Raw genomic sequence first — 56,050 nt, forward strand, 5'->3', positions numbered from 1 at the left:
GGGTGACCCTGCGCCAGGCGGTGGATGCGCTGGTCGAACAGGGCCTGGTCTCGCGCCGGCAGGGCGCGGGCACCTTCGTCACCTCGCACATCCAGCACCAGCTCAGCGGCCTGGCCAGTTTCAGCGAAACCCTGCGGATGAAGGGCCTGGAGCCGGGCACGCGCTGGCTGGAACGGCGCATCCGCCCGGCGCATGGCGAGGAAATCCTGCGCCTGGGCCTGTCGCCGGACACGGTGGTGGCGGCGCTGACCCGCCTGCGCAGCGCCGACGGCCGGGTCATGGCCTACGAGAAGGCGGTGCTGCCGCAACGCATCGTGCCCGATCCGCAGGCGATCGGCGATTCGCTGTACGCTCACCTGGACGCGCACGGCCACCCGGTGGTGCGCGCGCTGCAGTACTTCCGCGCGATCAATCTGCCGGCGCGGCTGGCCGGGCACCTGGGCATGAAGGAAGGCGAGGCGATCCTGCACGTGGTGCGGGTCGGCTACACCCGCGACGGCAGCGCGATCGAGTTGACCGACACCTATTGCCACAACGACTACTACGACTTCGTCGCCGAACTGCGACGCTGATCGCCGATCCTTCGCGCCCTCCCGGAGCACGCCCGCCCATGACCACCGCACGGCCCGCCAGTCCCTACGCCTCGATCGCCATCGTCGGTCTGCTGTTCTTCATTATGGGGTTCTTCACCTGGATCAACGGGCCGTTGATCCTGTTCGCCAAGGTCGCCTTCAATGTCAGCGACACGTTCGCGTTTCTCATCCCGAGCGCGTTCTATATTTCCTACTTCTGCCTGGCACTGCCTTCTTCGTTCATCCTGAAATTGACTGGGATGAAGAAGGGCCTGGCGCTGAGCCTGCTGATCCTGGCGATCGGCGCCGCTATCTTCGGCCAGTTCACCAACGCCCGTTCCTACGTGGGCGCGGTGAGCGGCATCTTCATCATCGGCGGCGGCCTGGCCTTGCTGCAGACCGCGGTCAATCCGTACATCAGCATCCTCGGGCCGATCGACGGCGCGGCGCGCCGTATCGCGCTGATGGGTATCTGCAACAAGGTGGCGGGGGCGCTGGCCACGTATGGTCTGGCGAAGGTGGTCCTGCACGGCATGGAGGATTTTTCGACCCAGATCGAACAGGTGCTGCCGGCGCAGAAGGAACTGCTGTTGCAGGAGTTCGCTGGCCGCATCCATGGCCCCTACATGGCGATCGCCGGCGTGCTTGCCGTGCTTTCTGTGGCCATTCTGTTTTCGCCCCTGCCCGAGGTCAGCGCCGAGAAGGCGAACGCGTCGGTCTCCGACGAACGCAGCCGCGACAGCATCTTCGCTTTCCCGCACGTGTGGCTGGGCGCGTTGTGCATCTTCGTGTACGTCGGCGCCGAGGTGATGGCGGGCGATGCGATCGGCATCTACGGCAACAGCCTCGGCCTCTCGCTCGATTACGCAAAGTATTTCACCATCGGCACGCTGGTATGCATGTTGGCGGGCTACCTGGTCGGACTGGTGCTGATTCCGAAGTACATCTCCCAGGAGAAGTACCTCTCCATTTCGGCATGCCTCGGCATCGTCTTTTCGCTGTGCGCGATGTTGACAGGCGGCTATGTTTCGGTGGCGTTCGTCGCGGCGCTCGGATTCGCCAATGCCATCATGTGGCCGGCCATTTTCCCGCTGGCCATCAAGGGGCTGGGCAAGTTCACCGAGAAGGGTGCTGCGCTGTTGATCATGGGCATCGTGGGCGGCGCCGCGGTTCCACAGCTGTTCGCTCATCTGAAGGAGTTCTTCGATTTCCAGCTGGTCTTCGCCGGCTTGATGATCGCCTGCTACCTGTACATCTTGTTCTTCGCGCTGCGCGGTCACCGCGTCGGCCAGGGCGCGCGGTGAGCTGACGCGCTTTTCTCCAACTCGGCAAACTCATTCCAATGCGTAGACCCACCATCAAAGACGTCGCCGAACGCGCACGGGTGTCGCTGAAGACCGTGTCGCGGGTCATCAACAACGAGCCGTCGGTGATGCAGGCCACGCGCGCGCGCGTGCTGCACGCCATCGCCGAACTGGACTACGAGCCGGATCCCTCGGCGCGCAACCTGCGCAGCGGCACCCCGTTCGTGATCGGGCTGGTGTACGACAACCCCAACCCGTACCACATCATCGGCGTGCAGAACGGCGTGCTCGCGGCCTGTCGCGAAACCGGCTTCGGCCTGCAGATCCATCCCTGCGATTCGACCTCGCCGATGCTGGCCGAGGAACTGGCCGAGTGGACCCAGCGCTCGCGCCTGGCCGGGCTGGTGCTGACCGCGCCGATGTCCGAGCGCCCGGACCTGGTCGCGGCGCTGGCCGCGCGCGGGATCAAGACGGTGCGCATCATCGCCGCCACCGAAGATCCGGCCGACGGTCCCTGCGTGTACGTCGACGACCGCGACGCCGCCTACGAGATCACCGAGCATCTGATCCAGCTCGGCCACCAGCGCATCGGCTTCCTGTGGGGCGGCACCTCGCACCGCTCCAGCGGCGAGCGCTACGCCGGCTACGAGGCGGCGCTGAAGGACTACGGCATCACCCTGGACAAGCACCTGGTGATACCGGGCGACTACACCTTCGACGACGGCTTTCGCGGCGCGCGGCGGCTGCTGGCGCTGCGCGAGCCGCCGACCGCGATCTTCGGTTCCAACGACGAGATCGCCGCCGGCGTGCTGGCCGCGGCCAAGTCGGCGGGCATGAACGTGCCCTACGACCTGTCCATCGCCGGCTTCGAGGACAGCCCGTTCTCGCGCCAGTCGTGGCCGGCGCTGACCACCGCCAAGCAGGCCACCGAGGACATCGCGCGCCACGCCGCGCGGCTGCTGATCAGCCAGTTGCGCAGCGATGCCTACGAAGAGCATCCGGCGCCGATGCGCAACCAGGGCTTCGTGCCGCAACTGGTGGTGCGCGGCTCCACCGCGCCGATGCAGCCGCAGTCGCGCCGTTCCCCTTCCCCCGATCCCACATGACCCTGCCCATGGCATTGCCCACCGAAACCGAGACCCTGATGTTCCGCGAAGCGGCGCAGACCGCCGATGTCGTCGCCGCGCAGTTCGCGCGCAACCACGCCGTGGTGAGCGCGCTGGCCGCCGCGCTGCGCGCCGATCCGCCGCCGTTCGTGGTCACCTGCGCGCGCGGCAGTTCCGACCATGCCGCGACCTATGCCAAGTACCTGTTCGAGACCCAGCTCGGGGTGGTCACCGCCTCGGCGTCGCCGTCGGTGGGCTCGGTGTACGAATCGCCGTTGCAGTTGCGCGGCGCGCTGTACCTGGTGATCTCGCAATCCGGCAAGAGCCCGGACCTGCTGCGCAATGCCGAGGCCGCCAAAGCGGCCGGCGCGCGCGTGGTGGCGCTGGTCAACGTCGAGGATTCGCCGCTGGCGCAATTGGCCGACACGGTGATCGCTCTCGGCGCCGGTCCCGAGAAGAGCGTGGCCGCGACCAAGAGCTACCTGGCGTCGCTGTCGGCGATCCTGCAGCTCGGCGCGCACTGGAAGCACGATGCGGCGTTGCTCGCCGCGCTGGACGCGCTGCCGCAGGCGCTGCGCGCCGCCTGGGACGCCGATTGGCGCGCGCTCACCGATGGCCTGGTCGAGGCGCACAACCTGTTCGTGCTCGGCCGCGGCCTGGGCCTGGCGGCGGCGCAGGAAGCGGCGCTGAAGTTCAAGGAAACCTGCGGCCTGCACGCCGAGGCCTACAGCTCGGCGGAAGTGAAGCACGGGCCGATGGCGCTGGTCGGTCCCGGCTTTCCGGTGCTGGCCTTCGCCCAGCCCGACGAGACCGGGCCCGGCACCCGCAGCCTGGCCGAGGAGTTCCGCGGCCGTGGCGCGCAGGTGTGGCTGGCCGGCGCCGACGGCGACCTGCCGCTGGTCGCCGCGCCGCACCCTGCTTGCGCGCCGCTGCTGACCATCCAGAGTTTCTACCGCGCGATCAACGCGCTGGCGCTGCGCCGCGGCTACAACCCGGATCTGCCGCCGCACCTGAACAAAGTGACGGAGACGGTGTAATGACGACGACGGCGCTGCGCAACGCGCGCGTGCTCGGCGAGGACGGCTTCCTCGATGGCGTGAGCGTGCTGCTCGAAGGCGACCGGATCGCCGCCGTGCTCGACGACGGCGACGCGCGCGTGGCCGCGGCGTCGGCGCAGTTGGACCTGGGCGGCGGCACGCTGCTGCCCGGCTTCATCGACCTACAGGTCAATGGCGGCGGCGGCGTGCTGTTCAACAACCGCACCGACGTCGAGGCGCTGCGCCGCATCGGCCAGGCGCACCGCCGCTACGGCACCACCTGCTATCTGCCGACGCTGATCAGCGACGACGCGGAGGTGATGCGCGCGGCGATCGCCGCCACCCGCCAGGCGCTCGCCGAGGGCGTGCCGGGCGTGCTCGGCATCCATCTGGAAGGCCCGTACCTGGCGCCGGCGCGCAAGGGCACCCACAACGTGGACAAGTTCCGCGTGCCCGATGCCGCCGAACTGGCGCTGGCCACCTCGCTGGACAATGGCGTCACCCTGATCACGCTGGCGCCGGAGCGGGTGCCGGCCGACGGCATCCGCACCCTGGCCGCGGCCGGCGCCTACGTGTTCGCCGGGCACACCGCCGCCAGCTACGAAGAAGCGCGCGCCGGCCTGGACGCCGGCATCCGCGGCTTCACCCACCTGTACAACGCGATGTCGCCGCTGCAGGGGCGCGATCCCGGCGCGGTCGGCGCGGCGCTGGAGGATCGCGACGCCTGGTGCGGGATCATCGTCGACGGCGTGCACGTGCATCCGGCCAGCCTGCGCGTGGCGCTGGCGGCCAAGCCGCGCGGCAAGCTGTTCCTGGTCACCGACGCGATGCCGATGGTCGGCGCCGACAGCCCCAGCTTCGACCTGTACGGCGAGACCATCACCGCCGTGGACGGCGTGGTGCGCAACGCCGCCGGGACCCTGGCCGGCTCGGCGCTGGACATGGCCAGCGCGGTGCGCAACACCGTGCAGTGGCTCGGTGTGGGCCTGGACGAGGCGGCGCGCATGGCCTCGCTTTACCCGGCGCAATGCGTGGGTATGGACGACCGTTACGGCCGCATCGCGGCGGGCTACCAGGCGGATCTGGTGCTGCTGGACGATGCGCTGCAGGTGCGGCGCACCTGGGTCGGCGGGGCGATGGAGTAAAGGGGAGCGGTGTCGCCACGCGCCGCTTTTACGCAGCTGTGTTGTGCGCCATGCCGCATCGGCTGGCGACCTGACGGGTATAGCGCGGTTCCCTTGAGGAATTGATGACGCGGCCAGGCCGGTCTCAACTCATTGCAAGCCCCTTTGTCGCCAGGCCTTCCTGCTGCCGTTGCTCCATCGCCAGTTGCTGCTCGCGCTGCTGATTGAACGCCTGCGTCTGCTGCACTGTCTCCTGCATCGGTGCCACTGGCTGCGACACGTCGGTGGCGACGCGAAAGCCCGGCGTGGTGCCGGACACCCACAGCTTCTCGCCCGCCATCTGCACCCGATCGATCTTGCCGGCATCGGTGATGCCCGCCTGCTTGGCGTCGAGCATCGCCTGCGCCACATGGTCGTCGCCGATATGCGCCGGCACATCCTGGCGGATGCGCGAGAACATCGCCTGATCGGCTGCCGACAGCGCGGCGCCGCGTTCGGCGGCAGGAGCGGCCTTGGCGGGTTGCATGGCCTGGGGCGGAGTGTCGTGCTGCAAGTACGTCGGCAGCGATGGTACCACCACCTCATGCGCATTCGGTTTCTCGCGGAAGAACGCCGGCAGCGAGGGATCGGTGCGTTCTGGCGACACCGCCACCGGGCGCAGGGGAAAGTGCGCGCGCAACCCGGTATCCAGCGGCTCGGCATCGGTGCGGTTAAGGGTCATCGTGCTTCCCGCCAGGTCCTTCACATGCAGGCGCTGGCCCGCGACGGTCGCGATGCCGGTGGTGTAGAAGGACTCGTGCTGTTCGGAGCGATGGATGACGTTCATTTCCGGCGCAGTGGACACGGTGCGCGGTTGCAGGAAGGGCGTATCGCTGAGGGTGTTGACGTAATCGATGAGGAGGTTGCCGTTGCGCACGGATAGGCCATCGAGCCGGTAGGAACCGCCGATATCCGAGTGCGCGCCAGGATTGACCAGATTGAGCAGTCGCCCGTCGGGGGTGCGACCCGGATCGATGATGTCCTTGACCGGGAAGGTGTCGCGGCGCTCGTCGCGGGCCGTGAGTTGCAGGCCCGACACCACCGAGGGCGGCAGGCGAGTGTCGCGCATGTTCATGTCGCCGGTGGCTACCGGGTCCAGCAAGCCAACCGCCTGCGGGGTGCGACCGGGTGGCACCAGCGGTGGATGGGTGGGGGTGAGTTTGAGGATTTCGCCGTGTGGGCCGCGGTCGATCTTCATGTCCTTGGGATCCTGGATGCCTCGCTCGTCGACCATGCGGGTGAACATGGCGGCGGTGACCGCGCCACGGCTGAAGCCGGTGGAGACGATGCTGATCTCGGCTTTCGGATCTTGCTCGCGCCATTGTTTGGCTTGGTTGATGAACTTCAAGTACATCTCTTCCATGCGAGGGCCATAGCTATAGCCCAGTGCGCCGTCGAGGTTGCGAGTGAAGTCGCTGTCTTGAGTTCCTACGCCTGGGACGTAGTGGCCTCTAACATTATCGAGACCTGCGAAGTTGGCAGCATCCAGTTGATTGCTCAGGGTGCCAATATTGGTGATGTGCTCTGGATCTTTTTGCTTGTCGTTGCCAGTGCCATCGAAACAAGCCACAAACAAGCGGGTGTGCGGGTTGTGTTGACTGACCAGCAGCGGCGCCTGGAACTGCGCCAAGGCATGGCGGTTGTGTTCGTAGGTAGCCAAATCTTGCGCGGTCGCCGGATACGTTTCCACGCCATCGGCCCATGTCTTCGCGTTTTTATTCTCGTTACCCATACATGCTCCTTGGCGAGGACGCCATCAGTAGGTTTTGGTGTATGCAAGGATTAGATCATTTCGAAAATCGCTGTATGGGTTGCCAGGCTTCTGTGGCACGGTCGTCTGCACCATCGCTTTCATATATACATTGATGGTGCGGTCGTTCACTTCCAGAATGATATCCGGAGAGATATCTGCTTGCAGAATCGGTGGTAGCTGATCCTGCGGCACGTGATGCAGGATCACCTTGTCTTTGAAGATGGCTTCGAGATCGACTGTTGCATGGTGCTGCTGGCCGTCCTTGGAGCGCCAGGTCACCTCGGCCGGAGGCGGGAAGTGTGGAAAGTTGCGGATGCCGATATTCGATGCAGTCATCGTATCCGGATACTTGTTGCCTAATGACGCCGAAGAAATCGTCTTAACATCGTCTGGTGAGTTGACAAGATACCTGTTGTTGTACAGCACTTTGCAGCCATATGTATCGTAACAACCGGCCCCAAAGGCATGCGTACTGAACGGAATCGGCTTGCGGGTGTCGATATGCACGGTGTTATGGGCATCGACGGGAATATTGCCGATCAGGTGAATTCCGGATGGGTTATTGGCAGGTGTGTTCATGCGCGAACATCCAGTCAGAGGGTGGGCGAAGACAGCGCTCATTAGGAGAGGGATCGCTGCACGGTGCTGCGGGATGAAAGAGAGTCGCACAGCCATGGAGCCACCTTTGGAAAGGGGAAGGACAGTCTATTGCCCCAGATGCGGGCATGGTAGTGCGGTATCGGTGTGGCCCAGATGCCGGAGGCACTGTTGGTCCGTGGCAGCTCCGTCCGGCTTGCAATCTTCGCGCATGCCCTGGGCCGCGTCGTCCTGTGATCTGCTAGATGTGATGTAGGGATTTTCCTACTCCTTCGCCGTGCTGCCTGGAACGGAGGAAGACGTTGTTTGTACCGTGTGCGATTGCGCTTACTGCGTCTGGCTTGGTGCGCTGCAGCCGTTCAGCGTGCGTCCGACTGGTTCGCCGCGGCGATCGCCGTGATCCGTGTCTTGGCCAGCGCCTCGCCGATCTGCGGACCGCTCAGGCCCTGCGCCGCCAGGTCGCGTGCGTTGACCGTCCGCGTGGCGGGCTACCAGGCGGATCTGATGTTGCTGGACGAGACGCTGCAGGTGCGGCGCATCTGGGTCGGCGGGGCGATTGAGTAGCCGGCAGGCATGCGGAAGGCGATGTTTGGTCTGCGCGCGGATGCGCGTGGGCCTGTCGCCGCGCACGCGACGGTGGGCAGGGTGCAAGCCACGGTTGCTTGACGCGCGCACGCGATCCGGCGAGGCTCCCGCGGCGTAAGCGACCGGAAGCGGACGCTGTCGCGACTCGAATCCACAAGGAACGTCGATGCTGTACGAGATCCATCCCTATGCCGCGGTGAACGGTTTCCAGTTCGGCCGCACCCAGGCGCAGACTGCCAAAGCGCATGGCGTGCCCTTCACCTCGCTCACCGACAACATCCAGAAGATCGTGACCGAGACCCGTGAGGGATGCGACCTGGTCTACGAGCGCAAGCTGCTGTGCTACGTCACCATGAACAAGCACGTCACCCCGGTCGTCGCGGGCATCGAGATCTACGCCGCGGGCGCGCTGGAACGGCTGATGGCGCTCGATCCCGATCATGCGATCGGGCCGCAGTACGCGATCTTCCGCACCCTGGGAATCTGCGTCGGCGGGCTCGGTGCCAAGCGCATTCCGGAAGGAAAGCTGGTCACCGCGTTCGCCCGGGACAAGCAGGAATTCTTCGATTTCTTCGTGACCGATGCATGAGGCGGGGGCTCGCGCCGCGTCGCCAGCAGCCGATGCTTGCAGGGGCGGCCGCCCGCGCCGCGTGGTCACCGGGACCGCGGCCTGTACCTGACACCGCCTTGATCGCCGCCGTCCTAGCCTGAGGCGATGCACCCGACCGCGACCGGCCCGCTGTCCCTGCCCGACGGCGATGGCCTGCGCCGAGTGACCCTGCATGATGGCCGCCACGCGATCTGCAAGCGCCGCCGCCGCATGCCGGCCGATTTCTTCGCCGCCGAGGCGCGCGGCCTGGAGGCGTTGCTCGCCGCCGGTGGCCTGCGCGTGCCGCAGGTGTACGCGCAAGGCGAGGACTGGCTGCTGCTGGAGGACCTCGGTGCCGCGCCGCCGCATGCGCGGTTCGACCGGCTTGCCGGCGAAGGGTTGGCGCGGCAGCACGGCGTCGGCGGCGCAACGTTCGGATTCGGCCATGCCGGCTACATCGGCGACAGCCCGCAGGACAACCACACCGACAGCGACGGGCATCGGTTCTTCGTCGAGCGCCGGCTGCGCCCGCAAGCCGAACGCGCACTGCGCCATGGAAGTCTGGATGCCGCTGCCGCGGCGCGCCTGGAGCGCGTGTATGCGCGCCTGCCGCAACTGATCCCGGCGCAGCCGCCGGTGCTGCTGCACGGCGACCTGTGGCAAGGCAACCTGCATTGCGCCGGCGACGGCAGGCCGGCGCTGATCGACGCCGGCGCGGCCCACTACGGCTGGGCCGAGGCCGAGCTGGCGATGCTGACGCTGTTCGGCGAGCCCGATCCGCAGCTGCTGCGCAGTTACGCCGAACACGCGCCGTTGGCGAACGACTGGCGCGAACGCGCGCCGCTGTACAACCTCTACCACCTGCTCAACCACCTCAATCTGTTCGGTGGCGGCTACGTCGCGCAAGTGGCGCAGGTGTTGTCCCGCTTCGGATAGGCATGCCGAAGGACAGCTTGCGGCCCGCCGGGAGCATCGGCAAGCTTGGGCATCGGTCTCCACGCAGCGACGGCGCCAGGGATGCACGGTCGCCGCTGCGCTCCATGCATCTTCCGGGGAGTGCATCGAATGATTCGCAACGCTGCACTGGCGCTCCTGCTGGCAGGAACCTCGGGCATTTCCGCTGTCCGCGCCGAGGAAGCCCTGGCGCCGGTGGAGGCACGCGTACCGTTCGCACCCGCTGCGTTCACAGGCAGCGACGGGCGCACGCATCTGGCGTATGAGCTGCATGTCACCAACTTCTATGGCGACTCCGGCGCGCTCGCGCCGCAGGGGCTGGACGTGTTCGGTGACGATGCGGCCACGCCGCTGCTGGCACTGGATGCGAAGCAGCTAGCGCAAGTGGTGAAGCCTGCGCCGGCGGCGCAGGAACCGGTGGCGATCCTTCCCGGCAAGCGCGCGGTGTTCTTCGTCTGGTTGACCCTGCCGGAGGGTACGTCCGTGCCGCACCGCCTGCGTCATCGCATCCCATTTACCGCGGATGCCCATGCGAACAGCGTGCTCGACGGCGCCAGCGTCCAGGTCGGCGATGCGCAGCCCATGGTTATCGGCGCGCCGTTGCGCCGTGGCCGCTGGTTGGCCCACGAGGGTCCCGGCGCCGCCCGGTCGCACCATTGGGGCAGCCTAGTGGCGGTGAACGGGCAGCTGACCATTCCGCAGCGCTACGCCCTGGATCTGGTAGGGGTCGACGCTGCCGGACACGCGCTGAGATCCGGCGTAAAAGACATCCAGAAATCCACCTACGCCGACTGGATCGGCTATGGCGCGGACGTGCTTGCCGTGGCCGACGGCGTCGTGCGCAGCGCGCGCGATGGCGAGGCCGAACACCAGCCGCTCAGCGCGCAACCGGAACCCACCGCGCTCACCAGTGACGCCCTGTTCGGCAATTACGTGGTGCTGGAAATCGCATCGGGCACGTTCGCAAGCTATGCGCATCTGCGGCGGGGCAGCCTCAAGGTGAAACCGGGCGACCGGGTGCAGCGCGGGCAAGTGCTCGCGCAGTTGGGGCAGTCCGGCAATTCCGCCGCGCCGCATCTGCATTTTCAGCTGTCCAATGCCGTCGCGTTCGAAGGTTCGGAAGGCGTGCCGTACATGTTCGAGCGCTTCGGCTACCTCGGCCGGGAATCCGAAGCCCAGCTGTTCGGGCAGGGCGATCCATGGAAAGCCTTGCCCATCGAATACCGCCGGTCGCAGCTGCCGCTCAACGACGTGGTGATCCAGTTTGCCGGTCCTTGAGGGCTTGGGCCCGAACCAAAGGCAGAGGGCCGCCGCTTGGAACAGCGGCAGTTGTCGAGGTGACCGCAGCCGCTTTCGGCTTGCCTGCAAACGGAGCGCGTGGCGTCCCTCCAGCCGCTTCGAGCCGCCGTTCATCAGGTGAAAAACCGGCCTTGCTTGCGAGACGGCTTGCGGCCCGGCCCGGCTGTGTCAGTCCGCGGCCGCGCCGCGCGTTGCGGCGATCGCCCTGATCCGTGCCTTTGCCAGCGCCTCGCCGATCTGCGGGCCGCTCAAGCCCTGCGCGGCCAGGTCGCGCGCGTTGACCGCCAGCGCCGCGGCGTGCAGGCGCTGCAGTTCGCGGCCCTGCGGATAGTCGGTGTCCTCGCTGCCGAGGCGGCCGCGCTTGTCGGCCTCGCACACCAGCGCCAGTTGCGCGATGCGTTCGGGCTTGCGGAAGCCGTCGCAGCGTTGCAGCAGTTCGTGCACGGTGCGGTCGCGCAGTTCGGCCAGGCGGTGCACGTTCAAATGCTCGCGGCAGGCGATCTCCGCGAGTTGGCGGTGTTCCTGCGGCAGCTTCAGCCGCTCGCACAGCGCGCGCAGCGGCGCCACGCCGCGCTGCTCGTGCATCACGTGCCGCGGCCATTCCGCCGGCGGAGTCAGCCCCTTGCCCAGGTCGTGGGTCAGCGCGGCGAAGCCGACCAGCGTGTCGCCCGGAGCGAGCCTGGCGGCCATGTCGCTGACCAGCTCCTGATGGCGGCCGGTATCGATCTCGGGGTGGTATTCGGCGCGCTGCGGGACGCCGTACAGCGCCTCCAGCTCGGGCAGCACGCTGTGCAGCGCGCCGGCCTCGTGCAGGGTGCGCAGAAACGCCGAAGGCTGCGCCGAGGCGAGGCTGCGGCGCAGCTCCTGCCACACGCGCTCGGGCACCAGCGTGTCCAGTTCGCCGCTGGCCGCCATCTCGCGCATCAGCGCCATGGTCTCCGGCGCCACGCTGAAGCCGAGCGGGGCCAGCCGCGCCATGAAGCGCGCCGCGCGCAGCACGCGCAGCGGGTCTTCGCCGAACGCCGGGCCGATGTGGCGCAGCATGCGACGTTCGATGTCGCGCGCGCCGCCGTACGGATCGACCAGCGTGCCGCTGTCCTCGTCGCGGGCGATCGCGTTGATGGTGAAGTCGCGCCGCTGCAGGTCCTCCTCCAGCGTCACCGACGGATCGGCATCGACCACGAAGCCGTGATAGCCGCGTCCGGACTTGCGCTCGGTCCGCGCCAGCGCGTACTCCTCGCCGCTGCGCGGATGCAGGAACACCGGGAAATCGCGACCGACCTGCTTGTAGCCCAGTTCGAGCATCCGCTGCGGCGTGGCGCCGACCACGACCCAGTCGCGGTCGCCCGGCGGCTGCCCGAGCAGGCTGTCGCGGACGGCGCCGCCGACCAGATAGATTTTCATTGGGGGGTGGGAATGGGGAGTCGGGAATCGGGAATGGTAAAAGCAGGTTCGCTCGGTCTGATGCCGCAGTGGTATGCGGACGTCAGTTTTCGTGCGATCTCGCGCGGTGCGCCGTTGCGATTCCCCATTCCCTATTCCCGATTCCCACCGGCCGCCCCAGCGGCCGAGCACACGAACTTCTTGCGCGGCGTATCCAGCTTGCCGAGCATGCGCTCGCTGACCGGCAGCGCGTCGCCGTTGAGGCGCCAGTCGTAGATCACGCTGAAGGCGAGGATGCGCGCGACGTATTCGCGGGTTTCCTTGTAGCTGATCGTCTCGATCCAGAAGTCGGCGTCGTGGCCGGGACGCTGGCTCTGCCAACGCTGCGCCGGGCCGGGGCCGGCGTTGTAGGCGGCGATGGTCAGGTACGGCAGGCCGTAGGTGTTCAGCAGTTGGCGCAGGTAGGCGGTGCCGATGGCGATGTTGGTGTCCGGGTCGTACAGGCTGGCGGCGCCGCCGTAGCCGGCCAGGCCGAGGTTCTTCGCCACGCTGGCGCCGGTCGCCGGCAGCACCTGCATCAGGCCCATCGCATTGGCCGGCGAGCGTGCGTTTGGGTTGAAGATGCTCTCGGCGCGGATCTCGGCGGCGACCCAGGCCGGGTCGATCGCATTCTTGCCTGCTTCGCGGCGAATAGTGGCGTCGTGGTGCAGCGGGAAACGCAGCGAATACAGGCGTTGCTCGTCGGGCAGCTTGCCCAGGGAAAACACCGCGCGGTCGAACCAGCCGTTGTCGCGCGCCACTTCCACCGCCAGCCGCCGCTGGGTGTCGTCGAAGCGGGTCAGTGCATCGTTCCACTCGGCCGTGGCCCACGCTGTACGGTCGATCTTGAACAGTTCCATGGCGCGCACCAGCGCCGGGTCGCGCGCCACCGCGGCCTGCGCCTGCGCGCTGTCGTTGGGTTCCCATGGGCACAGCGCGTAGGGCTGCTTGAGCCGGTCGGCGGCCATGAAGCCGTGGAAGGTCGCCGATTTGGCCGCCTCGCGGTACAGGCGCTGCGCCTCGCCGGCGTTGCCGGTCTTCTCCGCCAGCCGCGCTTCGAAGTACTGCCAGCGCGAATCGTTGCGTTGCGCCGGCGGCATCTTGCGGATCGCCGCCAGCGCCGCCGGCCAGTCGCCGCGCGCCATCGCCTCGCGCGCGCGCCATTCGTGCAGGCGTTCGTCGTAGGCGGACTCGGGCACGGCATTGAGCCGGCGCGCCGAGTCCGGGCCGTAGGAAGCCACCGTCCACAACGCGATCTGGTAGAGCACTTCGCCACGCTGCGCCTCGCTCAACTGCAGCGCCTGGGCGAATTGCGGCAACTGGCGCTCGGCCGCGTCCGGATCGGTCTTGGCCAGCTTCTCCAGGCCGTCCACCACCACCTTGCGGCTGCGCTCGGTCTTGGGCCAGGTCAGCGCGCGCGCGTGGACCGTGTCCAGGAACGCCGCGTAGTCGTTGGCCAGCGCGAGGTCCGCGGCGGGCAGGCCGCGCGCGGCGCTGCGCATCACCGCCGGCTGCTGCGCGTCGGCCGCCGCTTCCACCCGCGCCCAGCGCAGCGCGTCGGTCATGCCGCCACGCGCCTGCAGCACCGCGAACACCGCATCGCAGGCATCGGGCAGGGACTTGCCGTTGCCGCGCCACAGCGCCTGCGCCTCGTCCACCCATTGCGCATCGGCGCGGCCGGTGGCCTGGCGCGCGTTGAGCTGGGCGCAGCGCAGGCCGACGTTCTCGGTCGGCTTCCAGTTGGCCAGCAGCGCCGGCCAATCCTGGCGCCGCGCCAGCGCCGGCAGCCACAGCGTGCGGAAGCTCTCGGCCACCGGCTGGCCGGCGTAGCGCTTGAGGAAGTCCTGCGCCTGCGCATCGGTGACGCGGTCGATGTTGCGGCGCAGGTTGGCGTACTCGAGCCAGCCATACAGCGGATGCTGCTTGAACGCCGCCGCCTGCGCAGGGTCGAACTGGCCGCGCTCGGCGGCATCGATCGCCGCGCGCAGCGCCGGTCGCTGCGTGTCCAGCGACTGGGCGAGGGCAGGGGCGGCGCCGCACAGCGCGGCGGCGAGCAACAGGAGGGACGTGCGCAATTTCATGCGCAGGACTATACCGAACGTCGCTGAATCGACGCGGCAAGCGGGCGGCGGAAGGGGCTGTGCAGGGGCTTTCCGCCATGCTGGCGCGTGCGCGAACGCAGGCGTTCCGGCCGTGGCGACCCGGTCCGCGCCTCGCGCATCGCGACAGCGCCCCGCGCTGTCGGCTGCCGCCGCCTTCCGGGCGCGGCCAGTCTCTCGCTAACTCCTCTGCGCGCGCGTGCCGACGAGCGGGTCACGGACGTGTCATCGCCAGTGCGCCCACGATCGCGACAGCGCGCACGCATCCGCTGCCGTCGCATGGCACACAACGCGCTGACCGTCGCGGACCCGCTCCAGCGTGTCGGCGCCGCGCCGTGCGCACGCTGATGTCCAGGACGAGGCTGGGCCCACGCCCGGCTGATCCGCGCGCGCGGGTCGCGTCTACGGAATCGTCCAGTCGCCGGGCGATGGTCCGAATCTCGCGCCGCCTGCTTGCGCAGCGTTTACGTATTGTTTACAAAGTGGGTGACGCCGCCGCGGTGCAGGGGGTCGCAGCGGCCGACCCACATCCTTCCTGGAGAGAGAGACGGATGAATTGCCTGCACCGCCATCCTTTGGTTTTCGCGGTTTCCTTGTCCTTGCTCGCCGGTTCGCCCGCGCTGGCCATCGCCCAGCAGGCCGCGCCCGCTGCCCCCGAAGCCGCCACCACCCTGGATAGCGTCCAGGTCACCGGCACCCGTATCCGCCGGGCCGAACTGGAGGGCCAGGTGCCGGTCCAGTCGCTCAGCCGCGCCGACATCGAACGCACCGGCCTGAACTCGATCGGCGACGTGCTGCAGGAGCTGACCGCTTCCGGCTCGGCCTTGAACGCCAAGTTCAACTCGTCCGGCAACTTCGGCTTCCCGCCGGACGGCAGCGGCGTCGGCGCCGGCTCGGCGCAGGTCGACCTGCGCCACCTGGGCGCCAAGCGCGTGCTGGTGCTGGTCGACGGCATGCGCTGGGTCAACGAGTCCTCGGCCTCGGGCGTGGGCGCGGCCACCGACCTCAACACCATCCCGCTGGCCATCGTCGAGCGCATCGAAGTGCTGGAGGACGGCGCCTCCTCGCTGTACGGCTCCGACGCCATCGCCGGCGTGGTCAACATCATCACCCGGCGCAAGTTCGACGGCGCCCAGGTCACCCTCAACTATGGCCAGTACGACAAGGGCGACGGCGCCAGCAAGGGCGTCGACCTGGCCTGGGGCCACAACACCGAGCGCACCAGCCTGTTCCTGGGCGCCAGCTACACCAAGCAGGATCCGATCTACGCGCGCGACCGCAAGCAGTCGCTGTATCCGATCCCGGGCACCGGGCTGAGCTTCGGCAGTTCCGCCACCCCGGACGGCCGCTTCATCTTCGTCGATCCGGTCACCGGCGCCGAGCAGGACCTGACCCCCAACAGCGGCACGCGCAATCCCGCCTACGACGGCAGCGCCGGCTGCACGCGCAGCGACGACTACCACTGCTTCGGCACCAGCGACCGCTACAACTTCGCCGCCTCCAACCTGCTGCTGACCCCGTCCGAGCGCAAGGGCGTGTTCGGCCAGTTCCGCTACTTCTTCAACGACGACGTGCAGTGGTACCTGAAGGCGCTGGGCAACCGCCGCGAATCGACCAACCAGGCCGGCCCGGAACCCATCTTCCTCGGCCCGGACGCCGGCACCGGCAATCCGCTGGCCGACAACATCGTCATTTCCGCGGCCAATCCGTACAACCCGTTCGGTTTCGACCTGGATTCTTCCAGCAACCTGATCATGATCGGGCGGCGTCCGGTGGAAGGCGGCCCGCGCGTGTTCGAGCAGCGCGTGGACACGCAGTACGTCGGCACCGGCTTCATCGGCAGCTTCGAGAGCGCCAACCGCACCTGGTTCTGGGACGTCAACGGCGCCTACAGCAAGAACAAGGCCGAACAGACCAACTACGGCAGCTACAACATCTACAACATCAATCTGGCGCTGGGCGATCCGGCCGCCTGCGCGGCGGTGGCCGGTTGCGTGCCGCTGGACATCTTCGGCGGCGCCGGCAGCATCACGCCGGAGATGCTGCGCTGGATCCAGCCGGTGGTGCACGACCGCAGCCAGAACGAGCTGACCCAGTTCACCGCCAACCTCAGCAGCGACCTGTTCACCCTGCCGGCCGGCGCGGTGTCCTTCGCCACCGGCGTGGAGTACCGCAAGTACGAGGGCTGGTACCAGCCCGATCCGCTGACCGTGATCGGCCACTACAACGGCGTGCCGTCGTTGCCGACCGAGGGCAGCTACAACGTCAAGGAGGCCTACCTCGAACTGAGCGTGCCGATCTTCGCCGACTCGCCGCTGGGCGACAAACTGGACCTGAGCCTGGCCGGGCGCTATTCGGACTATTCCACCTTCGGCGGCAAGTTCACCCCGAAATACGGCCTGCGCTGGCAGGTGTCGCCGGACTTCGTGCTGCGCACCAGCTACGCCGAAGGTTTCCGCGCCCCGACCATCGGCGAGCTGTACGGCTCGGCCGCGCGCGCCGACCTGACCCTGTCCGATCCGTGCTCGATCGGCCTCGGCGGTACCCCGCCGCGCGGCAGCGCCGCCAACTGCGCCGCGCTCGGCGTGCCGGCCGGTTACCAGCAGGCCAATTCGCAGATCTCGGTGACCACCGGCGGCAACCGCGCGCTGGAGCCGGAAGAGGCGCGCAGCTTCAGCGCCGGCTTCGTGTGGAGCCCGTGGTTCGCCAGCAACGTGCCGTGGTCGGATCGCTTCGACGTGGAAGTGACCTTCTACCGCCACAACATCGAAGGCGCGATCCAGGCGATCAACGCGCAGACCCAGCTCGACCTGTGCGTGGACTCGCTCGACGCGACCTATTGCGACGGCATCACCCGCGCCTCCACCGGCGGCATCAACGGATTCAACAACCGCCTGACCAACCTCGGCTCGATCAAGACCGACGGCTGGGACGTGGATCTGTTCTGGACCTCGCCGGAGACCGCCGCCGGGCGCTTCAAGCTCGGCTGGCAGAACACCTTCGTCACCCGCTACGTCGCCACCGGCGCCGCCGGCCAGGTGCAGCCGCAGAAGCCGGGCGTGGAAGTGGTGGACAGCGCGATCCCGGAGTGGACCAGCAACCTGACCCTGGACTGGTCGCTGGCGCGCTGGAATGCCTCGTGGACGGTGCGGCACATTTCCGAACTGACCGAGCAATGCGGCGACGCGGTGGCGTTCCCGGTGTGCAGCAACCAGGCAGCCGGCACCAACACGCTGGATGCCACCACCTACCACGACCTGCAGGTCGGCTACCGCTTCGACTGGCTCAAGGGCCTGACGGTCAGCGGCGGCGTCAACAACGTGTTCGACAAGGATCCGCCGATCTGCCTGTCGTGCTCGCTCAACGGCTACGACGCCTCCACCTATGACATCCCGGGCGGTCGATATCTGTATGTGCGCGCGGATCTGAAGTTCTAGGCGCTTTCGCGGCGCCCGGGGCGAGTGGGTAGACGTCAGTGGCGGCGGGGGTGATCGGAGACGCCCTGTCGCGACTGACGTCGCTCCCACGGTTGCAGGCCCGCCGTCGCACGCTTTTGTGTAGGAGCGGCTTCAGCCGCGACCGGGTCTTCCCGGTGAAGCGTCGCGGCTGAAGCCGCTCCTACAGAAAGCGGTCTCGACAGAAGCAGAGCAGTACACCAGAGAGCCTCGGCGCGGGCGCAGCAGCCCGCGGAAGTGCAACCGCCCAGGAAACGCGACGCTCAGCGCAGCAAGGCCTGCGGCACTTCGATCTCGGTCGCCACCGCCAGGTGGTCGGAGAACGCGGCGGGCACCGCACGCTGTTCGTTGCAGCGCAGGCCGTCGCTGACCAGGATGTGGTCGATCGCGCGTTGCGGGCGCCAGCTCGGAAAGGTCGGGACCACGCAGCCCGGCGGCTGCAGCCGGGTGCGCTTGTACAGGGCCTGCATCTCGGGACGGTCGGCGACGCAGTTGAAGTCGCCCATCAGCACCGCGTTGGGATGATCCGACAGCAGTTCGGCGATGAACGCCAACTGCGCCGCCCGCGAATTGGCGCCCAGCGACAGATGCGCCACCGCGATCGCCAGCCCTTCAGCGCCGTCGCCGAACTTGGCCAGCAGCACCCCGCGCCCGCCGAGGCGGCCGGGCAGGGGATGGTCCTGCACCTCGACCGGCTCCAGCCTGCTGAGCAGGCCGTTGGCGCTGGAGGCTACGCCGCCCATGCGCCGGTTCGGCTGGTGGCTCCAGTAGTTGAAGCCGGCGCGCTCGGCCAGGTAGTGGGTCTGGTTGGTGAAGCCCGAACGCAGGCTGCCGGGGTCGCTTTCCTGCAGACCGACGATGTCGTGCTCGCGCGCCAGCTGCGCGATCGCATCCAGGCTGCTGCGCTTGCGGCCCGCGGGCAGCGCGTGCGACCAGCTGCGGGTCACGTAGTCGCTGTAGCGGCGCGTACTCGAACCGGCCTGGATGTTGGCGGTGAGCACGCGCAGCGTGCGGGTGGCGACGTCGGTCACGGTGGGGGGGCGTTACTTGGCCAGCGCCGCGCGCTCGCGCGCGATCAGGTGATCGGCGATGCGCAGCTTGTCCTGGTAGCTGTTGCCCTTGATCAGATACTTGCCGTTGACGATCAGCGACGGCGTGCCGCTGACGTTGCTGCGGGTGATGAACTGCTTGGCGCGCGCGGTCTTGGTGCTGACCGCGAAGCTGCCCATGGTGTCGGCGAACAGCTTGGGGTCCACGCCGTACTTGGCGTAGAAACCGGCGATGTCCTGCACCGAATCGCGGCCGCGCTCGCCCTTCAGGGTCTGGTCGACATGGATCGCCTTGTACAGCGCGTCGTGGGTCTTTTCCTGCACGCCCAGCGCCTCGGCGGCGTAGAACGCGCGGGCGTAGTCGTCCCAGGTGCCGCCGAACATCGCCGGCACGTAGACGAAGCGCACGTCCGACGGCAGGCCGGCCTTCCACGAGCCGACCATCGGCTGGAAGGCGTTGCAGGCCGGGCACACGTAGCCGAACACCTCGGCCACCTCGATCTTGCCGTTGGTCGGCTGGAACGGCTGGCCGTTCTCGATTTCCTCGTAGTCGGTGCCGGCGACCGGCTCGGCGCCGCTCGGCGTGCGCGCGGCGGCCGGGGCGGCCGGCGTCTCGGTGGCCGGCGCTTCGGCGGCAGGCGGCGTGGCGGCGCCGGTCGCCGGGGCGGCGGCGTTGCCGGCCGGCGCGGCCTCGGCGGCGGGTGCGGCCGGTGCGTCGGTCGCTGGCGCGGCGGTGTCGGCGGTGCCGTCCTGGGGCTTGCAGGCCACCAGGATCGGCAGCAGGGCCATCAGCGTCAGGGCGAAACGGGTCTTCATCGGCGGCATCTCCAGCAGGATGGGGGTAAATGCCGGCCGCGCCGAAACGGGCGGCAGGCAACCCATCCATGATGCCATGGCATGGATGAAGCGCCGTGCTGCGACCCTACTTGCCGGCGCGCTCGCGCGCGATCAGCGCGTCGGCGATGCGCAGCATGTCCGGGAAGTCCTTGCCCTTGACCAGGTACTTGCCGTTGATCACCAGCGCCGGCGTGCCGGGAATGTCGCTGCGCGCGGCGAAGTCGCGCGCGGCCTTGACCTGCGCGGCCACCTGCGGGCTCTTGTAGGCGGCGACGAAGTCGCTCGGCTTGACGCCGTAGGCGGCATAGAACGTGGCCAGTTCCTCCGGCGCCACGTTCTGCACCGGCACGCTGCGCTTGTCGTGGATCGCCTCGAACAGGGCGTGGTGGCTGCGCTCCTGCACGCCGAGCTTCTGCGCGGCGTAGAAGGCGCTGGCGAAACTGTCCCAGAACCCGCCGAACGCGGCCGGGACCAGCGTCACCCGCACGTCCTTGCCCTGCTTCTTCGTCCACTGCTCGAAAATGGGGTCGAAATGCGCGCAGTGCGGGCAGCTGTAGCCGAACACTTCCACCACCTCGATCTTGCCGGCCAGCGGCGCGAACGGCTGTGGCTTGGCGATCAGCGTGTAGTCCTCGCCTTCGACCGCCGTGGTCTTGGGTTGTGCGGCGCAGGCGCCCAGCGGCAACAGGGTGAGCAGGCACAGCAGCAGGCGGGGCAGACGGTTCATGCGATCTCCATGGCAAAACACGAACGCCGGTCGTGGCGACCGGCGCGAGGGGGAAGCGATCGTACGCCGCCGTGGCGGCGCACGGTCAGGATTGTTGCGCCGGTGCCGCCTGCTGCGGCGGGGCCTGCGCGGGCGTGGCCTGCGCCGCGGCCGCGTCGTCGGCGCGGTCGTGCAGGCCTTGCAGGTAGCTGCCCAGCGCCTTCATTTCCTGCTCGGTCAGCGGCTTGGCCACCTGCGCCATGATCTTGAACAGGGTCGGATCGCGTTCCTGCGTGGTGCCGGCCTGGTACTCCTGCAGGCGCCGCGCCACGTAGTCGGCGTGCTGGCCGCCCAGGTGCGGATACGCCGGACCGGGGTTGCCGGCGCCGGTGGGGCCGTGGCAGGCCATGCACGCCGGGATGCCGCGCGAGGCGTCGCCGCCGCGGTACAACTGCTGGCCGACTTCGTAGAACTTCATGCCGGCGTAGGGGCCCTCGCTGACCACCGCGTCGTCGGCGATGCCGGCACCGGCCTTCTGCGTGGCGAAGTAGGCGCCAATGTCGCGCATGTCCTGCGCGCTCAGCGGCTGCACGAACGGCACCATCGCGGCGACCGCGCCGGAGGTGCGCTCGCCGTGCGCGATCAGCGCCATCTGCCGCGCGCTGTAGCGCTCGCTCTGGCCGGCGATGCGCGGATACATCGCGATCGACGGATTGCCGTCGGCGCCGTGGCAGGCGGCGCAGGCCGCGGCCTTGGCCTGGCCGGCCTTGGCATCGCCCCAGGCGACCTTGCCCACGTCGCTTTCCAGCGGCGCGGTGCGCACCGGCGCGTTATCGGGGATGGGAACCACCGAGGTCTGCGCGAACGCGACCGCGGCGACGACGGAAACGGCTAGACCGGCAAAGGCAAGAACGCGAGCGTGGCGCATCAGCTGAAGCTCCGTATGACCCCAGCGGGAGCCGGGCCGGCAACCGCATGTCGCGCGATTATCCCTTCGCGGTGCCGTGCCGGTCAACGAAGGCGCCGACGCGGCGCGCGCGCGTCCCGGACGATGCCCGATGGGCGGCCGGCAGCGGCGCGGAACGTGCGATCCTAGTGGCATGTCGCTCCTCATCGAACGTGCCCAGTACCTGCTTTCCGCCCACAATCCCCGGCAGTTGCCGGACGATGGGGGCTGGGAGGTGGCCTTCGCCGGCCGCTCCAACGCCGGCAAATCCAGCGCACTGAATGCGCTCACCCGGCAGAACGCCCTGGCCCGCGTGTCCAAGACGCCTGGCCGCACCCAGCAACTGGTGTTCTTCCAGATCCAGCCCGAACGCTATCTGGTGGACCTGCCCGGCTACGGCTACGCCAAGGTGCCGCTGGAGCTGCAGGCGCACTGGCAGTCCTTCATCGACAAGTATTTCCGCACCCGCGAGGCCTTGCGCGGACTGGTGGTGGTGATGGATATCCGCCATCCGCTGAAGGACTACGACCGGCAGATGCTCGGCTACGCCGTGCAGCGCGGGCTGCCGGCGCACGCGCTGCTGACCAAGGCCGACAAGCTCGGCCGCGGCCAGCAGGCGCAGGCGCTGCAGCAGGTGCGCAAGGAGCTGTCCAGTTCCTTCGGCGACACGGTCAGCGTGCAGTTGTTTTCCGGAGAGACCCGCCAGGGTGTGGACGAGGCACGCGGCATCGTCGGCGGCTGGCTGGGTCTGGACGCGGAACCGCCCGCCGCGGAGTGAGGGCGGCGGCGCCGGACCTCCGGCGGCGTGCGCGCGGGTGCCGAGTGCGGTCGATCGCGAGCGGCGGACGCGGCGATCCTGTCTGGGTTGGCATGCAACGCATGCGCGATGCGGGGTTCCGTAAGGATGGGTACGGGGTGTGGCCTCGTGCACCCCGAACGCCGTGAGTCGCTTTCGCGCCGGACCCTCACCCCAACCCCTCTCCCGGTGGGAGAGGGGCTAATGCTGTTCCTTCTCCCCTCGGGAGAAGGTGCCCCGCAGGGGCGGATGAGGGTACGTGCGCAGCCTCGTGCACCCAACCTCGGCGAGTCGCTTCGCGCCGGCCCCTCACCCCAACCCCTCTCCCGGTGGGAGAGGGGCTAATGCTGTTCCTTCTCCCCTCGGGAGAAGGTGCCCCGCAGGGGCGGATGAGGGTACGGGCGCAGCCTCGTGCACCCAACCTCCGCGAGACGCTTTCGCGCCGGACCCTCACCCCAACCCCTCTCCCGATGGGAGAGGGGCTAGCAGCTGCTACTCCCCTACGAGGCGAAAAACGCCCTCAAGGCGTCGCCGGCAGCGGCGAAAACTCCACCGGCACCCAGGCGAAGGCCTCGCCTTCGCGGCGCACATGCCCCAGCCCCGGGAACGGCAGGTGCGCGCCGGCGACCCACCAGCCGCCGTCGGCGGCCTGGGCCATGGTCCGCTTGCGCGCGGCGATCGCCGCCGCGCGGTCGCTGTCGGCCTCGTACGACGCCTGCGGTTGCGCGAACTGCACCGCGTGGTAGTGCACCAGATCGCCCCACACCAGCAATTGCTGGCCGCTGCCGCCGTCGAAGCGGTAGGACACGTGGCCGGGCGTATGTCCGTGCGTATCCAGCGCCACCGCGCCGCCGGGCAGCGCGTCGCCTGGGCGGAAGCGGCGCAGCCGGTCCTTGGCCTGGTACGGCGCCGCCGCCGCGCGCGCCAGCGGGAACGCGAACTTCAGCATCTGCGGTGCGCCCGCTTCGCTGGCCGGATCCAGCCAGTACGCGGCATCGGCCGCGCTCAGCCACACCGCGGCGTTGGGATAGGCGGCCTGGCCCTGCGCATCGAGCAGGCCGCACATGTGGTCGGGGTGGGCGTGGGTCAGCAGCACGTCGTCCACCTGCGCCGGCGCGTAGCCGGCCGCGCGCAGGTTCGCCAGCGCCTGGCCCAAACCGGGGCCGAAGCAGGTGGCGGTGCCGGTGTCGACCAGGGTCAGGTGCGTGCCGTCCTGGATCAGGTAGGCGTTGACCGCGGTCTGCAGGCCCTTCGCGGTTTCCGGCACGTAGCGGTGGTCGAGCAGGCGCGCGATCGCGTCGCCGTCCAGATTGGACAACTGCGCGCGCGGCAGCGGCACCGTGCCGTCGAACAGCGCGGTGACGCGCAGCCTGCCGATCGCCTGGCGGTACACGCCGGGGACTTGTTGCTGGACGGACGCGGCCGGCACGGCGGCATGGGCGGCGGGCGGCAGCGGCAAGGCGATCACGGCGGCCAGCGCCAGCAGGACCAGCGGGCGCGATAGGGAAACAGACATCGAGAGGCTCCAGCGGAGGCGGCGTTCGCCGCGGTGCCTGCATGCTGCGCGGGCGGCGCTGCGCGATTCGCTCATTCGGCTGCGCGCGACGCTCGCCGTGGCGCGAACGGGCGCCAGGGCCTGCCATCGATTCCCGCTTGGATCGCGTGGTGGTTTCTGTCGGCTCGCCCGCCGGTGTTGCGCAGTGCAGTTCGTTACTGGCTTTCGGGCCACGTGGACGCCGCCGGCTGGCGGCCTGGCTGGTTCCATTCACAGGCGCTCTTGCGCACCTGCGGCGCAGGTCGTCGCCTGGCCGCGGGCAGGCCGCACACGTCCTCGCGCTTGCTTGCCCCGTGCACGCGCTGGAACGGCGCGATCCGCTAGGGGATGGATGGTACGCCCTGATTGCCGATGCGCGCCGGATCCAGGCCGTAGCGCTGCTGGAAGCGCTGGCTGAAGCTGCGCGTGGAACGGTAGCCGGCGCGCGCGGCCACCGTCTTCAGCGGCCAGCGGGTGGTGTAGAGCAGTTCCATCGCATGCGCCAGGCGCGCGTCGGTGATCAGTTCGCGCAACGACGTGCGCTCGCCGGCCAGGTGGCGGCGCAAGGTCGCGCCGCTCAGGCCGAGGATGTCTTCCAGATCGCGCGATCGCCACGCGCGCTGCGGCTGGGCTGCGATCGCGTCGCGCACCTGCGCGGCGATGCTCGGCGCCGGCGCCAACAGCAAGCCACCATGACCGCGGCGGCAGAACGCGACCACCAGCGACGCCAGCGCCAGCCTGGCTTCGGTGTAGTGGCCGTCCTGCAGCGCTTGCCGCCACTGCAGCAGCGCGCTGCCGAACTCGATCGCGCGCAGTCGCGCCAGCTCCGCGCCGGCGGCCGGCAGCGGTTCGTTCCACAGCGTGCGCGCCGCCGTCAGCGCTTCCTCGCACAGCGGGATCACCGCGGTCAGATACAGGCCGCTGCGCGGGTCGGGGACATTGACCACGTCGATGCGGCAGCGCCGGGTCACCAGGAACAGATCGCCCGGCACGAACTCCAGCAGTTGCGTCGCGCTGCGCACCTGCTTGCGGCCCTGCAGCAGGATAGCCAGCTGCGGCCGCGGAATGTCCACCGAACGCGCGCCATGCTCGCTGCGCGCGGCGATGCAGGCGTAGCCTTCGGCGCGGTCGCATTCCACCAGTGTCGCCAGTTGCGCGAGCAGCAGGAATTCGGGGTCGTGGGTGTCGGCCATCGTTGGCGATGCTACCGCAGCGCGCAACGCCACACGCGCAACGCCGTACGCGCGGAGTCGGCGCGCGTACGGCGCATTTCCGATCCGAAGCGATCGCGGCCGACGGCGATTCAGGGTGCGATGATGGTATTGCCGCAGTGGCTCCAGGCCGTTGGGCTCGCCTAGCGCCAGAAGGAATCGCCCTGGTGCGGGGTGCGCCGCGTCGGATCAGACCTGGACGCCGAATAGACGCCCGACCGCGCCGGTGGCGAGCATCGCCGCCGCACCCCAGAACACCACGCGCAGCGCGCCGCGCAGGCCGGGGGCGCCGCCGGCGCGCGCGGCCAGGGCGCCGGTCAGCGACAGCCCGAGCAGCGTCGCCGCCACGGTCACCCACACCTGACGCCCGGCCGGTGCCAGCAATGCGGCCAGGATCGGCAGTGCCGCGCCGCAGCAGAACGCGGCGGCCGATGCCAGCGCGGCCTGCAACGGCCGCGCGCGCAAGGTCTCGGTGATGCCGAGTTCGTCGCGCGCGTGCGCGCCCAACGCATCGTGCGCGGTCAACTGCTCGGCGACCTGGCGCGCCAGCGCCGCGTCCAGCCCGCGCTGGCGATAGATCGCGGTGAGTTCGTCCAGTTCGCTCTGCGGGTCCTCGCGCAGTTCGCGGCGCTCGATCGCCAGGTCGGCGCGCTCGGTGTCCACCTGCGACTGCACCGAGACGTACTCGCCGGCGGCCATCGACATCGCGCCCGCGACCAGGCCGGCCATGCCGGTCGCCAGCACCACCGCTGGCGCCGCGCCGCTGCTGGCCACGCCGACCACCAGCCCGGCCACCGACAGGATGCCGTCGTTGGCGCCAAGCACCGCGGCGCGGAGCCAGCCGGCGCGATCGGCGCGGTGCAGTTCGGAATGGGCGGGGCGCATCGGCGGCCTGCAGGGTGGGGACAGGCCTGCAGCCTAGCCCAGCGCGGCGCCGCCGGCGTTGCTGCGTCTCACTCTCGCGGCGTCGGGCGGGTGGATCCGTGGAATGCTGCAGCACCGCCGGTAGCGATGTGGGCCTGACGCCGGTCACGCTATAGTGCGGCCCTTGCGATGGCCGCGGGTTGTCCCCACATCGTCTCACCTTCCGTGCGAGCCTGCCCTTGTCGAGCCCCAGCCACGTTGCCGAGACGCCGATCACCGACCGCGACACGCTGGTCGAGGTGTTGGCCTCCGGAGAAAAGCCCGAAGCGCAGTGGCGCATCGGCACCGAACACGAAAAATTCGGCTTCCGCCTGGACGACCTGCGTCCGCCGGCCTTCGACGGCGAGCGCGGCATCGAGGCCCTGCTCAATGGCCTGACCCGCTTCGGCTGGGAGCCGGTGCGCGAGGGCGGGCGCACCATCGCGCTGCTGCGCGACGGTGCCTCGGTGACGCTGGAGCCGGCCGGCCAGTTGGAACTGTCGGGCGCGCCGCTTGAAACCATCCACGACACCTGCGTGGAAGTGGGCAGCCACCTCAACGAGGTCAAGCAGGTCGCCGACGAGTTGCAGCTCGGCTTCCTCGGCATGGGCTTCCAGCCCAAGTGGCGCCGCGACGAGATGCCGTGGATGCCCAAGGGCCGCTACCAGATCATGAAGCGCTACATGCCCAAGGTCGGCAAGCTCGGCCTGGACATGATGACCCGCACCTGCACCGTCCAGGTCAACCTGGATTACGCCAGCGAAGCGGACATGATCAAGAAGTTCCGCGTCTCGCTGGCCTTGCAGCCGATCGCCACCGCGCTGTTCGCCGACTCGCCGTTCGCCGAGGGGAAGCCCAACGGCTATCTGAGCTACCGCTCGCACATCTGGACCGACACCGACGCCGACCGTACCGGCATGCTCGATTTCGTGTTCGAGGACGGCTTCGGCTACGAGCGCTACGTCGACTACCTGCTCGACGTGCCGATGTACTTCTCCTACCGCGACGGCACCTACGTCGACGCCAGCGGGCAGAGCTTCCGCGATTTCCTGCAGGGCAAGCTGCCGGCCTTGCCGGGCGTGCTGCCGACGCTGCGCGACTGGTCCGACCACATGACCACCGCGTTCCCGGAAGTGCGGCTGAAGAAGTACCTGGAAATGCGCGGCGCCGACGCCGGCCCGTGGGGCCGGCTGTGCGCGCTGTCGGCGTACTGGGTCGGCCTGCTGTACGACGATGCGGCGCTGGACGCGGCCTGGGACCTGGTCAAGGATTTCAGCCTGGCCGAACGCCATGCGCTGCGCGATGGCGTGCCGCAGCGGGCGCTGAAATTGCCGTTCCGTGGCGGCACCGTGCAGGATCTGGCCTCGGAGTCGGTGAAGATCGCGCTGGACGGCCTGCGCCGCCGCGCGCGCCTGAACCGCGACGGACAGGACGAGTCGCGCTTCCTGGAGCCGTTGGTGGACATCCTGCATGCCGGCGAGACCGCGGCCGAGCGCAAGCTGGCGCTGTTCCATGGGGAATGGCAGGGCGACATCGATCGCGTGTTTCGCGAGTTCGCCTACTGAGCGGGGTCGCTGTTCCGGTTGTCCATCCCGCGATCGGCCGAATTCGCCATGCGCCCTGGGTTTTCGTGATGCGAGGTGAAAGACAGTGGAGTACGACGACAAGAAGATCTCGGAAATGGTCCTGGCCCTTCTGGGTGTGTTCGAGTTCGAACACGGCAGGGTCTGGAAGCGGATCGATTTCGCGGTCATGGACGAGTTGTTCGAGAAGGGCTACATCACCGATCCCAAGCGCAGATCCGAGTCGGTCTACCTGACCGAGGAGGGGTTGCGTTTGGCCAAGGAGCTGGCCGAAAAGCATTTCGGGCGCGGCTGACGGCGGAAGGAAGTGCCGGCGTGGTGCGAAGACGGCATGGTGGCGAGCCGCCAGGACGCTGGAATCAGAAGGGTCTCCGGCGGGGAGTTGCAAGGGGCATGCATCGCGCCAGGTCGGCTTTCGTCACTGCGATAGCGCGACGGTGCAAGCGCCGGCACTGCCTTCAACACGCATGAGCCTGAGCCAAACTGCGTCCCGAGGGATTTCGACCAGAACTATTTGCCCGCGCTATCGGACTGGGGCAAGGTCTGTGGCAGGAAAAAGCAAGGGGTGGGGCCGCTGTGGGACAGTCGCGTGAAGGCAAGAAGTCCAAGGATTCCCATCGTGATCACGATCACCAAGCCGATCTTGCGATTCCCTTTGGCGATTGCCGGCGAGGACGTGACTTTACGGTTTGCCTGTCTGGTCAATGCGTCGAGCTCTCGCGCGGCTCTGTCCCAGTCGTCCGGATGAACGAGGACTTGGTGCACTTCATCGGCATCGTTTATCTGGATTTTGTAAAAACGGGCGTTTGTCTCGTAGCGGATTCGGGAGTCCGTCAGCGTCCATTTGAGCGACGAGGACAAGTTCATGTCCGTGCCTGAATAAAGAATTTCCATGTGGGTCAGGTGCTCGAATAGGTCGCAGGGCGTAGCAGTGCGGGTGAGTAGACTATAGCTGCGGGAGTGCGGCGTTTCCGTGGCGGGCTCCCCCGTACTTCTGGCTGGGTCGCGTTTTGCCATAGTGTATGTAGATCAATCGCATGATGATCCGGTCATGGCGGTCACATACCCGTCTATCAGTCTCGTGTACTTCATTTGGATCACTCTCGTATTGGCGGCGACCTCATGTCGAATATTGACCTGTCGAAGGAGCGGCAACTCATCGCGGTGCTTGGCAACGCCGCCAGCTACAACGACAAGGGCAGCCAGTGGTGCGGCCATTCGCCCACCAAGGTCGAGGAAATGCGGCAGGGCTTCCATCGCGACCAACTCGCCTTGGCGCAGGACATCGGTGTGGAGCGGTTGGGCATGGAGCTGCGAACGGCGATCGAGAGCGGTGCGGCATGCCGCGATGGTTCCGGGCGCTACGCGTTGCTTGCCGAGCGGATATTTGGCAGTGATCAGGGAGTCGATGGTCCATGAAGACGGCGCCCGTGTTTGAAATATACCCGTTGCAAGGCGTCGGCCCATTGCGTCTTGGCAGCGTCCGCGCCGACGCGAGGCAGGCGCTCTCGGCGTTGGGCTTTCCATTGGAGAGCTCGCACGGCGACTCGGACTATTTCTGCGACGCATCGATTCAGCTCGAATGCGATCCCCATGGGCGGGTCTGGTTCATTGGGATCTCCGACAGCGAGCGCTTTGTCGCCCAGTTCCAGGGAGCGGATGTCTTTGTTCTGTCGGCGCAGGATCTGTTTTCGTTGGTGGCGGCGTCCGATCACTCCGGGCCGCACCGCTACGTCGACACCGAGTACTGCTTTCCGAACCAGATCGTCACCTTGTGGGATGCGGATGCGCAGTACGACCGCCGCGGCAATGCATCTCGTCCGGTCTGGGCTCAGGTAGGCGTCGGCAATGCGTCCTACGCGGCCGCGGTAGCGGCGATTCGGAATCGGGAGTAAGGCTTGTCGCTATATGTAGCTTGCCGCGCGCCTGTTCGGAATCAGCGATGCAGGCGCGGAGATTCCCTGAGCACTGCGCTCGTTCTGCAATCGTGTTCGCTTCAGGCCATTACTTCAGCGTGTCCGGAGCGCACTGGCGGGCGTTAGTCGAGCGTTCGTGATGTATGGCGAACATGGTGCCAGGCGACGTCGTGGCGCTTCATCGAAGCAACGCGCATGCTTGGCGCCCCGCCGACGTCGGTTCGTTCGGATAACCGCGATCGGTCGATCTGCCGCATTCGCGTGGCACAATGTGGCTGGGGTGTCTCGTGCCTTGAATCTCGAACGCTGGCTGTGCCTGAGTGGCGCATGCGGGGAGATGGGGGCGCCATCATCAGGAACTTTGTCTTCAGGGGGGAGTTATGCGTCAGATGCCGCCGCAAGCCAGTTTCGTCACCGTCTTGGCCTGGATATTCATCGGCCTGTCCAGTATCGGGACACTGACGGGCATCCTGCAGGTCATCGCCTTTTTCACGGTAGTCGATCAGGCGCAGATTGGCGATGGGCTGCGCGAGTTTTTTCCCAATATGCCATCGGCGCTTGTCTTCCTCTTTTCCAACTTCAAGTGGCTGTTTCTCGGGGGGCTTTTCTTCTCCGCATTGACCCTTGCGAGTTCGATCGGCCTTTTGAAGCGGCTCGAATGGGCGCGCTGGTGCTTCATCGGCCTCATGCTGCTGACGATCGCCTGGAACATGGGGATGGCGGTTGTGCAACTGCAGGTAGTCTCCTTCGCTCAGCAGATCATGCAGGCGCAGGGGGCTGCAGATACGCGGCCGATGGTATGGGCGCTGATCATCATCTGCATGTTCTTTGTCGCTGCCTTCATTGCGTTGCATGGCTGGATCATCAAGCGGTTGCTCGCACGATCCGTGGCCGCTGAGTTTCGGCGAATTTCCTGATGGGGCGCGGGCAACCGCACGCTGCCGATGCGTTACGCCTTCGCGGTTCGCAGGGGAGCTTTGCTCGGGCGAGGGACGGTGCTCGATCACGCGCAAGGATCGGTTCGAATCGAAATCGGGTGGGGCCGGGCGGTTACGCTAATGGTGGGCGATCCGTATGGCAGCAACATGGTTTTTGTTGTCTGCATTGCGTTCATCCCGTGTTGGGAGTCGCACTAAGAAATCAGCGGGCCCATGACAGGCGCCATCCCATTGCTTGCCGTGGTTGCAATGCTCGTGATTTCCTGGAGGTCCAGGCGAGTAGGACAGAAGTCTACATAGGTGATGTAGACGATCCAGGCCCCCACAGTCCCGGTTTTGGTGGCGCCTAGCAGCGTTTGTTGGGGCCGCGGCTATGCGCGGGTCTTGCAGTTCGGATGCCTGGCGCCGATTGAGCCGTGCGGCCCGAGCCGGCGCAGCGCCGGCTCAGGCGCTGGCCGCCTGGCACGGCAACTCCACGCACACCCGCAATCCGCCTTCGGGACGGTTGGTCAGGGTGATCTCGCCGCCGTGGGCCAGCACGATGCTGTGCGCCACCGACAGGCCCAGGCCGATGCCGCCGGTGTCGCGGTTGCGCGAGGTCTCGCCGCGGAAGAACGGCAGGAACAGCTTCTCGTGCTGGGTCGGATCGATGCCGGGGCCGTCGTCGTCGATCCACAGCACGCAGTCGCTGCCGTTGCGCTGCAACTGCAGCCGCGCGCGCTTGCCGTACTTGAGCGCGTTCTCGAGCAGGTTCATCACCATGCGCCGCAAGGACAGCGGGTCGCCGTCCAGGGTGATGGCCTGGCCGGCGACGATGCTCACCTCGGCGCCCGTGTCGCTGGCATCGTCGACCACACTCTCCACCAGCAGGCGGAAATCCAGCGGCGCACGGGTGCCCTTGCGGCTGTCGTTGTGGATGAAGTCCAGCGCCGCGGAGATCATCGCCTTCATCTCGTCGATGTCGGCGAGGGTCTTGTCGCGCAGCGGCGGCTGCAGGCCTTCCAGGCGGAACGCGAGGCGCGCCAGCGGCGTGCGCAGGTCGTGGGCGATCGCCGCGACCATGTGCGTGCGCTCGTTGACCAGGCGGTTCAGGCGCGCCTGCATGGCGTTGAACGAATCGGCGGCCTGCACGAGTTCGCTGGGGCCGCTGCGCTGCAGCGGCTGTGCGTCCGGGTTGCGGCCGAGGCGGTCGGCCGCTTCGGCGAAGCGCTTGATCGGCGCGGCGAGTGCGCGCGAGAACCACCATGCCAGTGGCAACATCGCCAGCAGGCCGCCGACGAACAGCAGGGCGACCTGGGTCTTGAACGCGGCGGAAAAACGCCGCGGCGGCGAGACCACGCTGCGCCAGCGGCCATCGGCCTGGCGCAGCGCGGCGGTGAAGCCGCCCAGCAGCGGCGACGCCGGCGCCAGGCCGCGTTCGCGCCAGCGCGGAGCGGTGGCATGCATGGCTGCTGCGGCGGTGGATGCAGGCACGTGCTGCGCGGGGGGCGGCCCGATGGCCTCGTCGAACGGTGCGTGCGGCGAGGCACCATCCTCCTCTGGTGGCGGCGCCGCGTTGTGCGGGCCGGCTTCCATGCCGGGCGATCCGGTGGGCGACGGACGCGACTCGTCTTCCGCGAACTGCGGGCTGCGCAGCTTTTCGTCGCTGCTGCGGTAGAAGCGCACGTGCTCGGGCGCCACGTCCAGCCAGTTGGTCAGCATGCGCTCTGCGAAATGGTCGCGGACCTGCCCCGGCGCCGGCAGCGGCGCGTGCGCCGAGTCGTGCACCTTCAGCGTCTGCGTGCCGGCGGGCATCTTGGTGGTCAGCAACGCGATCACTTCCGGCGGATGCACCGGCATCTCGTAGATCGGCGTGCGCAGCACCAGCAGCGCGATGCCGATCAACTGCGCGGTCAGCAACGCCGCCAGCAGCAGCAGGAACGTGCGGGCGAAGATCGACATGCCGTGGCGGCTCCGCCTGGGCGCGCTCACAGCCGGGCGACGCTCGGCAGCAGCATGTAGCCCTCGTTGCGCACGGTGCGGATCAGTTCGGTCTGCACGCGCTCGTTGATCTTGCGCCGCAGGCGGCTGATCTGGCTGTCGATGGCGCGATCGTAGACCTCGGTGTCGCGGCCGCGCGCGTAGTCGAGCAACTGGTCGCGGCTGAGCACGCGCTGCGGATGCTCGACGAAGGTGCGCAGCAGGGCGAATTCGCCGTCGGAGAGGTTGATGAAGATGCCGGTGGGATCGCGCAGGTCGCGGCGGATCACGTCCAGCCGCCAGCCGGCGAACTCGTAGACGTTGCCGCGCGCCTCCGGCGGCAGCGTCGCCGCCTGGCTGCGGCGCAGCAGGGCGCGCACCCGCGCCAGCAGCTCGCGCGGATTGCACGGCTTGGCCAGGTAGTCGTCGGCGCCCACTTCCAGGCCGATGATGCGGTCGGTGTCGCTGCCCAGCGCGCTGAGCATGATCACCGCCGGCGCGCCGCGTTCGCTGGCCAGTTGCCGTGCCGCGCTGAGCCCGTCCTCGCCCGGCATCATCACGTCCAGGATCACCAAGTCCGGCTGGCGGAGCGCCATCAGCCGGCGCATGTCGGCGACGTTCTCCGCCGCGTCCACCTGGTAGCCGTGCTCCTGCAGGAATTCGCTGATCAGCCGGCGCAGATCGGGGTCGTCGTCGACCACCAGAATGAAGGATTGCATATCCATGATCTTGAAAGGCGGCCGCTCGGGATTCAGCCAGTCTAGACGCGGCCGCTGCCGCCTGGAACTGGTGCGGGCCGGCCATCGCCATGGGCGGGCGCGTGATCGCCGGGCCATGGTAGGCGGTGGTGGCGGCGGCCTCATGGCGAGAGTGTGTCGGTGGATGACACGCGTTGACACATGAAGCCTGCCGGTGAGTCGGACGGCGCCGCGGCGCCGGTGGCGTGCGGGTTCGGCGGCAGGCGGGCCGGCGCATGGCGGGCCTTGCATCGGGTCCACCGGCCCGCGTTTGGCGCCTCTCGCGCGATCCGGGATGGTGATCGCATGGCCATAGTGCGTGCGGCCTAAGGGTCAAAGTGCGTGCGCCTGGTGGCCCAATGGCGCGTGTAGCACGGGTGCTGCACGCGCCATAGTTTGTACAAGTTCTTTCCAATCATGTGCTTAGGCCGCTATTTCGTAGGGCCGCAGCGCAGGTTGTGAGCCATAGTCTGTACAGAAGCGCGCAGCCGGCTTGTCGCGATCACACGCAGATCCGGCGCCTTCGCCAATCGGCCCCGTAGCTTTTCCTACTGCGCTGAATTCGGCCCAGGGCAACGCAAGATTCAGCTGATAGCATCCGCATGACGATGGGCGCTAGGTGCAAGATGACATGCGTAAGCTCAATGCCAGCCTGACATTTCGCTTGGACGCCGAGCAAAAGGCTCTCTTGGTCGCGGAAGCGAAGGAATCGGGCTTATCCGTGAGTGAGCTGACAAGAAGCTGGCTCAGCGACCAAGTGCAATTGGCTAAGGCTCTCCCATCGATCGCGGAAGAGGTTGGCGAGATGATGCGCATTGTGGACGCCAACCGTGCGATCGTCGCCCGCTACCGAAACGAGTCACTGGCAGAGTTGTCCTCTTCCATCCACGGTTCGCAACTGGAAGAAGGGGTGAAAGAGGAATACGACGGTGATCGCGATGACGCGAAACGAGGCCCTCGTTCACGTCATTGACTTCGATTTGGTGAAGTGTCACTGAAATCGGATCACAAAATCCATCGCGGCAAGCATAGACATTAATCTGGAATCTACTGCCTGAAACGCCAGGCCGCTCTCAGCAGACCACTCAGCATCACCGCTAAAATCACGGACTGATCGCAAGACCTTGGCATTGCGCCAATCCCCAGAAGGAGTTGCCTCATGCTCACGATTCATCGCCTCATCCTCGTGGCGCTGCCGCTGTGCCTCCTGGCCTCGCAGGCCTACGCCGAGAATGCCGCCACCTACCTTGTGCACATGAAAGTATTCAGCGCGGAAAAGCTGGTCGAGCAGACTACTGTAACGCTGAAAGAGCGCCAGATGCACCACTGGACCGGCGGCCATGATGGTGTGAATTTCGACGTCACCCTTACGCTGGCCGAATTTAATGTGCGCGAAGCGCTTTACCGGGAGTCCGTCAAAGTCACGCGCGCGGTCAAGCCCGGTACCGATGACATTTGCTCAAACGGTCAGGGAAGCGGTCGAGTCGTCTATGGCACCGAAAGCAGGCTGTTCAATGTCACCAACACTGGCGACAGGCGCGCGGCGATCCCAGCTGGTTGCGCCTTGGTCGTGACTGTTAGTCGCATGGACGCAAATTTGTGAACCGCCCGATTCAGGATGATACGCGAAGGAAGCCTGTGGTTGCTGCGAATGGAATTGGGAGATTATTGCGCGAAATGACACCGATACTCCGAGGCGTTGCCGAGGCTCTTGCGCCCGTCCAGATGCTTGGTAAATCCTCGAAGCTACCGGGAGATCAATTCGCCAAGCAACAAATGCTTCTTAAGGAACGAATGGGCGTCCTAGTGCATCGAGGCTGGTTCGTTGATCCTGAGATGCCGCTCTCTGTCGTGCGGCTCATGACCAAGGCCTTCGAGTGTGACGAGGCGGGAGATGCAGAGAAGTGGTTTGTTGACTATTACATCAGCCGGGGCTGTAGCATTATTCAAAAGGTGTGTGAGAAATTCCCAGAACGCAGTGAAATAATTGCTGATGCTTTTGCCGCCCACAACGAGGGCCGCTTCTCGCTAAGTGTGCCTGTTTTTCTTGCGCAAGCGGACGGCATTGCCGACGATTGCTACCGCGGTCGCCAGATCTACTCCAGGCGTAAAAGCAAGGGCGTTTGCGGCTTGGCGTCATCAGCGCAGGAGGGCAGTGCAGAGTGGACTTTCCTGTCTGTCTATGCAGAGAACAGTCCACTTGTGAAGGATACGAAAGACCTGTGCCCAGGCTTCAACGGCTTGAACCGACATGGGGTTCTTCATGGGACTGATAAGCGCTATGGAACACAAATAAATAGTCTGAGAGCTCTGTCGGTACTGGCTTATGCGGCGTTTGCGCTGAAATCTGAGAAATAGCGAACTTAAATACCTGCCCCGCTGCAGCCCAGCGGCTCGGACTACATAGTGGACTCTATGTATAACTGCGGGAGGATGCGACGCGCTGAATTCGATCCCTTAGCGCTGCTGTAGGCCGGTGTTGCCATCCACCTCGACTGCGACCAAATGTGACCAGCTTGCGGTCGCTATGAAAAATCACAAAGCTGCTCTGCGCCTGCTTGATCAGGATAAGACCACTTGTGGGCGCTGGAGCTGCGTCTGGGCGTGAGCTCCCACTGTTCGTGTGCTAGGCGAGCGACGGAATTATGGGCGACTGTCGGCTGTGACAACGTACAAGTCTGTAGTGGATGTAGGGAGCATCTGGTTCAGGAACAGGATCGCCGCGCTTCGCCCTGTTGATCCTCTCGACTCTGGACGGCTCGTATACCGGTGAAGCTATCTGCTGATAGATGACGTTCTCATTTAGCCTGATAGGCCAGCAAGCGTCAGGTAGAAATCGCAGTAGGTATTTCGTCTGATGTATCACTGCGGCTGCGTGGGGTTTTACCGCCGGATGCCTGCACAGTCCTGGTAGGGCGCTGATCATGTACAGGGCGGCAAACCATTGAGCGTCGGTGTCCCGCTCCAAGGCCCTCGCGCGATAGGTTTCGACCAACGCAAAGAAGCCCATTGGGTCGCCGCGTTCGTAGAGTCGCTCACTATCTTGGTAGGAAATCAGGCCCTTGGATCGCGGGCGATCGCTCAGGGGATCGTCTGGGAATGCGTAGGTGGGAAAAGCTGGCCCTTTCGTCAAGAAGGGTGCGATCAGCTCTTCAAGGCGCCGCGTCTGGATCGTGGTCGGCGACAGAAGTCCCATTGGCCATGCCATGACCGGAGCTAGACCAGGATGGATCATCTTTAGCTGCTCGCGCCTGGAGGCGGACAGTGTGAGCTTTCCTTCGCGAAGGCGCACGATCTCATCCTGGCGGAGGCCAAGGCTGTCCACCCGCTTGGAGCGATTCAGGCTGTGGCGATCGCTGATCGCGTTCTCGCCTCCCTCAAGTATTGACCAGACTTCCCAGACGATCCGCGCGTGAAGAATTTCGATCCGACTCTTCGCAGGACGTCCACCCGAACCAGAAGGCTTGCGGCCTACGTATGCATCTGCGTCGTGAAGAAATCCCATGTGAAGACCTCCAGAGAAACTGCAGAAAAATGGCGGGTTTCGATGGCTGAAAATTTCTCAGGACAGCGCTACGTTCGCAAGTGAACCGGACGCTACTTGGAGCTGGGATGGGCGAACCACTAGATCCTGTCGAAGGGGTATCAGATGTTTGGCTGGCCCAGACCTATGGTGCGCTCATTCAGGCCCGAGATGTCGCGAAGCTGCTTGGCTTCAACTCCCCAGCGGCGCTGAGACGCGCGAACGCGACTGGTCGACTCCCAGTACGGCTATTCAAGAGGCCTGGGCGCAGAGGGTTGTTCGCCTACGCGGGCGATGTCGGCCTGTACCTTCGTGCATCGGTTGCAAGTAGAGATGATCGAGAGGAGGAGTCTTCTATGACCTAGTCCAGCCAATTAGAAGTATCCAGGGGCCGGAAAGGCAAAAGCCCGCGAGTTGGCGCTCGCGGGCTTTCGTAATCGAAAACGACTTTTGCAGGGCCGTTGTCGATACTTTCCCGCTCTCCAAACCCATTGTCAAGCCCTGTTTGGGCCTGGCACGGGCGGCTATCGACTGGGCAACCCAGCTTAGGGAACGCCCCATGGCCGTCCTTACCCGGAGGAGCAACAATGTCGACGGAGTCCGCTTCTGGCGGTCCTTCAAAGGAGGACCGTGAGTTGGTGTATGCCAAGCTCAATTTGGCCGAAAGCTCGATCGATCGCATCGAGCAGATGATCAGGGAGAGTGGGCAACGCAAGGTTGGGAAGGGGGCGCTGAGAAGCGTCAAGACGCATCACTACTCGCTTAAGAGCTCAAGCGTTCAAGTGCTTGAGAGCAGTACATGCGAAGAATTGTTCGCGCTCGAGCTTGAACTCAATCCTTCGGTGGTCGGGTACTACGTCCAAGTCCCATGCCGGCAAGTGCAACGATTGACCGCCATGGGGCGTAAGCACGTCTCGACCGCTCACGTCGACTTCATGGTGTTCTATCGGGATTTGGCTGAGCTTGTTGAGTGCAAGACTGAGAGTTGGCTTGAGAAACGCGCGCCGGGGGAGAGGGATTGGATCCATGCCGATGATGGCTGGGCGTGCGGACCCATACGGGATTGGGCCGCCCAGCTCGGGATTCCGTACAGGGTCTGGGCTTCGCCGAGTGCTGTTGGCGTCTATCGCCAAAACATGGACGCGATGTACGCAATGTTGGCAGTCGCCATCACTGAGCGGGAAGAGGCGCTGGCGAAGCGGTCGCTCGCGCTCCTGCAGCGTCGTCCATATTCGATCGCCGAGCTAATCGAGATGGTCCCCGGATTCTCGACACGCCTGTCGCTGTGGCTACTGGCGCGGAGGTGGGTTTACGGACCCATCAAGAGCCGGCAAATAGCTGTCGAAGAACGGTTCCACCTCTGTCTTGATCCTGTTCAGGCGGAAAGTATCGATACCAGGGCGAAGGCCGATCAAGAGCTAACGTACGCAGGGCTAGATGTTACGGATCCTGTGTTGTGCGCCTCACTGACTGACGTAACCAAGGCGAAAGAGCGCCTACGCCGGATTGAGGCACTTCAGGGGGAAGGCAAGCCGCTGCCGCGGCGACTCGAGGAGCTGCATCGCAAGGTGTGTCAGGCGAAGGATTCAGGCTGCTCTGCGTTGTCCGCATGCATCACAAACTACAGCGGATCGGGGAACCGGACGTCGAGATTGCTTCCTGAGCAGGAGGAGGCAATCGAGACGGTGATTGCTCGCTATTGGCACTCAGGGAAAGCGAAGTTCAAGCAGGATGTGATCTACGAATACGAACGTGAGTGCAAGCGCCGGGGTGTGGCTACAACCGGAGAGTCCAGGTTGCGTCGGAGATTGATGCAGGTAGGTGAAGCACGTCGAGCGTTGAACACTGGCGGCCTCCGAGGCTATCAAGCTATACGTCAGCGTACAGACCCACGATACAGAACGCTCCCGCCTGTGGGCTATGGCCACACCCTTCACGTTGACTCTTCTGACTTTGACCTGAGGATCTTAAGCATCCCGGGGATGATGGGAGAGTCAGAAGAGGAATCACGCCTCGTAAAAGTCAAGTTTTACGTTGGAATCGACGGCGCGACGAAGGATCCAATGGCGCACTCGCTAATCTTCGGCTCCGCGCGTTCCGATGGGCTCGCGTTGCTGATCCGTGAGTACGTCAAGCGTCACAAGATGCTGCCTCGCGTGATTCATCTTGACAGGGGGCCGGAGAACACAGCGAGATGGATCACTGGCTTCTGTGAGGAGAGAGGCATCACGCTGCGCTACTCGCCGACGGCGGGGAGTGCATGGAACTCACTGGCGGAGACTGCGATCAAGCAGGTGAATAGCCAAGTGGCGCACCGCTTGCCCGGAAGTACCGAGCCAGACCAGAAGGGACGGAAGGTCGATGGTTGCTTCAAAAGCCACCGAACGGCCACCCTGGATCTTGAGCGCGTAATGCGGGAGTTCGCCGAGTTCTTCTACGAGCATCTGCCAATGATTCCTGACGCCGAAGGCAGGACGCCTGTAGAGCGAAAGATGGAAGTGCTAGGGAGCCTGGGATTCCAGGGCGCAAGTTGCCAATACGACGATGACTTTCGCATCCAGACATCAATTCAGTTCGAAACCAGGGGAGGTGCAGACAAGCGCCGAGGATTGCGAACATCCGAAGGGTGGTTCTGCAGTGACGAACTTCTTGAGAAGTTGCGCTCCTACCGTCACGTGCAAGTACGAAGCGATTGTGCTGATCCATCTCTCCTTTATGTGCTGTTTCCTCATGGTCAGTGGGTAACCGCGTTTCATAGTCGGGTTCAGCAGTTTGCGCAAATGACCGAGGCGCAGCGACTTGCGGAGCTGCTCTTGGCGCCCTACAGGCGTAGTCAAGGTAGGAGAAAAAAAGAAAAAATTGCAGGGCGCCGGCATGCGAAGCGGGTGAACGATGAGGCAAATATCGCCACGGTAAGATCCGAGGCGATTGCGACGCCGGATGTGCCAGAGGCGCCAGTTGGTCGGCATGGTGCCATTGAGCTTGATGTCATCGGGGATGCCTTCGAAGAAGGAGAGGAACTCTGATGCGCCTGATCAAGCATCCAGCCTATGAGAGTCCGAGAGCACAGCTGCAACGAGAGCTGGAGAATCACCGCCCTGGCCATATGGTCTTCATCATTGGACCTTCTGGGGTGGGGAAGACCACGATGCGCCGCTCGGTGATGCAGGGAATGTTCGGTCATCCAACCCAATGGGGGCGTGGAATGACGCCTGTCGTCGAGGTGTTCGCCACGTACGCCAAGAATGCGTACTTCAGCTCGCTTGATTTCGCCAAGCACCTGCTTGACGAGCTTCATGCGCCGAGCCTTAACTGGCTCCTGAGTAGTTCGATGCCGGCTGATGAAGTTGCAGCGATACGCAGGGAGCTGGAGCATTGCGAGAAGGTTTGGACTGAGCTAAGGCCCAAGCGAGGGACCGAAGGAGACTATTGGCGCTGGTTCCAGCGCGGACTTGGAGCGCGTGGCTGCAAGTACGTCTCCATCGACCAGGCGACCGTTCTTCTGGTGAATCACCGCAACAAGTCTCCGGCTGATCACACGCTTCATCTGATGTCCCTGGCCGAGGCGTCGGGCGTGATGTTCATCATGACCGGAGTCCACCAGGCCTCAGACCTCTGGGCGGTTCACCATGAGTTGAGGCGTCGGGTAGCCGTGGTCTGGGTACCCCCTTACGGCGAGAAGAGAGTGAGTGATGTGGAGAACTTCCGCCGGCTATTGAAGTCAATGGAGAACAGATACCCGTGCTCAAAGTCCGGCCTGCTGAACGGAATGGCTTTCGATGTCATGTATGCCACTGGCGGCGTATTCGCAGAAGTCTGTCAGCTATTGGAGCGTGCCAACGGTAAAGCCCAGTCGGATGGGGGCGGCAAGATCCTGAAACGGCACATTGAGGATTCCTACCTGTCCAACCGAGATCTGGAAGTGCTGTGGGGCGGTATTCGCGCGTTCGAAGCGGCTATGCGGCCGGGTGATGTGTCAAAAGGGGCAGCGGCGATCCGGGAGCGCTGGGCGGCTCAGCACACGATGTCGGTCTCGAGCGAGGTGTCCCAGGGAGCGGTAGATGGGCAGGGTCCAAGTGGGCAAAGCGTCTAGTGCTGCCGATTTCAGGTGGAGCGTCCTACCTCCTCTGACACTCAGAGGGGTAGGAACGTCCTTGGTCGAGTCTGCCGAACACTATGCGGCGCGTTTGGTCTGGACGGCGGGCACAAGCCTGAAGCAGTTGTGCACCCTATCGCCGCCTTACAGGGAGAATTCGTCCGGAAAGATTGGTGGCCTCAACCGTTTCTGTGGGCCAGGTGACGTCTACCGGGAACGGGTCCGGAATCTCGAGCACCTAACAGGAGTGGAGACCATTCGATGCGGGACGCTTATGGTGCTTGAGCCGGTCCTGTGGCCTTGGGCGTTGTGGTCAAAAAGCCGGGGGTGGTGCCCCGAATGCTACGCACAGTGGGATGACGACACGTCCTGGGAGCCATTGATCTGGCAGCAGTCGCTTCTTCAATGCTGTCCAGTCCATGCGTGTCGTATTGCGTGTGAGTGCCGTAGTTGTGGACGCAGCCAGGACTTCGCCGTGCCATACGGGCAGCGTCGGATCTGTCGGCGTTGTCGGCAGTCGCTGGGTTGGACGTCAGAACCTGATCGCCCTCATCCTAGGGTGAAGTGGATGCAGCGCCAGCTTGAAGCATTGGTCGAGCTATGCGCTACACCGTATGAGCCGCCGGTGTCCGAGTCAGCGCTATCCAAATTCATCGAAGCAGTGCCCATCGACAAGTTGCCGAGGTTCTGGTCTAGGCTAGTGGTTCGGGACGCGATGGTGAAATCTAGGCGCCGTGGAATGCACGTGCGAGCGGGCATCGACTCCATCATTGAGCTGTGCGCTATTCATGGTGTTCTGGCGAAAGACATGCTTCTCGATCCAGTGGGCACGGCGTCGAAACCATTGTTGGACAACTGGGGTGAGGAGCAGTTGCTGGAGCTTCTGGACCAGAGGGTGGATGCGTAACGCAAGGGCATGGGCTCCTGCTGAGCTGGCGGCTGATAGCGCTTTGAAGCGATGGGTCGGTATGATCGCGCTAGATTTCGGCCTGTAGAAACCTTGAGAGGTTGGGTAAGGGCCGCGGTTCGAGCGGTACTATGGGGGCCGCCTGTTTGTGTATACGGCCCGGCCATCGCGGCTGATCTGGCGCGGTAACGTAGCGGGTTGAGCAGTCGAGTGCGAAGCCCTCGCGCCACCATTGACAGAGATAGACCACAATTGCTGATCTGGATCTCAAGGGGAAGCTCCATGCGGGTGGAAGCCAGAAGCTATTTCGACATGGTTGTTCAACCAGCCTGCAGCGACTTCTTGGCCAAACCTTGGCTCTTTCACCTCGGGGTGCTCGCACTCGTTGCAACACACCACATGGTCGACTACTGGTTTGTGGAAGAATATCAGGGGCCGGTGTGCCGGAAAGCGATGGCGGAAGGGATGAAGTCGGTCCGGGCCGGTCTTGTCTCCGAACATCCGGATCTCGAAGTGTTGGCAGATGCCGCCGACGCAGCAAAGCATGGCAGGCTTGGCGCCATCAAAGCGCGCTCGCGGCATCTAGATGGGGTCGATCAGTTGAGGGTGACCCCTTCGCTCTTCAATGCCCCGTTTGGGCAGGGCGTCTTTGCTGAGGCGGTGGATATCTATTTCGATAGCGCCGATGGCCGGAGGGTGGGCGTCCGTGGGCTAATTAAGAGTGCTTTGGAATTCTGGCGCTGTAAGCTAGCAGATAGCTAGTACAAGGGATGGAATATATTGATTGCAGCACTAATGGTGACGATCAAAAATATCGTCGAGGCTCAATGCGTTGAGCATCTGCTTTTGGCCGGAAGTGGCATGGTTTTCGTGAATTTGTAGAGCGAAAGTAATAGATCGATCAATGGCGGGTAAGAAATAACGCTGAATGATTCTCCTTGCCCATGTTGAGTAGGGCAGCAACGCGCAGCACGTGCTGCAGGATGAACTTCAGCCGCGAGGCGATATGGCTACTGGGGCATTTCATCGGCATCGATTTCACGTCGACGGATACGGTACTCCAAGTTTTGGAAAAGCCGTTCGTACTTGCGAGCTTCGCGCATGTTCTTTATGAAGAAATCGTCTCCGGAGTCAAGCGTCTTGATAGCTTGGCCAATAAAGAGATGTCCCTCCCTCAGGCGTTTCTGAGAGTTAGATGTGTATGGTGACTTCTTGACTTCATGATAGCGCGCAATTGCCTTGCGCAAAATGCAGAGTGCCCCAAGCTTTCCTTTTTTTCGTGCGGCGTCGATTTCGGTGTCGCCTTTATCAATCTCGCCTAGCTGATACCAGCACAAAGCCAGTGTCATGGACGCGTCCGCGTTTTGCGGGTCCAGCTTGACAGCTTTTTCGGCTTGCAGAAGTGCAAGATCTGGGTGCTGAAGGCGAGTGAGCAGAAATAAGGCGAAGCGGTCCCGCAAGGCTGCATTCATCGGCTCTTCTTCGATCGCGAGTCGGAAGTTCTCCTCGGCAAAGCCTAGGTCGCCCTGCTGCGTTGCGATTTTTGCTGCCTTGGCAAATGGACTTCGAAATGCCTCAGCTACCCTATCCTGGCGATAGCTTCGCTCAACTTTTTGGCGCCTAGTGGCTTGCGCTTCAACCTTAAGCGAAAAGTCCTTGATGCGTCGGCGGTCGGACTCGCCGCGCTTGCGGAGTTGCTGTTCAAAGAAGCGAGCGGCTAGCTCTACGATCTGCAGTTCGTAGCGGTCGCCGTAATCCGTGACAGTGGCGAAATATGTCTCGTCCAGAGCCTTCTGGAACTCAACGTGCTGTATGCCGGCCAGAGCACAGGCATCGGCAACATTGACGTTGTCCAGAGGAATGGCCGCGGATACAAGGACTAGAAAGACTTCCTGCTGAAGTTCGTTGATGCGCAACCATGCATCCGCGTAGAGAAATTCAAGGAGTTGGTCATTTGTCTTACGGAATACTTGCTTGATCGCCTCATCAATACCAATCGGTGAGCGCGCAAGATACTTGACCAGCGTGTCGATCAAAAGTGGTTTGTTGGTGAGCTGCTTCGCTGCGCGCCTCAAGGTCGACTCGCCGGCCTGTTTGATTGCAATTGCGCCGTACTCGTCCGCTAGTCTGCGCATTAAGGACGTGGATTCTTCATCGGAAAGCGAACTAATCTGCACTGGCTCGAAGGCGACGAACTCGCGCCGGCGCGAGGTAATCAACACTCTTCCAAGGCGCTTGCCAATCTGCTTTAGGAACAAGCCGAAGGTGGCTACCTCTTCCTGGGAAGTCGCCAAAGTCTCCGTGTTGTCTAGTACAAGCAGAATGTCATCGCGCTTAAATCCCTGCTGCAGGAATTCTGCCGCAACTCGATCGACAAGAGCTGTCCCGCTGAGCTTGTAGTACTCTTTTTCTAGAACTGGCGTCAGACAAAAAAGCGCCTCACGAACACATTCTTCCATCGCGTCCGAGACCCCACGTAGATGCACGACGCCCTCGTCCGACCAACGGGTCATCTTCGCCGAGTAGTAGCTGATTACGCTAGGCGCCGGGACCGAAAGAGCTTCATTACCCTCCAGTAGCCGATTGAGGAACTCTAAGGCCAACGTAGTCTTGCCGAAACCGCCGTCTCCAAAGATCAGGCACTGCGGCAGTCCCTCCGGATCCTCCAGCCACTCAGAAAGTGCGCGGAGCTCATGGTCGCGGCCTTCAAACACGCTGGTCTGGCGGACAGGCACATTGGAGTACACCCAATGTGGATGGCCCTCGAACTCCAATGGTCGAATGTCGAAGCGCTCAGGAAAATTGGACGCTAATTCTTCGAAAATCGAACCGGTTGGCAGGTCGATCGTGAAAGAGGCCGACTCAGCCCAGTTGAGAGTCTGGCCCTCCAACTTCCACAGACCCTTACGGTTGGCGACACCACTGATGACGAACGGAAGCCCTCCGTGTACGACGGGCGTGCGAATCGACAGCTCGGTTGAGCCTATATGGACCGTGGGCGGGCCGCTTACGGATAGGCGTGGCAACGTCGGGCCGAAGCAGTTCAAGCTCCGGCGCACCAATGTCGCCAGCCGCGGCGCCCACAGTTCGATGTCTGCCCGACTGACGACTCCGTGGCCGGGCTTCTTGTTTCGAAAAGCAACCCACGCGGCCGCCTCGGTTGCGAGCGTGTTGCCGTATGTTGCATCAAGCTCGAACCAGCCCTCGTGATACGTGCGAGCAATCAGGCTTCGAGCGATAGGTGTCGCAACCTCAAGAATCTCGATGGGCAAGCCGTCGGTAGGTTGGTTGAAGCGTCGTGCAAGGCTTGTCAGCGCCGAATTGTCGATGCCGTCAGGCGTCAGTCCGCGCACAAGCTCGAGCGCGCTGACAGCGCTAATTTGATAGAGCGCTCGCAAGATCGACTGCAGATGATTAAGACGATCTGAGGTGGACGGAAGCTGCTCCGCGGCAGACAACTGCGAATCGAATAGATTGTGCATTAGTGTTGAAAAATCGAAAAAGTGGGCGGTTATGACTGCGCCGGGGCGAGGCCTTCCATGCTAATGTAGCGCGCAGCCAAGCTGTTGGGATAGTCCTTCTGGAATTGAACGATCATCTCCCAAGGTACTGAATGGGAGGGCCAGTTCACGCGGTTTCAAACTCTGTAAGCTTGGCCATAAATTCGGAATATTTCCTTAGCTATTGATTTTTCAGTGTCCGCGCTTCCGTAGCGGTATTCGGTCACAACGCGCCTTGATTGAGTGTCGCCTAATCAGGCATTTGCGGTAACCGAAATGAGCTGATAGCTGGGTCGGGCGGCCCGAATTCGAACTCAAGCCAATCATCATCCTGGTCCGATCCCAAGCATTCGATCCTGGCAGATCTGAAGAGCTGCCCTGAAGCGAGACACGATCTGAACATATTGCGTTCGCCTTCCGTCCACCCATGGACTTCAGCAAATCGCTCATAGGACATAGCACCTGCCAGCAGTTCAAGCACTGCGCGCGCGGAAACTTTGATTCGATCTCCGCTTTGCTCATATCCTCCTTCCATGCTAGCGCTCCATTTTGAGTCAAAGTTACGACGGATGGCATTGTTTGGCATCATATGCGGCTCGGGAAGCATCTTGATGGCCTCCTCGAACACGCTGCTCAATGCGGCGACAACACCAGAAGTCAGGTGTGCCGGTCTACCGGAAGCAGCGGCAACCAAGACGCAGCGCAGGTATCGGCGCTCACGACGAGCGAAGGTCGATGCTGATTCCTGGGCCACTGTCACCAGCAAAACAAGATCAATTGTTTGGCTTCCGTGAAGGAAGTGCTCAGCGATCTGCTTGGCGCTGAATCCTTCCATTGTCTTATCTCGACTCAGTAGTGCGCAATCGCCATCGCAGACTAGGAGCATTCTGACGGTACCTTCAGGGGCACCTCTGAGCTGTCTGGTTTTGTCGCTTAGGCGATTGAACAGGACGTTGTTGTCGCGGCTCAAAACGCTATCGTACGCGCGATGCGAACCGCCAGAATAGTTACTGGGCCCTTTGTACTCGACGGTAAATTTGGCGCCGGGCTCGTCTACTTCTAGCAAGCTTGGCGTCGTCGGGGCGGTAGCTACTTTTCGGGCGAATGGCTTGAGATGTCGCTTTACGAGCTGTTCGAAAGCCGGTCCGGTGGGTATCAGAAGCTGCACTTTCTTCGAGCCGCTTTCTCCCGCTTCCAAGTGCGAGGCCGCAACATGAAATCCGCCCCCCTGAATGCCTGCCTTGCGGGCCTGCTGATGCAAAGCCTCAGATAGCCGTTCGAATTGATTGGCGCCGTGCAGTGCAGAGTCCGAAAGAGTCGTGATGTCTGCGACCACTGGGACGATCTGGTGTCGATATGAAACCGAAAACCAGAGGTCAGGCTTTCCATTGGTAAGTGGGCGCTCGTGCTCGACCAGTACGACTGACCCTAGCGCGTAGAGCCAGGCTAGCTCCCACATCTGCGGCAGTCGGTTCGTGCGCGCGGTGTTGAGCCGCCCAACCAGCTCTGCCAGTGGTCTCGCCGGCATCCACGGCGCGATGTTGTCCAGCATCTGCTGCATGGCGCGACGAGTGAAAACGAACATGTGCAGCTCGGTTCGCACGTTCAAGAGGAATGTTAACAGTAGCCGATCGCTTCGCTGGTTACTCGAACGCCACGGTAGCCACCCGATGTCGGCTTTGGGGTCGTAGGCTTCGGGCGCCTTCTGAAGATGGGTAGGGGGAAATATGAATTGTTCAGAATTTTATGCGCCATAGGGTGTCCGCGGCCGGGTTCACCATAGTTTGTACAAGCTGCACAACCTATGGACTTGCGATCAATGGCGCCAGCAGTTTTCTTTTGCGGGCGGAGGAATATACTGTCCCCCAGTATAGTTCCGAGACCCGAGATGCCGCACACGCCCCACGAGAAGAAGCGCGTCCTGGCCCGCATCCGCCGCGTGCGCGGACAGACGGAGGCGCTGGAGCGGGCGCTGGAGGGCGGCGCCGACTGCGCCGCGGTCCTGCAGCAGATCGCCGCGATCCGCGGCGCGGTCAATGGCCTGATGTCGGAAGTGATGCAGGCGCATATCCGCGAAGAATTCGGCCACGCCGCCGCCTCCGAGACGCAGCGCGCCGCGCGCGTGCGCGAGATGGGCATGCTGGTCCGTTCCTATCTCAAGTGATTCCGATCCCCACGACCCATCCCGTTATTCCAGGAGAAGCCTCATGAAATCCCGTGCCGCCGTCGCGTTCGAAGCCGGCCAGCCGCTGCAGATCGTCGAGATCGATGTCGAGCCGCCGCGCCAGGGCGAGGTGCTGGTCCGCATCACCCATACCGGTGTCTGCCACACCGATGCGTTCACGCTCTCCGGCGACGATCCGGAAGGCATCTTCCCCGCGGTGCTCGGCCATGAGGGCGGCGGCATCGTCGAGGCGGTCGGCGAGGGCGTGACCAGCGTCAAGGTCGGCGACCACGTGATCCCGCTGTATACGGCCGAATGCCGCAAGTGCAAGTTCTGCCTGTCCGGCAAGACCAACCTGTGCCAGGCGGTGCGCGCCACCCAGGGCAAGGGCCTGATGCCCGACGGCACCACGCGCTTCTCCTACAACGGCCAGCCAATCTACCACTACATGGGCTGCAGCACCTTCAGCGAGTACACCGTGGTACCGGAGATCTCGCTGGCGGTGGTCAATCCCGAGGCGCCGCTGGAAAAAGTGTGCCTGCTCGGTTGCGGCGTCACCACCGGCATCGGCGCGGTGCACAACACGGCCAAGGTCAAGGAAGGCGACAGCGTCGCGGTGTTCGGCCTGGGCGGCATCGGCCTGGCGGTGATCCAGGGCGCGGTGCAGGCCAAGGCCGGGCGCATCCTCGCCATCGACACCAATCCCGGCAAGTTCGAGCTGGCGCGCAGCATGGGCGCCACCGACTGCATCAATCCCAAGGACTACGCCAAGCCGATCCAGGAAGTCATCGTCGAACTGACCGATGGCGGCGTGGATTTCAGCTTCGAGTGCATCGGCAACGTGCACGTGATGCGCTCGGCGCTGGAGTGCTGCCACAAGGGCTGGGGCGAGAGCGTCATCATCGGCGTGGCCGGCGCCGGCCAGGAGATCAGCACGCGTCCGTTCCAACTGGTCACCGGCCGCGTGTGGCGCGGCAGCGCCTTCGGCGGCGTCAAGGGCCGCACCCAGTTGCCGGGCATGGTGGAGCAGGCGATGCACGGAGAGATCGATCTGGATCCGTTCATCACCCACACCTTGCCGCTGGACGAGATCAACGAGGCCTTCCACCTGATGCACGAGGGCAAGTCGATCCGCACCGTGATTCATTTCTGACCTGGCGGTCAGTGCGGCGCGCGGCCGCTTCCGCGCATGCAGGTACGCAACGAACCCGGGAGGGGCATGATGAGTACCGTAACGATTCATCCGTCGGTGGATGGGGGTGTGCGGGCGGGCGCGGAGAATTTCCAGGGCGGCACCCTGGAATGCCACTGCGCCGCCGACAAGGTCACCGTGGAGGTGGGCGCGCAGACCGCGCACAACCACGCCTGCGGCTGCACCAAGTGCTGGAAGCCGAAAGGCGCGACGTTCTCGGTGGTGGCGGTGGTGGGCCGCGACAAGGTCAAGGTCACCGTGCACGAGGAGAAGCTGAAGGTGGTCGACGAGAGTGCCACCATCCGCCGGCACGCCTGCACCGGCTGCGGCGTGCACATGTACGGCCGCATCGAGAACACCGAGCATCCGTTCTACGGGCTGGACTTCATCCATACCGAACTGTCGTCGCAGCAGGGCTGGTCGGCGCCGGGCTTCGCCGCGTTCGTGTCCTCGATCATCGAGAGCGGCACCCGCCCGGAAGCGATGGACGGCGTGCGCAGCCGCCTGCGCGAACTGAAGCTGGAGCCGTACGACTGCCTGTCGCCCCCGCTGATGGACGCGATCTCCACCCACGTCGCGCGCAAGAGCGGCGTGTTGCAGTAGCCCTGCCGCCACGGCGCGCCCGTGGCGGCGTCTCGGATGCGGCCGGCGTCGGTCCGGCCGCATCCCCCAATCCGGAATCCACCGAATGGAACGCATCGAACACCACGCCTGCTGCGGCGGCTGGCAGGACGTCTATCGCCACACGTCGAGCGTGCTCGGCTGCACGATGCACGTGGCCGTGTACCTACCGCCGCAGGCCGAGCATGCCGCACTGCCGGTGCTGTACTGGCTCAGCGGGCTCACCTGCACCGAGCAGAACTTCATCACCAAGGCCGGCGCGCAGCGCTACGCGGCCGAGCACGGGGTGATCCTGGTCGCGCCGGACACCAGCCCGCGCGGCGACGAGGTCGCCGATGCCGAAGGCTACGACCTGGGCAAGGGCGCCGGCTTCTACGTCAACGCCACCCGCGAACCGTGGGCCAGGCACTACCGGATGTACGACTACGTGGTGCAGGAGCTGCCTGGGTTGATCGAGGCCAACTTCCGCACCAATGGCGCGCGCGCGATCAGCGGCCATTCGATGGGCGGCCATGGCGCGCTGGTCATCGCGCTGAAGAATCCGGGCCGCTATCGCAGCGTGTCGGCATTCGCGCCGATCGTGGCGCCGTCGCAGGTGCCGTGGGGCGAGAAGGCCTTCGCCGCCTATCTCGGCGAGGACCGCGCCAGTTGGAAGGCCTACGACGCCACGGCCTTGATCGGCAGCGCCGCCGAGCGGCTGCCGTTGCTGATCGACCAGGGCGGCGGCGACGAGTTCCTTGACAAGCAGTTGCAGCCGCAGTTGCTGCAGGCCGCGGCCGATGCCGCCGGCTACCCGCTGACCTTGCGGGTGCAACCTGGATACGACCACAGCTACTACTTCATCGCCAGCTTCATCGGCGAGCACATCGCCCATCACGCGCGCGCGCTGCAGGGGTGAGCGTGCTGCGGTGGCGCGCCGGGCGCGCCGGGCACGCCGGGTGCGCTGGCGTCGGCGGTCGCATGTCCCAGCGCAGCGCGCTCCGCATTGTGGGCGAGGGCAGGGCGCGTGCTGGGGCATCGTTGTGGGGGCGACGGAAGGACACCGCTAGTAGCTTGCTTTCGCCACAATCCGCCGGATGCAGTGCGGCCCTGTAGGAGCGGCTTCAGCCGCGACGAGGCGTTCCCGGTAAAGCCCGTCGCGGCTGAAGCCGCTCCTACAGGGCACTTCCCGAAGGTGTCAGAAGTGCCCTGAAGTCGCTTCCACCACGGTATGTTGCCCATCAGGAGATACAGAGGTCCGCTCTGGCGCCGTCTTGTGGCGTGGTTGGCATTACGCCTCCGGTCGGTGCTCGCCGCCCCGGGCCGTGGCGATCGCGACGGCAAGATGACGTTGACGTGGCAGTTGCATGGCGATTCCGCTCGGGTATCGGCGCTACGCGTAAACAAATGCGCGGCGCGTCGTCCAATGCGCGGTTGTGCGATTGCCGTCGCGTTGGGTGAGATGGCGGCTCGCTAGATTCCTCGGCCACGCCATCGTGTCGTCCGGACTGGAGTCGCCCCATGCTCGCTTGCCGCAAATCCGCACCGTTGTTGTCGCGGCAGCGCTGGCGCAGTCCACTCAGCGCCTTGGCCATGCTCGGTTGCGCGTTGCTCGGCGCCTGCGCGGCGCTGGCGATCGGCGCGGCAACGGCATAGCGGGCTCGGCCGTCCCGCCTGGGGCTCCCTACGGCCGTTGATCGGCGCGGCCTCGGTGCGGCGCGCGATCGCAGGCCAGGGCGTGTCGCTGTCGACGTTGGTGGGCCGTGGGTGCACGTGGCGACTTGCCATGCAGCAGTGGTGCGACGCCTGCGCGAGGTACGGCATCCAGTTCGCATCGGGATCATGGCCGGCGGCGCGCGCCCCGACAGCTTCGGCGCGCACGCTTCGGCGCGCGCGTGGCACCGTCCCTGCGTGTCTGTATTCCCTGCCGCAGCCAAGCGTCACCGGCTCAGCGTGGGAGCCGTCCGGCCAGCGCGCCCAGCCGCCGCATCGCCCGTTCCAGGTTGTCGCTCCAGGGCTGGCCGCAGGTCAGGCGCAGGTGGTCGGCGTAGTCGCCGCGGCTGGAATACAGGTGCCCCGGCGAGGTGCCGATCCCCTCGGCCAGCGCCGCCTCGAACAGCGCCTGGCCGCTGCCGGCCTCGGGCAACTGCAGCCATAGCGACAGCCCGCCGGCGGGATCGCCGACCCTGGTGTCGGCCGGCCAGTGCCGCACGATCGCCTCGCGCAGGCGTTGGCCATTGTCGGCCAGGGTGCGGCGCAGCTTGCGCAGATGCCGTTCCAGGTCGTGCCGCTGCAGGTAGTCGGCCAGCGCCAGCTGCGGCAGGCTGGCGCCGCCGATGGTGGAGAAGTACTTGGCGCGGACCAGCGCGTCGGTCCAGGCGCCGCCGAGCAGCCAGCCCACGCGCAGGCCCGGCGCCAGCACCTTGGAGAACGCGCCGCAGGTGATCACGTTGCCGTGGCGGTCGAAGTGGCGCAGCGGGCGCGGCCGCTGCCCGGACCAGTCCAGCTCGCCGTAGATGTCGTCCTCGATCACCACGGTCCCGTGGCGCGCGCAGCTGTCCAGCAGTGCGCGCTTGGCGCTGTCCGGCGTCAGGCTGCCGAGCGGATTGTTGAAGTTGGGCACCAGCACCGCGGCGCGCGCGGGGGTGCGCTGCAGCAGTGCGTCCAGGCGCGCGGCGTCGATGCCGTGGCCGGCGCGGTTGGGCACTTCCAGCACCTTCAGCCGCAAGGCCGCGACCGCCTGCAGGATGCCGTGGTAGGTGGGCGTCTCCACCACCACCACGTCGCCGGGCGCGGTCAGGGTGCGCAGCGCCAGGCTGATCGCCTCCATCGCGCCGGCGGTCACCACCACTTCGTCCGCGGCCACGGTGGTCGCGCAGTGCGCATAGCGCTGCGCGATCTGCCGGCGCAGCGCGGCATGGCCCTGCGGCGGCGCGTAGTCGAGGGCGACGCCGCGGTTGCGGCGCAGTTGCCGCGACAGGGCGGCCGCCAGTTGCGCGCCCGGCAGCAATGCCGGCGCCGGCGTGGCGGTGTGCAGCGGCACCAGGTCCGAACGCGCGAGCATGTCGAGCACGCCCTGCAGCGCCGGGTTGTCGACCATGCCCGGGCTGCGCCGGCGCATCGGCGCGGTGGTGGCCGCCAGTGGCGCGGCGGCGGCGCGCACGAAGTAACCCGAGCGCGCGCGCGCCTGCACCCGGCCTTCGCGTTCCAGTTGCAGGCAGGCCTGCACCGCGGTGGCGGCGCTGATGCCGTGGCTGGCGGCCAATTGCCGGATCGACGGCAGGCGTTCGCCGGCGCGCAGCGTGCCGCGCTCGATCTGCTGGCGCAACTGCGCGGCGAGCGCTTCGTACAAGAGCATGCGGGCGCCTCATCTGTATCGGTGCATTTACAGCGTATCTGAATCTGTAATGGTCGTGCGCCCGGCCGCACACTGCTGCCTTGCCGAGCATCGTGCCGGCGTCCGCCGGCCATCGCGAGGTCAACCGTGTCGCTCTCCCTGTTCGTCGTCGATGCCTTCAGTACGGTCCGCTTCAAGGGCAATCCGGCCGCGGTGGTGCCGCTGCCGGCGTGGCTGCCGGATGCGTCGATGCAGGCCATCGCCAGCGAGAACAACCTGTCGGAGACCGCGTTCTTCGTGCGCGGCGCCGATGGCGTGTTCGACATCCGTTGGTTCTCGCCGCTGAAGGAAGTCGGCTTCTGCGGCCACGCCACGCTGGCCAGCGCGTTCGTGATCGACCGCCAGCGGCTGGCGCCGTTCCCGCTGCGGCTGCGCGCGGCGGCGGTGGGCGAACTCGGCGTGGCGCGGTGCGCCGACGGCAGCTTCGAGATGCGCTTCCCGAACCAGGCGCCGCAGGTGCTGGAAGCGCCGCCATCGGCCTTGTACGCCGCCTTGTCGATCGCGCCGCAGGCGGTCTACGCCAATGCCCAGGCGTACATCGCCGTCTACGCGGACGAGGACCAGGTGCGCGCGCTGGTACCGGACCTGGCGCGGATGCTGGCGTTGGCGCCGCGCGACGTCGCGGTCACCGCGCCGGGCCGCCAGCACGATTTCGTGTCGCGCTACTTCTGGCCGGCCAACGGCGGTGCCGAGGACCCGGTCACCGGGTCCATCCACGCCGCGCTGGCGCCGCTGTGGGCACGGGTGTTGGGCAAGCCGCAGCTGACCGCCTGGCAGGCCTCGGCCCGTGGTGGCGAACTCGGTTGCCGGGTCGAGGCGCAACACGTCCATGTGCGCGGCAGCGCGGTGCTGTACCTGCACGGGACGATCGCGTCGTGAGCGCGGCCGCCGTTCCCGCGGGCGCCGCGCGCCGCGCGCTGTGGCAATTGCTGCTGGCGGAGGTGCTGATCGGCTCGGTCGGCGTGTTCGTGCACGAGAGCGGCCAGGATCCGGTGACCGCGGTGTTCTACCGTTGCCTGTTCGGCGCGCTGTTCCTCACCGTGTGCGGCCTGTTCGGCGGCCAGCTGCGCGGGCTGTGGCGCGAGCGCAGGCTGCTGCGCGACGCCGCGCTCAGCGGGGTGCTGCTGGTACTGAACTGGGTGGCGCTGTTCGCCGGCATGGCGCGCTCGTCGATCGGCGTGGCGACGATGGTGTATCACGTGTTTCCGTTCGTGATGCTGATCCTGGCGGCGTTGCTGCAGGGCGAGCGCACGCGCCGTGGCGACCTCGGCTGGACGCTGCTGGCCTTCGTCGGCGTGGCCTGCTCGGCCGACCCGGCGCGGCTGTGGCGGACGGCCGATCGCGGCTATCTGCTCGGCATCGCGCTGACCCTGCTTGCGGCGCTGCTGTGCGGCGCGTCGCTGCTGCTGTCGCGGCGCATCAGCCGCGAGCGGCCGCTGGCGGTGGTGATGGTGCAGTGCTGGGTGGGGAGCGCGCTGCTCGTCGGGTTCTCCAGCGGCAGCGCCATGCATCCCGGACCGCATTGGCTATGGCTGGCGGGCCTGGGCGTCATCCACAGCGGCATCGTCTACGTGCTGTTCTATGCGTCCTACCGGCATCTGCACGTGGCGACGATCGCGGTGCTGGCGTTCGTCTATCCGCTGGTCACGCTGCTGCTGGACTACCTGCTGTACGGTCACCGCCTGGTCGCGGTGCAGTGGCTGGGCCTGGGCCTGATCGTGTCCGGCACGCTGGCGGTGAACCTGAAATGGCGTTGGCCGCAGCATGCGGCAGACACGGTGGCGGGCGACGTGGCGCGCTAACTGCCCGGCCCTGGGATCGCGGTTGGCAATGCGCGGTGGGAGCGACTTCAGTCGCGACGCGCTCCATCGGTAACGCCCGTCGCGACTGAAGTCGCTCCTACAGCGGCCGTGCAAGCCTGGCCGGTGCGGACGCTGCGCTCAACGCACGTTGCGCAATTCCCAGCCACTGCCGGCGAGCAGGCGCATGCGCTGCTTGAGGATATCGCCGGGAATGCTGGTGGTGGCGAGCAGATCGATGCGCAGATCGTCCTGCTTGCCGCTGACGCGGGCGGACGCATCGACCACGCCCAGCGCCGGGTCGACCTCGTCCGGTTCGGGCTGCAGCGCGCGCCAGCGCTCGAACCAGGCCGGGTCGCTCAGCGCCTGCTGCAACTGTTCGGCGAAGGCGTCGGCGCCGTGGGCGCTGAAGCTGAGCGTCGGCTCGCTGCCACGTGCGCGGGCGGGGTCGGGCAGGCTGATCGAATAGGTCACGGCCATGGCGGATCTCGGTTGGAGCGGTGCGGCGCAGCCTAGCAGGCGGCGCCGTGAGTGGGCCGTCTACGTGTGGGGGTCTGTAGGAGCGGCTTCAGCCGCGACCGAGATCCATCGGTAACGCCAGGTCGCGGCTGAAGCCGCTCCTACACAACGCGTGGGCGTGCGTGCGGCGCTAGGCGAAGGTATGCGGCCCATCGGCGAAGCCGAGGGTGATCGCGCCCTTGCCGACGTTGACCATGCCGGTCAGGCTCATCACGCTTTCCAGCACTTCCACCCCGTGCGCCTCGCAGGTCTGGCGCAGCGCCGTATAGCCGGGCAGGGCGCGCAGTTCGCTCAGTTCGCCGCCGTAGCTCAGGCACAGCGTCGGCGTCATCAGCCCGGCCGCCACGCGCTTGCCGACGAAGGCGAACAGTTTCTGCACCGCCGCGTCGAAGCCCTTGATCTTGGCCACCGGGGCGGTGTCGCCGCGATAGCCGTGCAGCACCGGCTTGATGTCCAGCGCGGTGCCGAGCGCGGCGCTGAGCAGGCCGACGCTGCGGTCGCCCTTGCTGCGCGCGCGGGCGCGCATGTAGTACAGGTCGCGGGCGATCATGTAGCCGTGCACGTTGCCGGCCAGTTCCTCCAGCCGTTCGCGGATCGCCTGCACGCTGGCGCCGGCCTCGCGCAGCCGCACCGCCTCCACCGCGGTCACCGCCTGCGCGGCGAACAGGTTCTGCGTGTCGAGCACCCGCAGCGCGAACGGCGAGGTGTGCCCGGCCGCCTGCCGGATCGGCTTGTAGTCGTTGAGGATGGCGAAGCTGGCCTGCAGCGCATGCTGGTGGATCGGGCTGCGGGTCTTGGTGATGGTCATGCAAAACACGTGGTCGTAGTCGATCACCAGCCGGCTCAGGAACAGCTCGCGGATCTGCGCCACGCTGAAGGGAATGGTCTCCGCCTCGGCGCCATGCTCGGCCACGTGCGCGTGCAGGAAGCTCAAGGTGGCCTCCTCGTCGCGATGATCGGCCAGCAGCGCCTCGCCGATGCGCACGCTGATCGGCAACAACACGATGTTGTGGTCTGCGATGTAGTCCTGTGGCAAGTCGCAGGCAGAATCCACCACGATCCCGATACGCATCTGGCCCCCTCCGGCGTCGCGCTTCGTCGATGCCGGCTAGGGTAGCGCAGACGGTGGGCGAGGGCGCGGCCGGGTCAGGCGCCGCGTTGCACGCCGACCGGCAGGTCCGCCAGCCGCGCCATCTCGCCGCGCTGCAGCAGCTGCGGGTCGGCCAGGACCGCCTGCATCAGCGGATGCGCATCGTTGCCCCACAGCAGCGTGTCGTCGATCTGCAGCGTCGGCACGCCGAAC

The 56,050-nt window shown here is 65.6% G+C and carries 50 protein-coding genes and 1 pseudogene (2 of these 51 running past the window's edge); 30 read left to right on the forward strand and 21 right to left on the reverse strand.

The annotated features are described in order from the left end of the window. The 5 genes in view from AB3X07_RS04335 to nagA are tightly spaced (at most 38 nt apart) and all read left to right on the forward strand, a layout consistent with a single transcriptional unit that may run on beyond the window. A protein-coding gene (locus AB3X07_RS04335) for a GntR family transcriptional regulator (protein ID WP_369944647.1) crosses the window boundary here: on the forward strand, positions 1-572 show its 3' portion. 151 nt of this gene lie to the left of the window's left edge; only the last 572 of its 723 coding nucleotides appear in the window; its start codon lies beyond the left edge, outside the window; the stop codon is at positions 570-572. Positions 573-610: 38 nt separating this feature from the next. Continuing rightward, complete coding sequence (locus AB3X07_RS04340; RefSeq protein ID WP_369943073.1) at positions 611-1,876, forward strand: sugar MFS transporter; 1,266 nt, start codon at positions 611-613, stop codon at positions 1,874-1,876. Between the two features lie 38 nt (positions 1,877-1,914). Next, positions 1,915-2,982, forward strand: coding sequence for a LacI family DNA-binding transcriptional regulator (locus tag AB3X07_RS04345; RefSeq protein ID WP_369943075.1), 1,068 nt, complete (start codon positions 1,915-1,917; stop codon positions 2,980-2,982). An 8-nt stretch (positions 2,983-2,990) separates the two neighbouring features. After that, positions 2,991-4,019, forward strand: coding sequence for an SIS domain-containing protein (locus AB3X07_RS04350; protein ID WP_369944648.1), 1,029 nt, complete (start codon positions 2,991-2,993; stop codon positions 4,017-4,019). Beyond that, complete coding sequence (nagA, locus tag AB3X07_RS04355) at positions 4,019-5,164, forward strand: N-acetylglucosamine-6-phosphate deacetylase (protein ID WP_369943077.1); 1,146 nt, start codon at positions 4,019-4,021, stop codon at positions 5,162-5,164. The genes AB3X07_RS04350 and nagA overlap by 1 nt, the downstream gene beginning before the upstream one ends. A gap of 124 nt (positions 5,165-5,288) precedes the next feature. On the opposite strand, the gene AB3X07_RS04360 is transcribed toward nagA, so the two are convergent. Then, complete coding sequence (locus tag AB3X07_RS04360) at positions 5,289-6,914, reverse strand: phospholipase effector Tle1 domain-containing protein (protein ID WP_369943079.1); 1,626 nt, start codon at positions 6,912-6,914, stop codon at positions 5,289-5,291. 24 nt (positions 6,915-6,938) lie between these two features. Then, positions 6,939-7,514 carry a hypothetical protein gene (locus tag AB3X07_RS04365; RefSeq protein ID WP_369943081.1) on the reverse strand — a complete coding sequence of 192 codons (576 nt, stop codon included), beginning with the start codon at positions 7,512-7,514 and terminating at the stop codon, positions 6,939-6,941. Positions 7,515-8,283: 769 nt separating this feature from the next. Here AB3X07_RS04365 and AB3X07_RS04370 point away from each other — a divergent pair. From AB3X07_RS04370 to AB3X07_RS04380, 3 genes are all read left to right on the forward strand, one after another. Then, positions 8,284-8,706, forward strand: a complete 423-nt coding sequence (locus tag AB3X07_RS04370) for a hypothetical protein (RefSeq protein WP_369943082.1) — start codon at positions 8,284-8,286, stop codon at positions 8,704-8,706. Between the two features lie 126 nt (positions 8,707-8,832). Then, positions 8,833-9,642 (forward strand): fructosamine kinase family protein, encoded by an 810-nt coding sequence (locus AB3X07_RS04375; protein ID WP_369943084.1) that lies wholly within the window; start codon positions 8,833-8,835, stop codon positions 9,640-9,642. Positions 9,643-9,771: 129 nt separating this feature from the next. After that, positions 9,772-10,938, forward strand: a complete 1,167-nt coding sequence (locus AB3X07_RS04380; protein WP_369943086.1) for a M23 family metallopeptidase — start codon at positions 9,772-9,774, stop codon at positions 10,936-10,938. Positions 10,939-11,127: 189 nt separating this feature from the next. Here the strand turns inward: AB3X07_RS04380 and AB3X07_RS04385 are convergent, their stop codons facing one another. Both AB3X07_RS04385 and AB3X07_RS04390 read right to left on the reverse strand, forming a co-directional pair. Next, complete coding sequence (locus tag AB3X07_RS04385) at positions 11,128-12,363, reverse strand: multifunctional CCA addition/repair protein (RefSeq protein WP_369943088.1); 1,236 nt, start codon at positions 12,361-12,363, stop codon at positions 11,128-11,130. A 131-nt stretch (positions 12,364-12,494) separates the two neighbouring features. After that, positions 12,495-14,462: a transglycosylase SLT domain-containing protein gene (locus tag AB3X07_RS04390; RefSeq protein WP_369943090.1), complete on the reverse strand. Its 1,968-nt coding sequence runs from the start codon at positions 14,460-14,462 to the stop codon at positions 12,495-12,497. A gap of 569 nt (positions 14,463-15,031) precedes the next feature. On the opposite strand from AB3X07_RS04390, the gene AB3X07_RS04395 reads away from it, so the two are divergent. After that, entirely contained in the window at positions 15,032-17,917 is a 2,886-nt protein-coding gene (locus AB3X07_RS04395) for a TonB-dependent receptor (RefSeq protein WP_369943092.1), read from the forward strand. A gap of 281 nt (positions 17,918-18,198) precedes the next feature. On the opposite strand, the gene AB3X07_RS04400 is transcribed toward AB3X07_RS04395, so the two are convergent. From AB3X07_RS04400 to AB3X07_RS04415, 4 genes are all read right to left on the reverse strand, one after another. Continuing rightward, positions 18,199-18,936 carry an endonuclease/exonuclease/phosphatase family protein gene (locus AB3X07_RS04400; RefSeq protein ID WP_369944649.1) on the reverse strand — a complete coding sequence of 246 codons (738 nt, stop codon included), beginning with the start codon at positions 18,934-18,936 and terminating at the stop codon, positions 18,199-18,201. A 42-nt stretch (positions 18,937-18,978) separates the two neighbouring features. Continuing rightward, positions 18,979-19,800, reverse strand: a complete 822-nt coding sequence (locus AB3X07_RS04405; RefSeq protein ID WP_369943094.1) for a thiol:disulfide interchange protein DsbA/DsbL — start codon at positions 19,798-19,800, stop codon at positions 18,979-18,981. A 106-nt stretch (positions 19,801-19,906) separates the two neighbouring features. Next, a complete protein-coding gene (locus tag AB3X07_RS04410) occupies positions 19,907-20,548 on the reverse strand; it encodes a thiol:disulfide interchange protein DsbA/DsbL (RefSeq protein WP_369943096.1) in 642 nt (213 codons plus the stop codon). A gap of 85 nt (positions 20,549-20,633) precedes the next feature. Beyond that, positions 20,634-21,455, reverse strand: coding sequence for a c-type cytochrome (locus AB3X07_RS04415; RefSeq protein WP_369943098.1), 822 nt, complete (start codon positions 21,453-21,455; stop codon positions 20,634-20,636). A gap of 172 nt (positions 21,456-21,627) precedes the next feature. Here AB3X07_RS04415 and yihA point away from each other — a divergent pair, with 172 nt between their 5' ends. After that, a complete protein-coding gene (yihA, locus tag AB3X07_RS04420; protein ID WP_369943100.1) occupies positions 21,628-22,251 on the forward strand; it encodes a ribosome biogenesis GTP-binding protein YihA/YsxC in 624 nt (207 codons plus the stop codon). Between the two features lie 538 nt (positions 22,252-22,789). Here yihA and AB3X07_RS04425 read toward each other — a convergent pair. The 3 genes from AB3X07_RS04425 to AB3X07_RS04435 all read right to left on the reverse strand — a co-directional run bounded on the left by AB3X07_RS04425 (position 22,790) and on the right by AB3X07_RS04435 (position 25,899). Continuing rightward, the gene (locus AB3X07_RS04425; protein WP_369943102.1) at positions 22,790-23,785 is read right to left on the reverse strand and encodes an MBL fold metallo-hydrolase; all 996 of its coding nucleotides are present in this window, start codon (positions 23,783-23,785) and stop codon (positions 22,790-22,792) included. Between the two features lie 359 nt (positions 23,786-24,144). After that, positions 24,145-24,996 (reverse strand): helix-turn-helix transcriptional regulator, encoded by an 852-nt coding sequence (locus AB3X07_RS04430; RefSeq protein ID WP_369943104.1) that lies wholly within the window; start codon positions 24,994-24,996, stop codon positions 24,145-24,147. A 207-nt stretch (positions 24,997-25,203) separates the two neighbouring features. Continuing rightward, complete coding sequence (locus AB3X07_RS04435) at positions 25,204-25,899, reverse strand: VIT1/CCC1 transporter family protein (protein WP_369943106.1); 696 nt, start codon at positions 25,897-25,899, stop codon at positions 25,204-25,206. Positions 25,900-26,117: 218 nt separating this feature from the next. Here AB3X07_RS04435 and AB3X07_RS04440 point away from each other — a divergent pair, with 218 nt between their 5' ends. Together AB3X07_RS04440 and AB3X07_RS04445 are read left to right on the forward strand one after the other, a co-directional pair. Then, positions 26,118-27,482, forward strand: a complete 1,365-nt coding sequence (locus tag AB3X07_RS04440; RefSeq protein WP_369943108.1) for a glutamate--cysteine ligase — start codon at positions 26,118-26,120, stop codon at positions 27,480-27,482. Positions 27,483-27,567: 85 nt separating this feature from the next. Then, on the forward strand, positions 27,568-27,795 hold the full coding sequence (locus AB3X07_RS04445) for a DUF6429 family protein (RefSeq protein WP_369943110.1): 228 nt from the start codon (positions 27,568-27,570) through the stop codon (positions 27,793-27,795). 215 nt (positions 27,796-28,010) lie between these two features. Here AB3X07_RS04445 and AB3X07_RS04450 read toward each other — a convergent pair whose 3' ends face one another. After that, positions 28,011-28,367 (reverse strand): hypothetical protein, encoded by a 357-nt coding sequence (locus tag AB3X07_RS04450; protein WP_369943112.1) that lies wholly within the window; start codon positions 28,365-28,367, stop codon positions 28,011-28,013. Positions 28,368-28,622: 255 nt separating this feature from the next. On the opposite strand from AB3X07_RS04450, the gene AB3X07_RS04455 reads away from it, so the two are divergent. The 3 genes from AB3X07_RS04455 to AB3X07_RS04465 all read left to right on the forward strand — a co-directional run bounded on the left by AB3X07_RS04455 (position 28,623) and on the right by AB3X07_RS04465 (position 30,333). After that, entirely contained in the window at positions 28,623-28,919 is a 297-nt protein-coding gene (locus AB3X07_RS04455) for a hypothetical protein (RefSeq protein ID WP_369943113.1), read from the forward strand. After that, entirely contained in the window at positions 28,916-29,395 is a 480-nt protein-coding gene (locus tag AB3X07_RS04460; RefSeq protein ID WP_369943115.1) for a hypothetical protein, read from the forward strand. The genes AB3X07_RS04455 and AB3X07_RS04460 overlap by 4 nt, the downstream gene beginning before the upstream one ends. Positions 29,396-29,796: 401 nt before the next feature. After that, positions 29,797-30,333, forward strand: coding sequence for a hypothetical protein (locus AB3X07_RS04465; protein ID WP_369943117.1), 537 nt, complete (start codon positions 29,797-29,799; stop codon positions 30,331-30,333). A gap of 465 nt (positions 30,334-30,798) precedes the next feature. On the opposite strand, the gene AB3X07_RS04470 is transcribed toward AB3X07_RS04465, so the two are convergent. Further along, a complete protein-coding gene (locus AB3X07_RS04470; protein ID WP_369943119.1) occupies positions 30,799-32,295 on the reverse strand; it encodes an ATP-binding protein in 1,497 nt (498 codons plus the stop codon). 26 nt (positions 32,296-32,321) lie between these two features. Continuing rightward, the gene (locus AB3X07_RS04475; protein WP_369943121.1) at positions 32,322-33,038 is read right to left on the reverse strand and encodes a response regulator; all 717 of its coding nucleotides are present in this window, start codon (positions 33,036-33,038) and stop codon (positions 32,322-32,324) included. 643 nt (positions 33,039-33,681) lie between these two features. Here AB3X07_RS04475 and AB3X07_RS04480 point away from each other — a divergent pair. The 3 genes from AB3X07_RS04480 to AB3X07_RS04490 all read left to right on the forward strand — a co-directional run bounded on the left by AB3X07_RS04480 (position 33,682) and on the right by AB3X07_RS04490 (position 35,408). Next, positions 33,682-34,023 (forward strand): plasmid mobilization protein, encoded by a 342-nt coding sequence (locus tag AB3X07_RS04480; RefSeq protein WP_369943123.1) that lies wholly within the window; start codon positions 33,682-33,684, stop codon positions 34,021-34,023. A 186-nt stretch (positions 34,024-34,209) separates the two neighbouring features. Next, entirely contained in the window at positions 34,210-34,653 is a 444-nt protein-coding gene (locus tag AB3X07_RS04485) for a hypothetical protein (RefSeq protein WP_369943125.1), read from the forward strand. Continuing rightward, positions 34,650-35,408 (forward strand): hypothetical protein, encoded by a 759-nt coding sequence (locus AB3X07_RS04490; protein ID WP_369943126.1) that lies wholly within the window; start codon positions 34,650-34,652, stop codon positions 35,406-35,408. The genes AB3X07_RS04485 and AB3X07_RS04490 overlap by 4 nt, the downstream gene beginning before the upstream one ends. Before the next feature lie 268 nt (positions 35,409-35,676). On the opposite strand, the gene AB3X07_RS04495 is transcribed toward AB3X07_RS04490, so the two are convergent. Further along, on the reverse strand, positions 35,677-36,555 hold the full coding sequence (locus AB3X07_RS04495; RefSeq protein WP_369943128.1) for a hypothetical protein: 879 nt from the start codon (positions 36,553-36,555) through the stop codon (positions 35,677-35,679). A gap of 605 nt (positions 36,556-37,160) precedes the next feature. On the opposite strand from AB3X07_RS04495, the gene AB3X07_RS04500 reads away from it, so the two are divergent. The 5 genes and pseudogenes from AB3X07_RS04500 (at position 37,161) to AB3X07_RS04520 (ending at position 42,338) form a co-directional block, all read left to right on the forward strand. After that, entirely contained in the window at positions 37,161-39,599 is a 2,439-nt protein-coding gene (locus AB3X07_RS04500; protein ID WP_369943129.1) for a transposase family protein, read from the forward strand. Next, a complete protein-coding gene (locus AB3X07_RS04505) occupies positions 39,599-40,666 on the forward strand; it encodes an ATP-binding protein (protein ID WP_369943131.1) in 1,068 nt (355 codons plus the stop codon). Before AB3X07_RS04500 ends, AB3X07_RS04505 begins: the two co-directional genes overlap by 1 nt. Next, positions 40,635-41,039, forward strand: a pseudogene (locus tag AB3X07_RS04510) (hypothetical protein); the annotation flags it as partial. The gene AB3X07_RS04505 and the pseudogene AB3X07_RS04510, both read left to right, overlap by 32 nt. A 198-nt stretch (positions 41,040-41,237) precedes the next feature. After that, positions 41,238-41,576, forward strand: coding sequence for a hypothetical protein (locus AB3X07_RS04515; protein ID WP_369944867.1), 339 nt, complete (start codon positions 41,238-41,240; stop codon positions 41,574-41,576). 252 nt (positions 41,577-41,828) lie between these two features. Then, positions 41,829-42,338 carry a hypothetical protein gene (locus AB3X07_RS04520; protein ID WP_369943133.1) on the forward strand — a complete coding sequence of 170 codons (510 nt, stop codon included), beginning with the start codon at positions 41,829-41,831 and terminating at the stop codon, positions 42,336-42,338. Between the two features lie 248 nt (positions 42,339-42,586). Here AB3X07_RS04520 and AB3X07_RS04525 read toward each other — a convergent pair whose 3' ends face one another. Next, the gene (locus AB3X07_RS04525) at positions 42,587-45,058 is read right to left on the reverse strand and encodes a hypothetical protein (protein ID WP_369943135.1); all 2,472 of its coding nucleotides are present in this window, start codon (positions 45,056-45,058) and stop codon (positions 42,587-42,589) included. Positions 45,059-45,326: 268 nt separating this feature from the next. Beyond that, complete coding sequence (locus tag AB3X07_RS04530) at positions 45,327-46,661, reverse strand: hypothetical protein (protein ID WP_369943137.1); 1,335 nt, start codon at positions 46,659-46,661, stop codon at positions 45,327-45,329. A gap of 303 nt (positions 46,662-46,964) precedes the next feature. On the opposite strand from AB3X07_RS04530, the gene AB3X07_RS04535 reads away from it, so the two are divergent. From AB3X07_RS04535 to AB3X07_RS04555, 5 genes are all read left to right on the forward strand, one after another. Then, positions 46,965-47,240, forward strand: a complete 276-nt coding sequence (locus tag AB3X07_RS04535; protein ID WP_179567232.1) for a metal/formaldehyde-sensitive transcriptional repressor — start codon at positions 46,965-46,967, stop codon at positions 47,238-47,240. A gap of 43 nt (positions 47,241-47,283) precedes the next feature. Next, a complete protein-coding gene (locus tag AB3X07_RS04540; RefSeq protein ID WP_369943139.1) occupies positions 47,284-48,393 on the forward strand; it encodes an S-(hydroxymethyl)glutathione dehydrogenase/class III alcohol dehydrogenase in 1,110 nt (369 codons plus the stop codon). 69 nt (positions 48,394-48,462) lie between these two features. Further along, positions 48,463-49,035 carry an S-(hydroxymethyl)glutathione synthase gene (gene gfa / locus AB3X07_RS04545; protein WP_369943141.1) on the forward strand — a complete coding sequence of 191 codons (573 nt, stop codon included), beginning with the start codon at positions 48,463-48,465 and terminating at the stop codon, positions 49,033-49,035. An 85-nt stretch (positions 49,036-49,120) separates the two neighbouring features. Continuing rightward, positions 49,121-49,951: an S-formylglutathione hydrolase gene (gene fghA / locus AB3X07_RS04550; protein ID WP_369943143.1), complete on the forward strand. Its 831-nt coding sequence runs from the start codon at positions 49,121-49,123 to the stop codon at positions 49,949-49,951. Between the two features lie 602 nt (positions 49,952-50,553). Continuing rightward, on the forward strand, positions 50,554-50,688 hold the full coding sequence (locus AB3X07_RS04555; RefSeq protein ID WP_369943145.1) for a hypothetical protein: 135 nt from the start codon (positions 50,554-50,556) through the stop codon (positions 50,686-50,688). A 292-nt stretch (positions 50,689-50,980) separates the two neighbouring features. Here AB3X07_RS04555 and AB3X07_RS04560 read toward each other — a convergent pair whose 3' ends face one another. Further along, positions 50,981-52,390 carry a PLP-dependent aminotransferase family protein gene (locus AB3X07_RS04560; protein ID WP_369943146.1) on the reverse strand — a complete coding sequence of 470 codons (1,410 nt, stop codon included), beginning with the start codon at positions 52,388-52,390 and terminating at the stop codon, positions 50,981-50,983. A 126-nt stretch (positions 52,391-52,516) separates the two neighbouring features. Here AB3X07_RS04560 and AB3X07_RS04565 point away from each other — a divergent pair, with 126 nt between their 5' ends. Together AB3X07_RS04565 and AB3X07_RS04570 are read left to right on the forward strand one after the other, a co-directional pair. Next, positions 52,517-53,308 carry a PhzF family phenazine biosynthesis protein gene (locus AB3X07_RS04565; RefSeq protein ID WP_369943148.1) on the forward strand — a complete coding sequence of 264 codons (792 nt, stop codon included), beginning with the start codon at positions 52,517-52,519 and terminating at the stop codon, positions 53,306-53,308. Further along, on the forward strand, positions 53,305-54,231 hold the full coding sequence (locus tag AB3X07_RS04570) for a DMT family transporter (protein WP_369943150.1): 927 nt from the start codon (positions 53,305-53,307) through the stop codon (positions 54,229-54,231). The genes AB3X07_RS04565 and AB3X07_RS04570 overlap by 4 nt, the downstream gene beginning before the upstream one ends. Positions 54,232-54,369: 138 nt before the next feature. On the opposite strand, the gene AB3X07_RS04575 is transcribed toward AB3X07_RS04570, so the two are convergent. The 3 genes from AB3X07_RS04575 to AB3X07_RS04585 all read right to left on the reverse strand — a co-directional run. Next, positions 54,370-54,708 carry a hypothetical protein gene (locus AB3X07_RS04575; protein ID WP_369943152.1) on the reverse strand — a complete coding sequence of 113 codons (339 nt, stop codon included), beginning with the start codon at positions 54,706-54,708 and terminating at the stop codon, positions 54,370-54,372. Between the two features lie 169 nt (positions 54,709-54,877). Beyond that, entirely contained in the window at positions 54,878-55,819 is a 942-nt protein-coding gene (locus tag AB3X07_RS04580; protein ID WP_369943154.1) for a DegV family protein, read from the reverse strand. Between the two features lie 74 nt (positions 55,820-55,893). Continuing rightward, a protein-coding gene (locus AB3X07_RS04585) for a 2-hydroxychromene-2-carboxylate isomerase (RefSeq protein WP_369943156.1) crosses the window boundary here: on the reverse strand, positions 55,894-56,050 show its end. The gene runs 473 nt beyond the window's last position; 157 of the gene's 630 nt are visible here — the last part of the coding sequence; its start codon lies off the right edge, out of view; it ends in the stop codon at positions 55,894-55,896.

Origin of the sequence: Xanthomonas sp. DAR 35659, assembly GCF_041242975.1 — a bacterium.
Classification (GTDB): Bacteria; Pseudomonadota; Gammaproteobacteria; order Xanthomonadales; family Xanthomonadaceae; genus Xanthomonas_A; species Xanthomonas_A medicagonis.

Bases quoted from the DNA above. Each gene is read 5' to 3' on its own strand.
- AB3X07_RS04480 (WP_369943123.1), top strand. From the start codon at position 33,682: ATGCGTAAGCTCAATGCCAGCCTGACATTTCGCTTGGACGCCGAGCAA.
- AB3X07_RS04500 (WP_369943129.1), top strand. From the start codon at position 37,161: ATGTCGACGGAGTCCGCTTCTGGCGGTCCTTCAAAGGAGGACCGTGAG.
- AB3X07_RS04365 (WP_369943081.1), bottom strand. From the start codon at position 7,514: ATGAACACACCTGCCAATAACCCATCCGGAATTCACCTGATCGGCAAT.
- AB3X07_RS04350 (WP_369944648.1), top strand. From the start codon at position 2,991: ATGGCATTGCCCACCGAAACCGAGACCCTGATGTTCCGCGAAGCGGCG.
- AB3X07_RS04505 (WP_369943131.1), top strand. From the start codon at position 39,599: ATGCGCCTGATCAAGCATCCAGCCTATGAGAGTCCGAGAGCACAGCTG.
- AB3X07_RS04385 (WP_369943088.1), bottom strand. From the start codon at position 12,363: ATGAAAATCTATCTGGTCGGCGGCGCCGTCCGCGACAGCCTGCTCGGG.
- AB3X07_RS04475 (WP_369943121.1), bottom strand. From the start codon at position 33,038: ATGGATATGCAATCCTTCATTCTGGTGGTCGACGACGACCCCGATCTG.
- AB3X07_RS04345 (WP_369943075.1), top strand. From the start codon at position 1,915: ATGCGTAGACCCACCATCAAAGACGTCGCCGAACGCGCACGGGTGTCG.
- AB3X07_RS04555 (WP_369943145.1), top strand. From the start codon at position 50,554: ATGCTCGCTTGCCGCAAATCCGCACCGTTGTTGTCGCGGCAGCGCTGG.
- AB3X07_RS04405 (WP_369943094.1), bottom strand. From the start codon at position 19,800: ATGAAGACCCGTTTCGCCCTGACGCTGATGGCCCTGCTGCCGATCCTG.
- AB3X07_RS04560 (WP_369943146.1), bottom strand. From the start codon at position 52,390: ATGCTCTTGTACGAAGCGCTCGCCGCGCAGTTGCGCCAGCAGATCGAG.
- AB3X07_RS04575 (WP_369943152.1), bottom strand. From the start codon at position 54,708: ATGGCCGTGACCTATTCGATCAGCCTGCCCGACCCCGCCCGCGCACGT.
- AB3X07_RS04515 (WP_369944867.1), top strand. From the start codon at position 41,238: ATGCAGCGCCAGCTTGAAGCATTGGTCGAGCTATGCGCTACACCGTAT.
- AB3X07_RS04450 (WP_369943112.1), bottom strand. From the start codon at position 28,367: ATGAACTTGTCCTCGTCGCTCAAATGGACGCTGACGGACTCCCGAATC.
- AB3X07_RS04460 (WP_369943115.1), top strand. From the start codon at position 28,916: ATGAAGACGGCGCCCGTGTTTGAAATATACCCGTTGCAAGGCGTCGGC.
- nagA (WP_369943077.1), top strand. From the start codon at position 4,019: ATGACGACGACGGCGCTGCGCAACGCGCGCGTGCTCGGCGAGGACGGC.
- AB3X07_RS04485 (WP_369943125.1), top strand. From the start codon at position 34,210: ATGCTCACGATTCATCGCCTCATCCTCGTGGCGCTGCCGCTGTGCCTC.
- fghA (WP_369943143.1), top strand. From the start codon at position 49,121: ATGGAACGCATCGAACACCACGCCTGCTGCGGCGGCTGGCAGGACGTC.
- AB3X07_RS04390 (WP_369943090.1), bottom strand. From the start codon at position 14,462: ATGAAATTGCGCACGTCCCTCCTGTTGCTCGCCGCCGCGCTGTGCGGC.
- AB3X07_RS04360 (WP_369943079.1), bottom strand. From the start codon at position 6,914: ATGGGTAACGAGAATAAAAACGCGAAGACATGGGCCGATGGCGTGGAA.
- AB3X07_RS04395 (WP_369943092.1), top strand. From the start codon at position 15,032: ATGAATTGCCTGCACCGCCATCCTTTGGTTTTCGCGGTTTCCTTGTCC.
- AB3X07_RS04430 (WP_369943104.1), bottom strand. From the start codon at position 24,996: ATGGCCGACACCCACGACCCCGAATTCCTGCTGCTCGCGCAACTGGCG.
- yihA (WP_369943100.1), top strand. From the start codon at position 21,628: ATGTCGCTCCTCATCGAACGTGCCCAGTACCTGCTTTCCGCCCACAAT.
- AB3X07_RS04525 (WP_369943135.1), bottom strand. From the start codon at position 45,058: ATGCACAATCTATTCGATTCGCAGTTGTCTGCCGCGGAGCAGCTTCCG.
- AB3X07_RS04535 (WP_179567232.1), top strand. From the start codon at position 46,965: ATGCCGCACACGCCCCACGAGAAGAAGCGCGTCCTGGCCCGCATCCGC.
- AB3X07_RS04415 (WP_369943098.1), bottom strand. From the start codon at position 21,455: ATGCGCCACGCTCGCGTTCTTGCCTTTGCCGGTCTAGCCGTTTCCGTC.
- AB3X07_RS04540 (WP_369943139.1), top strand. From the start codon at position 47,284: ATGAAATCCCGTGCCGCCGTCGCGTTCGAAGCCGGCCAGCCGCTGCAG.
- AB3X07_RS04530 (WP_369943137.1), bottom strand. From the start codon at position 46,661: ATGTTCGTTTTCACTCGTCGCGCCATGCAGCAGATGCTGGACAACATC.
- AB3X07_RS04410 (WP_369943096.1), bottom strand. From the start codon at position 20,548: ATGAACCGTCTGCCCCGCCTGCTGCTGTGCCTGCTCACCCTGTTGCCG.
- AB3X07_RS04455 (WP_369943113.1), top strand. From the start codon at position 28,623: ATGTCGAATATTGACCTGTCGAAGGAGCGGCAACTCATCGCGGTGCTT.
- AB3X07_RS04370 (WP_369943082.1), top strand. From the start codon at position 8,284: ATGCTGTACGAGATCCATCCCTATGCCGCGGTGAACGGTTTCCAGTTC.
- AB3X07_RS04375 (WP_369943084.1), top strand. From the start codon at position 8,833: ATGCACCCGACCGCGACCGGCCCGCTGTCCCTGCCCGACGGCGATGGC.
- gfa (WP_369943141.1), top strand. From the start codon at position 48,463: ATGAGTACCGTAACGATTCATCCGTCGGTGGATGGGGGTGTGCGGGCG.
- AB3X07_RS04470 (WP_369943119.1), bottom strand. From the start codon at position 32,295: ATGTCGATCTTCGCCCGCACGTTCCTGCTGCTGCTGGCGGCGTTGCTG.
- AB3X07_RS04380 (WP_369943086.1), top strand. From the start codon at position 9,772: ATGATTCGCAACGCTGCACTGGCGCTCCTGCTGGCAGGAACCTCGGGC.
- AB3X07_RS04340 (WP_369943073.1), top strand. From the start codon at position 611: ATGACCACCGCACGGCCCGCCAGTCCCTACGCCTCGATCGCCATCGTC.
- AB3X07_RS04495 (WP_369943128.1), bottom strand. From the start codon at position 36,555: ATGGGATTTCTTCACGACGCAGATGCATACGTAGGCCGCAAGCCTTCT.
- AB3X07_RS04465 (WP_369943117.1), top strand. From the start codon at position 29,797: ATGCGTCAGATGCCGCCGCAAGCCAGTTTCGTCACCGTCTTGGCCTGG.
- AB3X07_RS04425 (WP_369943102.1), bottom strand. From the start codon at position 23,785: ATGTCTGTTTCCCTATCGCGCCCGCTGGTCCTGCTGGCGCTGGCCGCC.
- AB3X07_RS04580 (WP_369943154.1), bottom strand. From the start codon at position 55,819: ATGCGTATCGGGATCGTGGTGGATTCTGCCTGCGACTTGCCACAGGAC.
- AB3X07_RS04435 (WP_369943106.1), bottom strand. From the start codon at position 25,899: ATGCGCCCCGCCCATTCCGAACTGCACCGCGCCGATCGCGCCGGCTGG.